A 57,671-nucleotide genomic window follows, 5' to 3' on the forward strand; every position below is an offset into this window, starting at 1 on the left:
AACGCTTTACACGCTGCTCGCGTTCGCGGTCGTTCTGCTGCTCGGTGATGCCTTCGACGACGACCGGTCGAATGGCTGGAAGGTGTGCACCGCCGGAGTCGTCACGGGCGCGGCACTGCTGACCCGGGAGGCCATGCTGTTCTTCCTCGTCCTGGGCGCGCTCTGGCTGGTGGCTCACCGGCGATGGAGGTTCGTGGCCACCTTTCTGGCTGGCGCACTGATCGTCCTGCTGCCGTGGATCATGCGCAACGCCATCGTGCACGGCGGGTTCGTCGTCGGGGCGCCGCACGGGGGCGTGACGTTCTGGACGGGCAACAACGATCTGGCGCGGGGTGAGGGCGACATGGCCGCCAACCCGGCGCTCCGGGGGGCCTCTCTGGACATCGAAGCCCGGAATCCGGGATTGAGCGCCAGGGAACTCGATGGGCTGTACTACGGGATCGCTTTCGACTACATCACCAGTCACCCGATCGCCTGGGCCTGGCTTGAGGTGCGAAAGCTGTTCTTCGTCATCGCGCCCGTCGGACCGTCCTACCGACTGCACTCGCCGCTTTATTTCTGGGCGTCGATCGTCTCGTACCTCGGTGTGCTGCCGTTTGCTCTGGCAGGATGCCTCAGGCTCGTGCGGCGCGAGCGGCCTCCGATCGCCCTCTGGTTGATGGCGCTGTCGGCGGTCCTGTTGTCGCTGGCGCTCTTTCCGCAGGAGCGCTTCCGCATTCCCGTCATCGACCCGGCACTCATCGTCTGCGCGGCCAGTTGGTGGGCGCTGCGGCCGGCCGCGGCGAAGCTCCCGGATTCGGAGTTGCGCGCATGCATGTCCTGATCATCGTCCCGACCTACAACGAGCGCGAGAATCTGCCGATCCTGCTCGACTGGATCCTGGCGCACTACGATTACCGTGTGCTGGTCGTCGACGATCAATCGCCGGATGGAACAGGTGCGGTGGCGGACGAGTACGCCGGGCGACATCCGGATCGCATCGATGTCCTGCACCGGACGGGACCGCGTGGACTCGGACGCTCGTACATCGACGGGATGAAGCGGGCTCTGGCAGGCGACCATGACGTCATCTGCCAGATGGACGCCGACTTCTCGCACGATCCCAAGTACCTGCCCGACTTGATCGCTGCGACGGCCCAGTGCGATCTCGTGATTGGATCGCGCTACCTGCGGGGTATTTCCGTCGTCAACTGGCCGCTTCGGCGGGTGATTCTCAGCTCGTTTGCCAACTGGTACGTCCGGACGATTACGCGACTGACCGTTCGCGATTGCACGGCGGGATTCAGGGCCTGGCGCCGCGAAGCCCTCGCCAGCATTCCGATTGACGGCATGTTGTCGGAAGGCTACGCGTTCGTGGTGGAAATGACGTTCGAAGCGGCACGACGGGGCTATCGCATCGGCGAAGTGCCCATCATTTTCGTGGAGCGGCGCGAAGGCGTCTCCAAGATGTCGACGCGCGTGTTGACCGAGTCGATGCTGATGCCGTGGCGGCTGGTCTGGCGGGGTCTCTGGCGGACGGGCACCGGAGGCGCCGGCTCGTGACGACGCGTCAGGTCGTCGTGATGGTGACGACCTCGTACCCCAGGTTTCCGGGAGACACCATCGGGACGTTCATGGAGCCAATCGCCCGGGGGCTCGCGGCGCGCGGGCACCGCATCCACGTGGTGCTGCCATGGCATCCGCGCCTCACGCGCCTCGGCGTCGACGAGGGCATCCACTTCCACCCGGTTCGCTATGCGCCGCACCCGAGCCTGAACGTGTTCGGCTACGCCGAATCGCTGCAGGCCGACGTGCACCTGCGTCTCGCCGCCCTTCTGGCGGCGCCGCTGGCGCTTCAGGCGCTTGTCCGCACCACCCGGCGCGTGGCGCGCGAGGTGGGCGCCACGTTGCTGCACGGCCACTGGCTCATTCCCGGGGGCGCGGTCGCAGCGGCAGCCGGCACAGCACTACCGGTGGTGACGAGCCTGCACGGATCCGATGTGTTCCTCGCCGAACGACACGCCGTCGCGCGCCTCGGCGCCCGGTTCGCCCTGCGCCGCGTGGACTGGATCACCGCGTGCAGCGACGACCTGCGCACCCGCACGATCGCGCTCGGCGCCTCCGCCGATCGCATCGAGACGATTCCGTACGGGGTCGATGTCGATCGGTTTCGGCCGGACCCTGATATCCGCGCCGCGAGCCGGCGCGCGCTCGAGCTCGCGCCGGACGACGTGATGTTGTTTACGGCGGGGCGGTTCGTCCGAAAAAAGGGATTCGAGTACTTGATAGATGCGGTCGGCCGCCTGGCGCCGCGGTGGCCCGGCGTGCGCCTGATCATGGCCGGAGGAGGCGACCTCGATCACGAGTTGCGGGATCGAGTCGACAAGCTGGGCATCGGCGGCCACGTCCGATTCGTCGGTGTGCTGGCACAGCCGGATGTGGCCCGGCACCTGGCGGCCGCGGATATCGCGGTGATGCCGTCGATTCGAGACGACGCGGGCAATGTCGATGGCCTGCCGAATACGGTCATGGAAGCGCTGGCGTCGGGAACGCCGCTGGTGGCGACCACGGCTGGCGGCATCCCGTCGGTCGTCACCCATGAACAGAACGGGCTGCTGGTGCCGGAGAAGGATGTGGCCGCACTCGAGGCGGCGATTGAGCGGCTGATCGCCAATCCGGCGGCCCGAGCCACGCTCGGCGCCGCCGCCAGAGCCGACGCGGTGGCCACCCGAACGTGGGACCGGGTCGCCGAACGGATGGAACAGGTGTACGATCGGGCGGCTGATTGGCGTGACAGGCACTGCGGTACCGGACGGGACTCTCGATGACAGCACCTCCACAGGCGCCGGGGTTGAGCATCTTCTTCCCCGCCTACAACGACAGCGGCACGATCGCCAGCATGGTCATCGGTGCGATCGTGGCCGCGCGGGCCCTGACATCTGACTTCGAGGTGCTCGTCATCAATGACGGCAGCCGCGACCTGACGCCACAGATTGCCGACGAACTGGCGCGTGTCTATCCCCAGGTCCGGGTCGTCCATCACCAGGCCAACCGCGGATATGGCGGCGCCTTGCGCAGCGGCTTCGCCAGCGCGTCGAAGGAGTACATCTTCTACACCGATGGCGACGCACAGTACGATCCGTCGGAGATGAGCATTCTCTGGAGCAGGCTCGGGCCAGGCGTGGACATGGTCAACGGGTACAAGATCAGCCGGTCGGACCCGCTCCATCGCATCATCATCGGACGCCTCTATCACTACACGGTCAAGATCCTCTTCGGTCTGAAGGTCCGTGACGTCGACTGCGACTTCAGGCTGATGCGCCGGTCCATGTTCGACACGGTGCACCTGGAGAAGACGAGCGGTGTCATCTGCCTGGAGATGATGAAGAAGATCCACGACGCCGGCTTCGCCATCGTCGAAGCGCCCGTGCACCATTACCACCGTGCGTACGGAAAGTCGCAGTTCTTCAACTTCGGCCGCATCCTGCGAACGGGCATCGATGTCCTCGCACTGTGGTGGGCGCTGGTCATCGAGCGCCGACACATGGCGCCGGGCCAGACGCCGGGCCAGACGCCGTCATCGGGAACATGACCATGGACGGGACCTTCTACCGCAACCGGCCCGTGATGATCACGGGGGGACTCGGGTTCATCGGCAGCAACCTCGCCCACCGGCTGGCCGATCTCGGCGCCGACGTCCTGCTGGTCGATTCGCTGATCCCGGATTACGGCGGCAACCTGCACAACATCGAGGGCATCAAGGACCGCGTGCGGGTCAACATCGCCGACGTCCGGCAAGAGAGCACGATGAACTACCTCGTGCGCCAGGTCGACGTGATCTTCAATCTTGCCGGGCAGGTCAGTCACATCGACAGCATGCGGGATCCGTACACCGACCTGGAGATCAACTGCCGCAGCCAGTTATCCCTGCTCGAGGCCTGCCGCCGGAACAACCCGAAGGCCAAGGTCGTCTTTGCCGGCACCCGCCAGGTCTACGGCAAGCCGGATTCGCTGCCAGTCACCGAGCGGCACCTCGTGCGGCCGACTGATATCAATGGCATCAACAAGGTCGCCGGTGAGTACTACCATCTGGTCTACAACAACGTCTTCGGCGTGCGCGCGTGCTCGTTGCGGCTGACCAACGTCTATGGCCCGCGCCAACTGGTGAAGCACGACCGCCAGGGATTCATCGGCTGGTTCATCCGGCTGGTGGTGGAGGATCGCGAAATCGAGATCTACGGGGACGGATCACAGTTGCGGGATTTCGTCTTCGTCGATGATGCGGCGGAGGCGTTCCTGGCCGCGGGCGCGTCGGACGCGTGCAACGGCGAGGTCTTCAACGTCGGCGGCCTCGAACCCATCAGCCACCGCGATCTGGTCCACCTGCTGATCGAGGTCGCGGGCACCGGGCGTGTGCGGTACGTGGACTGGCCGGCCGAGAAGAAGGCCATCGACATCGGCAGTTTCTACGCCGACTCCAGCCGGTTCACGACGGCGACCGGGTGGCGGCCCCGCGTGGGCCTGCGAGAGGGCCTGGCCAGGACGGTGGCGTTCTACCGCGAACACCTCGCGAAGTACCTGGAGCCGGCGCCCCACGCACCGGAGCGCGCATGACCTCGCCCCGCGTGCCGTTCATGCGGCTGAAGCCCGGCGAGGACGGCCCCGCGATCGACCAGGCGATCCGCCGCGTCATCGACGGCGGGTGGTACGTGCTCGGCCCCGAGGTCGAGGCCTTCGAACAGGCGTTCGCCGGCGCGTGCCATGCCTCCTACGCCATTGGGGTCGGCACCGGCACGGACGCCATCGCGATCATTCTCCGCGGGCTGGGCATCGGCGCCGGCGCCGAAGTCATCACGACACCGCTGTCGGCGGCCTACACCGCGCTTGCCTGCATGATGGTGGGCGCCAGGCCTGTATTCGCGGATCTCGATCCGGCGCGGCTGACGCTGGACCCGGCCGCGGTCGAGGCCCAGATCACGTCGCGGACCGCGGCCATTCTGCCCGTCCATGTGTACGGCCAGCCGGCCGACATGCCCGCGATCATGGCGATCGCCTCGCGCCATCAACTCGCCGTCGTTGAGGATTGCTGCCAGGCGCATCTGGCGACATGCGGGGGACGGCCGGTCGGCAGTTTCGGTATCGCCGCCGCGTACAGCTTCTACCCCACCAAGAATCTTGGCGCGCTCGGCGACGGCGGCGCGATCACGACCAACGACGCCACGCTCGCCTCGCGAGTCAAGCGTCTGAGGAACGGCGGACAAACCGATCGCTACCATCATGCGGAGATGGGCGTGAACAGCCGGCTGGACGAAATGCAGGCGGCCATCCTCTCGGCACGCCTGCCGTTTCTGCCCACGTGGACCGAGGCGAGGCGACAGCACGCCGCCACCTACCGCCGCCTGCTGGCCGGCGCCCCGATCGTGGTGCCGCCCGAACGGGACGCAGGCCACGTCTACCACCTGTTCCCGATTCTCTCGGGCAACCGTGATGCGCTGCGGCTGTGGCTGACGGATCAGGGTATCGACACGCTGATCCATTATCCGGTACCGATCCCCCAGCAGCCCGCGGTGTCGACCGTCAATCCAACGGCCTGCCCCGTTGCGGATCGGGTGTGCCTGGACATCTGCTCGCTGCCGCTGTACCCAGGACTTTCAGAGGCCGAAATCTCGCTGGTTGCCGACGCCATCCAGCGCTTCGCGCCCTGACGCATGCCATACGCCCTCCTCACCCTCATCGTCATCGCGTACCTGCCAGGCACGCTGATCTTCCGGATCCCGGTCGGTCAGCGCGAACGGCGAAGCGCGCTGCCGGCCGAGGAGCGCGCGTACTGGGCGATTATCCTGAGCGTGCTGCTCAGCACGTCGGTCGCGCTCGCCCTGGCAGCGGCCGGCGTGTACTCGCTCGGGCGGCTCGTGGCCATCGACGCGCTCGTCTCCGCCCTCATCATCGCGCGGTGGCGGTTGCGCCTCGGGCTGGAGCCGTCCGCGCCGACGCTCGGCCGCTCGGCCCTCGTGCCGGCCATGCTGCTCCTGCTCGGCTTCTGGGTCTTCTTCCCCTCATCGGAGTACGTCATCGGCGGCAAGGACCCCGGCACGTACATGAACGAGGGCGTGCAGATCGCGCGAAGCGGATCGCTCATCATTCCCGACCATGTGATCGCAGAGATGCCCCCCGCCGCGCGCGACCTGTTCCTGGGGGATCCGCGCGGCGGCGCCGACGACGGTCTGCAGGAAGGCCCCCGATTCATGGGCTTCTTCGTCCTGAGCCGGGATCGGGGCGAGGTGGTCGGTCAGTTCCCCCATGCCTTCCCTGTGTGGATCGCGGTTGGTTATGCGCTCAATGGACTGTCGGGTGCGCTGAGCACGGTGGGCGTGTGGGCGCTTCTCGGGCTGCTGAGCGTGTACTTTGCGTGGTCACGCCTGATTGGACGCCTCCCGGCCGCGATCGGCTGCGCGCTGTTGGCGTGCAACGTGGCGGAGGTCTGGTTCGCGCGATATCCGAACTCGGAAATGATGCAGCAGGCACTGCTGTTTGCCGGCATTCTGGCGGTCAGTCGAGCGTATCGTGACGGCGATCTCTTCTTCGCGCCGGTCGCCGGCCTTCTGCTCGGCTCGGCGGTCTTCGTTCGCTTCGACTCAATCATCATGCTGGCCATCGTGTGCGGTGCGCTGCTCATGTGGGCGGCCGATCACGTGCAACTCGGCCTCTCGTTCCTCGTGCCCTTCTTCGCGCTGCTCGGCGCCGCGGCGATCTATTACCAGACGCTCATGAAGGCGTACATTGTTATCGCCCTGATCGTGCTGAGCGGCAGCGGGATCAGCGGTGACGGCGAACGGCGGCTCGTCATGGCGGCCATGGGTTTTCTGCTGATGGTCGCGCTCGTCAGATTCGTCTGCACCCGCTGGCCAGGAGCGATCGGGTCGCTGAAACCGTGGATTCCACGAGCACTCGCGGTCTCGGTTGCGGTGCTGTGGGCCTATGCCTACTTCCTGCGCAAACAAGGTGGGCTGCTCGCCGCTCACGATGCCGACGCCCTTCGCACGTTCGCCTGGTATGTCGGGCCTATTGGCCTCGCCGCCGCGGTCTTCGGATTCTGCCTGACGACGTGGCGGTCGTTCTGGCGGGATCCGGTGCTGCTGACGACGAGTGCGCTGGTTTCGATGTTCTTCTTCTACAAGATCCGCATCGTTCCCGAGCACTTCTGGCAGGCCCGCCGGTGGATCCCGATTATCCTGCCGGCGGTGTGCCTGATGATTGCGGGAGGCGCGCTCTCGTGGCTGCCGGCATGGTGGGCCAACCCTCGCCCCCGCGGCCACGGCAGACCGGCGTGGCCTGCTACGGCTGCGCGCCTGGCGTTGTCTGCCGCACTGCTGATCGTCGTCGGCTGGCGATTCGCGGTGACCACCGCGCCGGTGTTCGCTCACGTGGAGTACCAGGGAGTCGTTGCCCAGCTGGACAAGCTGGCCAGCCGGATCACCGACCGCGACCTCCTGGTTGTCGAATCCCGAAGCTCGTCGGACCTGCACGTCCTGGCCACGCCGCTGGCCTGCATGTACGGCAAGCACGTGCTGCTGCTGTATACGCCAAAGCCCGATCCAGAGTTGTTCAGGCAGTTTCTCGTCTGGGCAAGCGCCCACTACGATCGCGTGCTCTTCCTGGCGGACGGCGGGACGGACCTGGCATTTCCCTTTGTTGCGGCAACACCGTCCGGGCTCGAGCGTTTCCAGATCCCGGAGTACGAATCGGCGTACCAAGCCTGGCCTCGCGTGGTGCGCCAGAAAAAGTTCAGCCTGACGCTGTATACACTGAGGTATGCGGCGACGCCGGCGGTGGTCACGGACATCGACGTCGGCGGGGCCGACAACCTGTGGGTGTTTCGTATCCACGCCCGGGAGGACAGCGAAGGCATCAGCTTCCGCTGGACGCGTGACATCTCGTACGTGACGGCGCAAGGGCTGAGCGCCGGGAGCCGCACCGTCACGCTGTGGATGAATGACGGTGGACGGCCTGCGAATGCCGGCGCGGCACGGGTTCAGATCATATTGAACAATCACCCGCTCGGAGAGGTGAGGGTCAGCACTGATTTCCAGCCCTACACGTTCGCCATTCCGTCATGGGTGGCGGCCGAGGCGGCGGGCCGCACGCAGGCATCGGTCTTCAAGCTCGTCAGCACGACCTGGCGGCCATCGGCCGTACTGGGCAATTCAGACACGCGCGAGCTCGGGGTGATGCTGCGCCGGGTCCGGGTCGAATAGCGGGCATTCAGGCCATGTTCACACATCTCCAGATCGCCGACCCCGGAGAGCGATGGCTTGTGGGCATTGCTGATGCCTTGTTGTCCGTGGTCGCGATGCCCGGGCGGATCTCGAGGCGGGCGCCACGCGGCCCGGTCGAGCGGGTTCTCCTGTTCCGTCTGGAACGCGTGGGCGATCTCCTCATGGCCAGGCCGGCGATCGAGTCGGTCAGACGCTTTCTACCCGACGCACGAATCGATCTGGTCGTGGGCAGTTGGAATCGAGCGCTGGCTTCTCTGATACCCGGCATCGATTGCGTGCACGTGCTCGACCTCCCCTGGCTCGCCCGCGGCGCTGCGTCGGCGACGCTGGCGGACGTGTCAGCGGCAATCAGGATCTGGCGGAAGCCGCGTCATGATCTCGCCATCAATTTCGAGGGAGACATTCGCAGCCACGCGCTGATGTGGGCTGCCGGAGCAAGGCGCCGCGTCGGATTTGACATGGCCGGCGGCGGTCCCCTGTTGACGGATCGGGTGACGTTCGACCCGCGCTCACACGTGGCGGCCAATTGCCTGCGGCTGGTGGCGCGAGCGTGCGATCGGCCAGACGGCGAATTCATCCCCGAGCCGGCACCGCTCTCGATTCCTGAGGATATTCGGGCCGAAGGATTGCGACGCCTCGGTGTGGTACCGGCAATGCCGAACGGACTTCCCCGGCCGCTCATCGGCGTTCACGTGAACGCGGGCCGGCTCGTCAAGCAATGGGAGCCCGCAGCGTTCTCACGCGCGGCGGCTGAACTGGCCCGCCGGCACGAGGCGGCGATCGTGCTGAGCGGCAGCGATGATGACCGCCCGATTGTCGACGAAGTGAAGGCTGGGCTGCCCCCAGACGTGACGGTGATCGACCTGGTGGGAAGGCTGGATCTGGTTCAACTGGCGGCGGTGTTTCAGCGCCTGCAACTCGTGCTGAGCGTGGACACCGGGCCCATGCATCTGGCTGCCGCCGTCGGAACGCCCGTCGTCGGCGTGTTCGGACCGTCGGATCCGCGGCGATGGGGCCCGATCGGGCCGTCCGTGGTCACTGTCCGGATCGACCTGCCGTGCAGCCCGTGCAATCGCATCCGGCACCCGCCGACACGATGCGTCGGCCACATCCCCGATTGCCTGATGGGCGTCACAGCCGAGCAGGTGATCGACGCAGCCGAGATGCTGCTCCGGCGAACGTGATGACGAAAGGGCCGATCTTGGATCACGATGAGGCGGTCTTGCTGGTGCGCTCCGCGCGGGGGGCGCACCGCGTGGCGCTCACGGAGTGGCTTGGCGCCGAACTCGCGGAACAGGCGGAGATCGACGCCAATCGCTGGATCAAGGCACTCCGGCATGCCCGGGTCGGCGGCCAGACGCTGCGCGATCGCTTCACCCACCGCGGGGATTCGCTCTGGTGGTTTGGGGAGCTCTACTTCCACAAGACACGGGTCATCAACACGATCTTCCGGACCCTCTATGCTCTCGAGGCCCTGGTGGCGGCCGAGCAGCCGCAGCGGTTGAGTGTCGTGCGAGGCAGTCCCGAAGTCCGATTCCTTGCCGCGCGAGTCGCCAGGCGCGCCGGTGTTGAGTGGGCAGGCGGCGGACAGTCATGGCCGGTTGGGCTGGCGCCACGCCTCGATGTCGTCGTTCGCGCGCACGCGTTCGTCGCCGGTGCCGGCATCGCCCGATGGCGAACTGCTCGCCGGCAGGTGTCGGCACGAGCGACGGTAGCCGGATTCGTGCACGCGGCCTTCTGGCGCGGAGACGGGGAGCAGTACATCGGGCCGATTCTGCGCCGTCTCAGCACGTCAGGCGCGACGGCCTCGCTGGCGCTGGTTGGCGTGGGCCCGGGCACAACGTACCGGGCTCGCTCGTGGCGCAACCGGGTCCGGAGCCTGGCGGGACTCGGCCTCGAGTCGGCATCGTTCACTCCGATCGACGCGTTTGCCTCGGCGCGAGATCTGGCGCCGTCTCGAGAGATCTGGCGGCAGCGGGCTGGCATCCTCCGCGAGATGCTGAACAGTGCCGACCTTCGCAGTGCGGCGATGATTGGCGGCTGCGATACCTGGCCGCTGTTGACGCCGGTCCTGGCTGGCGTCGCGTATCTTCAGTTTCCGTGGTCTGCGCACGTGATGGACCAGTTGGGGGCGTCGCTCGACGCGCTGAAACCGGGCGTCGCGCTCACGTACGCCGAAGCTGGCGGATGGGGCCGCGCCCTCGTCCTCGAGGCGCGCCGACGCGGCATTCCGACCGTCGGCCTGCAGCACGGGTTCATCTACCGGCACTGGCTCAACTACCTGCACGAGCCGGACGAAATGGCGCCGTCGGTGTGCAATCCCGCGGACCGGGGTTTCCCGCACCCAACACTGACGCTGCTCTACGACACGTTTGCCGCCGAGCACCTCCAGACGGCGGGGCACTTCCCTGAATCCGCGCTGGCGGTCACGGGAAGCGCGCGGCTCGACGCGCTGGTCGAACAGTCGGGGGCGCTCACCGCAGCCGAACTGGACGGCATCCGCCAGGCCGTTGGCGCACGGCCGGATCAGCACATCGTCGTCGTGGCGTCGAAGTTCACGCAGATTCGGCGCGTGTTCCCCGCGCTGGTCGACGCGGTCGCACACATGCCCGATGTGCGGCTCGTGGTGAAGTGCCATCCCGCAGAGACCGGCGAGCCGTATCTCGCGATGGCGAGAGGCGTCTCGAATGTCACGGTTGCGCCTGTGACAGCGGGCCTGGCGACGCTGACCCGCGCCGCGCGGCTGCTGGTCACCGTGAACTCGACTGCGGCGATTGAGGCGATGGTGATGGGCTTGCCGAGCCTCGTGCTGGCGCTCCCGAACAACCTGAGCCCGTTTGTCGGGCACGGTGCTTTGGCCGGGGTGGCCGAGGGCGATCCAATCGCCCCGGCGCTGCGTGCGCTGCTGACCGACGAGAACCGCCGATCGGAACTGAGACAGCAGCGGACGGCCTTCATGGCCCGCTATGGCATGCGGTCCGACGGCCTGGCGGCGGACCGTGCCGCCGCGGCGATTGTTTCCTTAGCAGTCAAGACAGACAAGACTGATTGACACCGCGCGTGTCATCCACGGCCGTGGCTCGGCCGTCCGCCAAACCTGCAGCCGACCAGCACCCGTAGGGCCTGGATCCCGTCACGCCACCTGATCTTCTTCCCCTGGCCGCGCCCGCGCGGTTCGTACCGCACAGGCACTTCGAAGATGCGGTGGCCCGCCATCAGCAGCTTCGCGGTGATCTCGGGTTCGATGTCGAACCGGTTGGATTCGAGTCGCAGTGCGCGCGCGACCTCGGTCCGCATGACCTTGTAACAGGTCTCCATATCGGTGAGATGCGATCGGTACAGCAGGTTGGTGACGGCTGTCAGGGTCACGTTCGCGGCGAGCGTGAGCAGGGGAAGCCCGCCTCGCCGTTCAAGAAAGCGCGAGCCGTAGACGACCGACGCCTCCCCGCTCAGGATGGGCGCGACCAGCGATGAAAGCTGGGCGGGATCCAGCTCGAGATCCGCATCCTGAATCACGACGATGGTGCCGCCGATTGATGCCAGGCCCAAACGGATGGAGGCCCCCTTCCCGGCGTTCCGGTCGGCGTGAATCACGCGCAGGGACTGGTCCCGGCTGGCCAGACCGTCGAGGACCTCGCGAGTGCCGTCAGTCGACCCGTCGTCGACGATGACAATTTCGCGCGGCAGCGGCAGATCGATCGCGCGGAGGCGGTCGATGACAGCGGCGACGGTGCTGGTCTCGTTGTAGACGGGAACGAGAATCGAGAGAAGTTCGCCGGTCGGCATGGGCCGCGATCAGTCTACATTGGCCACGGCTCTTTTCCCGAATTTCCGACTGGCGCGCGCTTCTTCCCGGCGCGCCATGCGAGGTATCATGGCAATTGGAGATTCCATTCATGCGTGCACTCATCACGGGCGGGGCCGGGTTTATCGGCTCGCACCTGGCGGATCACCTGCTGGAGGCCGGCCACACGGTCTTCGTCCTTGACGATCTGTCCACAGGCGCGTTCAGCAATATCGCCCATTTGAAGGGCCGGCCCAATTTTCACTACACCATCGATTCGGTGACCAACGAGCCCGTACTCGCGGAGCTGGTGGATCAGGCGGACGTCGTTTATCACCTGGCCGCGGCGGTCGGCGTCCGGCTTATCGTCGAGCATCCCGTGCGCACGATTGAAACCAATGTGCATGGCACCGAGGTCGTACTCGCGCATGCGGCGAAGAAGAACAAGACCGTCGTGATCGCGTCGACCTCCGAGGTGTACGGCAAGAGCACCGACGTCCCATTCCAGGAAACGGGGGACGTGAAGCTGGGCCAGACGGGCAAGCACCGCTGGGCTTACGCGTGCAGCAAGCTGATCGACGAGTTCCTCGCGCTGGCGTACTGGAAAGAGAAGGGCCTGCCGGTGATCATCGTCCGGCTCTTCAACACCGTCGGCCCGAGGCAGACCGGCCGGTACGGGATGGTGGTGCCGAATTTTGTGACCCAGGCGCTGGCGGGCCAACCGATTACCGTCTTTGGTGATGGCAGCCAGACGCGGTGCTTCACTTACGTCGGCGATGTCGTGTGGGCGCTCTCCAAGGTCGTGGCCGAGCCGCGCGCGATTGGCGGCGTCTTCAACCTCGGCCATGCGGAAGAAGTCTCGATCCTGGCGCTGGCTGAGCGCGTGAAGGCACTGACGGGCAGCGCTTCTCCGATTGTGACGATCCCGTACGACGAAGCGTACGAAGCGGGATTCGAGGATATGCCCCGGCGCGTACCCGACATCAGCAAGATTCGCGACCTCATCGGGTACGAGCCGCGGGTGCCGCTGGATGAGATCCTGAAGCGGGTGATCGCCTTTCATCGGCAGCAGTAGCGGTGGCGCAGACCATCCGGCAACACGCGCGGCGGTGGATCGAATCGCTCCTGTTGCGCGAGGCGAAGCCCGTCCGGCGGATCCTCCTCGCGGCTGGGCGCGATCGCGCGCGCCGGCTCCCCGACATCGTCCAGATCGAAGCCACCAACATCTGCAACGCCAAGTGCACGTTCTGTCCCCGCGACGACATGGAGCGCCGGCAGGGAATCATGGACATGGCGCTCTACCAGAAGATCGTGGACGAATGCGCCGAACTTGGCATCCGTCACGTCCGGATGCACAACTACGGCGAAGCGTTCGTGGACAAGCGGCTGCCCGAGAAGATCCGCTACGCGAAGCAACGCGGCATCGCGGAGGTGGGCGTCATCACGAACGGATCGCTGCTGGGGCCAGACGTGGCGAAAGCGGTCATCGAGGCGGGGCTCGACGCGATCAACATCAGCCTGGACGCCGCTGGCAAGGACACATTTGAATCAACGCGTCTCGGACTGAAATACGACAAGGTGATGTTGAATCTCGAGGGGTTCCTCCGCATCCGGCAGGAACTCGGTCGGCGCCGGCCGAAGCTCATCCTGTCGTTCGTGCGACAGGGAGACAGCGCCGAGGAACAGTCCTTCATCGATCGCTGGTCCGCCGTGGCCGACAAGGTCCACATCACTGCAATGCACAACTGGGCGGGCACGCTTGACCAGAAGTCCGACGTTCACTTCCCGTGCTATCGCCAATGGCTGAGCTTCACGGTGCTGTGGGACGGGCGCGTGAGCCTCTGCTGCGCGGATTTCGACGGCACGGTCGTCCTGGGCGATCTGTGCACGGAGACGATCGAACAGATCTGGCACAGCGAGATCTACCGGCGGACACGCCGCGAGCACCTGACCACCGGCGGCCCCGAGATCTGCCGGAGCTGCGACCTGCCCATGAAGGACTCTCCCCTCTGGATCACACAGCTGTTCTGACAGCCCGCGATCGCGCCGAAGCACCTCCACCCCGAATCCCGAGCCACGACTCCCGAATCCCGTTTCGAGACCAGGCACCGGGGCTCGATCGCATGGGGTAGAATTCGACCGGTGTTTCAGAAGCTGAAGCTGCTGTCGGCAGACTTGACGGTATACGGCATGGGAGACGTGGCGATCCAGGTCGTCAACTTCCTGCTGCTGCCCGTGTACGTCCTCGTCCTGACGCCGACCGACTACGGCGTCCTCGGCGTTCTGCTCGTCGTCGAACAGATACTGCGTGTTGTGTACCGGTGGGGCGTCGATGCCTCGTTCATGCGGTACTACTACGACTGCCATGACACCGCCGCCCGTCAACGGCTGGCCAGCACGTTGTTCTTCTTCCTCGTCGTGGCCAGTGGCGGGCTCATGGTCGCCGGCGTTACTGTGGCGCCGTTCGTGGCGCGCCGGGTGTTCGACAGCCCCGCATACGCGCTGTCGATGCAACTCGTCTTTCTGACCACCTTTCTCAGCTGTCTGTCGTTCCTGCCGTTTCACGTCATGCGCATCGAGGGCAGGACCAGGACCTTCGTCTCGCTGACGTTCACGGCGAATCTCTCGACGCTTCTCGGCAAGCTCCTGTTCGTCATCGCGCTGCGGTTGGGCGTGCTCGGCATCTATCTGGCGGATCTGGTCGTCGCGGTGGGCATCATCGTCCTGCTGCTGCCCCGATTCGTCGCGCTGATCCGTCCGGTGTTCTCGATGCAGGTCCTCAGGGAATGCCTGCGGTTCGGACTGCCGCGGCTGCCGCATGGCATGGCGCACCAGGTCATTGCCGGGGCGGATCGATACATCCTCAGCCTGTTCTATGCCCTGCGCGAGGTCGGCATCTACACCATCGGCGCCAACCTCGGGCTCGGCATGAAGCTCTTTCTGAGCGCGTTCGAGAACGCGTGGGCGCCGTTCTACTTCTCGGAGATGAAACAACCGGGGGCCAAGCAGACGTTCCGGACGGTAACCACCTATGGGATGACCGTGCTGCTGCTGATGGTGGCTGGACTGTCGGCGGTGGCCTACGATCTCGTGCGCCTCATGACGAAGCCGGAGTTCTACGGCGCCGCGCGCTTCGTGCCCTGGATCGCGCTGAGCGTGGCGCTGCAGGGCGTCTATCTGCTGACGTCGATCGGCCTGAACATCACCAAGCGAACCGTCTTCTATCCCGTCTCGACCGGCATCGCCGCCGCCGCCAGTGTGGCGGCCAGCTTCATCCTGATCCCCCGGTTCGGGGTCGAGGCCGCGGCGTGGTCAAACACCATCGCGTATGGCGTGCTGGCCGGAACCGCGATGTGGTTCTCGCAGCGGGTCTACCCCATTTCCTATGACTGGGGCCGCCTCGCGCGCGTGGCGGTCGCCGCGGTGCTGTCGACCATGATTGCCAGGATGATCCTGCCGGTCGGCGTCATGCCGATCATCGGGGTGATCGTCCGCGGGAGTGTGGTGCTGGCGTCATTCACGGGGATACTGGCGCTGTTGGGCTACTTTCAGCCCCGCGAGATTGACCGGATCAAGTCGCTGGGCCGGCGTCTCTGGCGCAAGTCATCGGCAGGCGGGCCGGTCGAAGGCGAGGCCGACGAAGGCGAGGCCGACGAAGAGGGACCGGTCGCCAGCTTCGGTCGGATCGAGCGGAACCGCACCGCGCTCGCGGGATACTGCCTCGCGGCGGTGCTGGTACTGGCATTCGCTCTTCGAGTGCTGGGGATTGGCTTCGGATTGCCGCAACTGTACAACCCGGACGAAGTCTCGATCATGTCGCGGGCTCTCGCCTTTGCAAAAGGCAACCTGAATCCTCATAACTTCCTGTATCCGACCTTCTATTTCTACGTGCTCTTCGTGTGGATTGGGGGGTACTTCGTCGTGGCCCTCCTATCGGGCGCGGTCGCCTCGATTGGCGCCTTCCAGGCCAGTTTCTTCACCGATCCAAGCGGCATCTATCTGGCCGGTCGAAGCCTCAGCGTGGTGTGCGGCGTGCTCACCGTGGTGCTCGTCTACCGGCTGGGCAGGCGGTTGGCGGGGCGTAGCGGCGGTCTTGCGGCCGCGCTCTTCATGACGGTCGCGCCATTTGCCGTGCGCGATGCGCACTACGTGAAGCACGACGTGCCGGCGACGCTCGCGGTGGTCGCAGCCTATCTCGCGCTGTTCGCGCTCGACTCCTGCACCGACCGCTACCGCCGGCGCTGGCTGGTGATGGCTGGAGCAGCCTGCGGCGTGGCATTCTCGGTCCATTACTACACCGTGTTCCTCGCGCTCCCGCTCGCTGCGGCCGTCATGGCAGGCGAACGCCGCCGGCTGATGGCGATCAGGGACCTGCTGATTGCGGGTGGTGCGGCCGCCATCGTGTTCGTTGCGCTGTCGCCATTCCTGCTGGTCGAGTTCCGTACCGCGCTGTCAGATATGGCCGCCAACCGGAGCATCGTTGTCGATCGCGCCGTCGGTCACGGCCACGGGTGGTTCGGGAGCGCCCGGACCTACGCCGACATGTTCTGGCACGATGCCGTCGGATGGCCCGTCTTCTTGCTCGGTCTCGTGGGAATCCCTGTGCTGGCTGCGGCCTCGCGACGCCAGGCGGTGCTGCTGCTGCTGTTCCCGGTGGCCTTCATGGTGTTCATTGCGAACACGGTCCCGGCCACCAGGTACCTCAACCCGGTCATTCCATTCGTGGCCGTGTCGGCCGGCGCCGCCGTTGCGGCGTTCGCGAGGATGCTGGGAGGGCGGCGGCAAGTCGCGGCACTCGTCGTGTGCCTGCTGGCGGCGGTCCCTGGCGCCACAGCCAGTATCGCCTCGGGCCTGTTCTTCAGGCAGATCGATACCCGCACGCTCGCTCTGCGCTACATCGAACACCAGATTCAGCCGGGATCGGGCGTCGCCGTCCAGCCATACTCGGTGCCGGTTCTCCAATCACGGGAAGGCCTCATCGAGTCGCTGCGAGCAAATCTCGGCGACGAGCGTCGCGCGTCAGCCAAGTTCCAGCTCCGGCTCGCGCTCACTCCTTATCCGGAGCCGGGATATCGAACGATCTTCCTCGGCGACGGAGGCCTGGATGCGGACAAGATCTACGTCGGCTACGCGCAGTTGGGCGGAACGAGAGGCTTGAGCGCCCTGCGGGCTCACGGCGTGACCTGCATCATCGTCAAACGCTACAATGTCCCTTCCCCGGAAACGGTGCCGTTCCTCACGGCGCTTGAATCCGAGGGACGATTGCTCGCGACGTTCTCGCCTTACCGTCCCGGAACCGTCCGGACGGCCGAGACAGAGCCAGAGCCGTATGTCCATAACACCGACGCCCGCATCACGGCCGAACTGGAGCGCCCTGGCCCTGTGATCGAAATCTGGCAGCTCCCGGATCGAACTTCATGAGCGCCCGTCCGGATCTCTCGGTCGTGGTGCCGGTCCACAACGAGGCGTCCCGCGTCGTTGCGGGGTTGCAGGCGCTCGTCAGCTATCTCGCGGCGCTTCCACTCACTTCGGAGATCGTCCTGGTTGATGATGGCAGCAGCGACGAGACCGTGCCCCTCGCGCGACCCTTGCTGCCGGCAACAGGTCAACTGATGGAGGAACCCCATCGGGGAAAGGGGGGCGCGGTCCGCGCAGGCATGCTGTCGGCTCGGGGTGAGTGCGTCATCTTCCTCGACATCGACATGGCGACGCCGCTGCGCTTCGTTGCCCCATGCGTTGAGCGCCTGCACGCGAATGCCGACGTGGTGATCGGCAGCCGGCGGACCGCTGACGCCAGGATTGAGCGGCACCAGGGACGGCTCCGCGAGTGGCTCGGCGTGGGATTCTCCCTGATGTCGCGGCTGATCACCGGCGCCCGAGTCAGTGATTTCACGTGCGGATTCAAGGGATTCCGCCGGGATGCCGCCCAGGCGATCTTCAGTCTGCAGCGTGTCGACAACTGGAGTTTCGATGCGGAGGTGTTGTTTCTGGCCAACAGGCTCGGCCTTCGCGTGGAGGAACTGCCCGTGGTGTGGACCAACGACACGCGATCCAAGGTCCGCCTCGGGCGCGACATCCTCGGATCGCTGGCGGGCCTGCTGACGATCCGCGCCAACCACCTGCTCGGCCGGTATCGCCGGTAGCCGGGCCTGTCACCTGCTCATCGGCGGGCTCGCGCGGATTGGCTTGACGATCAACCCCGCGAGGTCGCGCCCGCCAGTCGATTCCGAGACCGGAAATCGCGCCGTCACGCGCCAGCCTGGTGACGCGTGAAGCACCTCGAGGATCGTCTCCCCTTCATACCCGATTCGCGGTGCGAGGTAGGTGAGGACATAGGGAACCCTGGCCCACAGTTCCTTGTCGTCGTAGTTGCCGAAATGCAAACCGACGTACAGGGGGCGAATGCCGTTCTCCAGCGCGAGCCCGTTTGCCAGCTTCCCGAGCACCGGCGTGCCCCAGGGCAGCAATCGCCCAACCTCTCGCGAGGCCTCGACGTTCTTGTAGGTGCGCCCCGCGGCCCACTGCGTGTACTGCGCCAGATCGCCCGCCACGATGACCGCGGCCACGGCCAGCGCGCTTGCCGGCATCCAGGTCGTCGTGAGAAAACGTCCCACGCCCCGCCGCCAGAACGCGAGCCCGCCAGCCAGACTGATCACGGCGAGCAATGCCGCCAGCCGGACCCCCGGCTTCGGTTCGTAGAGGAACGGCAGTCTCGCGAGCGCCCCCCAACCCGTGTAGAGGGCGAAGGCCGCAATCGGCAGGAGCCACCAGGCCTGCTTCAGCGTCAACTCCCGGACGTGCTCAGGCAGCAGCCGGCGATCCCTGCCGAGCGTCAGAGAGGCCACGCCGATCATCGCGGGGATCAGGTACACGAACCGGCGCTCGTTCCCCGTGTCCTGAAGGATCAACTCCATGACGCCGAGCGCCAGCCAGAGTGAGAGCAGGCGATCGCCAGCCGGCCGACGCTTCCAGTCGATCAGGCCCGCGAGTAGCCCGGCCATTGACAGCCACGTCAGCGCCAGCATGCGGGTGAAGAAGTCGTGCACGATCGGGAACCAGCTGGCGCGGGTGATGACCACCGACAACCCGGACGCCGCTCTGCGCTGACCGTACAGCTTGATGTTGTAGAACGCGTACTCGGACCAGTTCGGGATGACGAATGCCAGCAGCGCCGCCATTGAAAAGACGACGAGGCCAGTCAGCGTCCATCCTGCCGCCCGCGCCTCCTGCGCGGTGTCTTGGCTCTCGGTGGCGCCGGATCGCGTTGCGGCGACGTGGCGGTACAGCGCCCAGCAGCAATCGAGTCCGAGGCCGACAACGAAGAACGCGGCCGACGCCTTGGTGCAAAACGACGTGACGGCCAGCGCGCCAGCGACGAATCCGAGCACCGGCCGCCGGCGGGAGGCGGCATACGCACTCCACGCCATGACCATGAGGCCAATCATGGTGGCTTCGAGCAGCGCGACGCGCCCGTACATGACGTAGATGTAGTTGGTCGCGGCCAGACACGCGGCGATCGCCGCCGACGACCGGGTTCCCACGCTGCGGATTCCGACGGCCAATGCCAGCACCGACAGCGCGCTGAAGAGAATCGACGGCAGCCGGGCCTGGCTCAGCCCGACGCCCAGGGCCTTGAAGACCGACCACTCGATCCCCGTGAAGACCGGCGACACGAACATCGGATTCCAGCCGTCGGTGCGCCACTGGTCGAAGAGCACTCGGTTGCGGGCGTTATGCACCCACACGCCCTCGTCGTGCCAGACGATGCCGACGGTGGCGTGAGACGGCGGGTCAGCCGGCTGAAAGGCGCCGCGCAATCCGAGGCCCACAAGGCAGGCCAGGGCCACGGCCAGGATAAAGCGGCTCCTGGTGGGCGTTCCGATGCTGGCCGGCAGAGTGTGCAGCCGTTGGCGCATGGCAAAGTACTTCCACTCGCGCTCGATGATATCGACGCCCGGGAACCGCCGCAAAAGTGTACGCCACGAGTCGCCAATATAGAATAGTTCAGATGTCTCCCCTGCATGTCCTGCTGGATCCGCTCGCGCGAGTCCTGCGTGCATCTCCGGCCGTGAACCGGGTCTGGGCTCGCGTCCGGTCCTGGCGGCTCGAGCGTGGCGCCCGGCGTATCCTGGCCAGACGCGACGGCAGTGCCGGGCGGCTGCCGGGCGGCGTCGTGTTCGAAGCGACGATGCGCTGCAACCTGCACTGCGCGTTCTGCTACGTCGGTGCGCTGCTGAACGTCGAAGGCGAGTGGCGGGAGGAACTGTCGCTCGATCGGCTCGACCGCGCGTTCCCTGAAAGCCAGGGACTTCAAATCAGCTTGACCGGCGGCGAGATCTTCGTTCGCAAGGACATCGTCGCCGCACTCGACCTGTTTCGCCGGAAGCGCTACGTCTGCGGGTATCTGACCACCAACGGCACCGCCATCACCGACGAGCGGGCGGAGGCGCTCGCGCAGTTGGCCATCCAAGGGTTCGTCAAACACATCAGCGTGTCGATTGATGGTCCTCCCGAGATCCACGACGTGGCACGCGGGGCGAAAGGGACCTTCGAGCAAACGGCCAGGGGCGTGAGACGTCTCCGGGCGGCTGCCGGCCGAACCGGGGCGCCGCTTCGCGTCAGCATCAACACCACCGTCGCCGCCGACAGTATCGAGTCGCTCCATCGCATGGCCGACGTGGCCCGCGATCTCGGCGTCGACGCGATCGGCCTGAACCACCTGATGTACAGCACGCCGGAAGAGGTGGACCAGACGCTTCGGATCCTCGGCGTGGCCGACCCGGCGGTCATCGCGACGTACGTGACACGGGATCCAGGCGTCGCGCCCGCCCGAGTGAGCAGTCAGGTGAACGCACTGCAGAGACAATGCCGCGAGCGAGGCATCAAGTTCGATTTCCGTCCGCGCGTGCGACCCGAGCTTGTGGACGCGTACTACACGCCGGGAACGTCGCTCTCAGGACGGTGCCTCTACCCGTTCCGTCATGCCCGCGTGGGCTTCAGCGGCAAGGTCTACTTTTGCCCGTTCATCCGGGTCGTGGTGGGGGATCTTGCCACCGAGACGCTGGGACAGGTGTGGACGTCAGAGCGCTATGCGGCCATGCGCCGCCAGTTGCTCGAACACAAGCTGTTCCCCGTGTGCCGGCGATGCTGCAAGGTCGAGCTTGAACGACCGGGCGCGTGACGGCAGTCGGCAGGGCTATTGGGGCGGCTGTTCGATTGACTCGTCCCTTCGCGGGCGGACACCGCGCCGGAACACGTACCCGAGAAAGACCACGCCCAGCTTCAACAGGTTCCACGCGTCGGCGGGCGACCGCATGGCGCCCAGCCTTGCGCGGAGGTTGTAACCGCTGATGGCCCCGGCGCCGTAGTACTCGAACTTCAGCCGGTTGAGCTCGCGAAGGCCCATCTGCGGCTGCAGCAGCGTCGGCACCGCGATCGGCCGGTTGTTCATGCGGTTCTCCGGATAGTACCGCTCGCTGGTCCAGTCGAAATCCTCCGCCATCAGGCCCCGCTGCCTGGCGTAGCGCTCGACCTCGGTGCCGGGCATGATGCTGCAGCCGGCGCCGAGCGCGAGCTGGTTGATGAGCGGCTTGGTGCGCCTCATGAAGCGCACCGTCATCATGCCGTCCTCGAACGTCTCGTCAGGCAGGCCGAACATGAAGAATGCCTTCGTATAGATGTCGAGCCTCTTGCACCAGTCGAGGACCCGCTCGACCTGCTCGAGCTTAATCCCTTTGTGAATCCGCTTGAGCATCACCGGCGAAGCGGTCTCGACGCCGAAGGAGACGAACCGGCACCCGAGACTCCTCATCCGTTTCAGCAGGTCGAAGTCGACGGTATTCACACGAATCTCGCAGTACCAGGTGAACCGCAGCTTGCGCCGTTCGATCTCGTCGAGGATGCCGACCACGTGCGCGCGATTGAGCGTAAACGTGTCGTCGAAGAACCAGATGGCGCCCAGGCCGTACCGGCCGAGCAGATCTTCGATTTCGTCGGCGACGCGTGCGGCCGAGCGGCGGCGATGGCGGACGCCCCACATCACAGAGGTCGAGCAGAACGAGCAAAAGACCGGGCACCCGCGCGAACTCATGACGGTGGTCGCCTTCTGGCCGAAGAGCGTCTGCCCATAGGCGGGGATATCGAGCAGGTGGCGGGCGGGAACGGGAATCGAATCCAGATCCTCGATGAAGGCCCCGACGGGGTTGTCAACGATCTCGCCGTCGCGCCGGAATGACAGGCCCGCTACGGCGGTCATGTCCCCAGAGCCAGCCAGCGCGGTCACCAGTTGGCGCATCGGTACCTCGCCCTCGCCTCTGACGACGAAGTCCACCTCGGCGATCTTCTCGAGCGTATTGCGAGACGCAAACGTCACATGCGGGCCGCCGAGCACAAGAGGCACGTCGGGCAGCACGCGCTTGCTGAGCCGGGCGGCTCGGAATTGCTCGTACCGCGTCCAGGTCGTGCCCGTAATGCCGACCAGATCCGGCCGCGTGTCGCCGAGCGCCCGCTCGAGTGCCGGGTAGTCCATCTGGCGGGCCGGACAATCGAGGATCTCGACGCGGTGACCGTCTTCTTCGAGAACCGCAGCCAGCCACGCAAGTCCGAGCGGCGGCATCGGCACCTTGCCCAGCTGCGACTTGCCGGCGGGCGGCGACATGAGAAGAACGCTCCGGGCGTTGGGCGGGTGGATCACGGATTGGTCGATGGCGGGTGCGCCGATTCCCTGCGTCTGTGCGTGCGTCTGTGCGAACCGGGCAGCCACAATAAAGTGTAGCATCCGCGCCCCCGAGATCGCATCCCTGTGACGCGGGCGAGTGAATGCTGCGACCCGAATCCTTTCGCTGCTCAGACGGCCTACGGTAGAATCGGGGCTGCCCGACAAATATCCTCGCTGTGCGGAGCGTCAGCAGCGTCACGACGGGTTCGGGCGATGTGCGGGAACCGTTCGGGGGACATGTGCGCCAGATCGACACAGACGCCATCAAGTCGTACGCGACTCGGCGATTCCGCTCGGAGTACGACTATGCGCTGTTCGAGTACTTCCGGAGCGCCAAGGTGATCAGCTTCCTGGAACAGGCCGGCGTGAAGCTCGGCGGTCGCGTGCTCGACGCAGGCTGCGGCGGCGGCGGCATGCCGCTCTCGTTCGCGGAAGAGGTCGACCAGGTCGTCGCCATCGATCTGGCGGCGCGATTCGATGACGCGGGGCACAGGCTGGCCACCGAGCGCGGCGTCCGAAACCTCCACTTCGCCCGTGCCGATGGGCAGGCGCTGCCGTTTACGGATGCGTCGTTCGATCTGGTTCTGTCCCACGCCGTTATCGAGCATGTGGCCGACGCGCAACGGTACCTCAAGGAATTGGCGCGCGTGTTGAAGCCCGGCGGCATCATCTATCTCTCGACGGCGCCATATCTTTCCTTCGCGGGTGCTCATCTGCCGCGGCTCAGGATTCCGATCCCCTTGCACCTTCTGCTGGGCCGGCGGGCCTCGTTTGCGACGTTCAGCTGGCTTGCCCGCCACGCTCCATGGACGCTACGGGAGCCGGAGCACGAGAATTCGTTCATCAAGCTGGCTCGCGAGGGACGAGCCAAGTTCGACGATCTGCTGGAGAAGGTCCGGGTGCCCCGCCTGCGCGATCACATCCGGGGCGCGCAACTCACGATCGTCACGGAACTGCTCCAACTCACCGGCACGTTCCGGCGCGCGCCTGCTCCGGTTGTTCGATGGCTCCGCCAGACGCCGCTCGTGCAGGACATCGTCATTGGCAACATGGAGTACGTGCTCGTCCGCCGGCGGGAAGGGTAGTAACAGCCGTCATGGCATCCATTGACGCCTTTCGACCTGAAGACGCCAGAGCGATTGTTGCGATGTACCGTCGCGTGTTTGGCAACGACTCCGCCGACGAGAACCGCCTGCGCTGGGAGTGGCAGTACGCGCACAACCCCAACAACCCGGCCGGCGGACCGCTCATCTGGGTCGCGCGTGAGGGATCGACTGTCGTCGGCCAGTACGCGACGATGCCGGTCCGGTTGCAGGTCGCCGGCGCCGAGATCGACGCGTCGTGGGGTATGGACGTGATGATTGCGCCCGAGCGCCAGCGCCAGGGCCTCGGCGATGCGCTGTTCCGGTGGTGGGACCAGCACGGTGGCGCCTCGCTCGGCCTGGGTCTGTCAGAGGCGTCGTATCGGCTGTTCCAGAAGCTGCACTGGCCGAACGCCGGACCGGTGCCCTGCCTGATCAAGCCCCTGTCGAGGCGGGCCTTTCGCCGGCCCAACTGGCCGATGCCGATTAATCGTCTCGTGTCGGCGCTGACGCATCCGCTGATCCGCATCATTTCGCGCTCGAGGCCCCTGCGGGCCGAGATCGTGCCGGTTGATCGATTCGGCGAAGAATTCACGCTGCTGTGGAAGCGCCTCGCGCCCAAGTTCGATTTCTCGGTCAAGCGTGATGCGGCCTATCTCAACTGGAAGTACCTCGAACCCCCCCACGTCCGCTACTCGACGGTCGCACTCCGGCGCGGATCAGAAGTGCACGGGTACGCGGTCTACCGCCACGTGCGCGAACCTCGCGGACGGGTGACGCTGCTCGTCGATTTCCTGGCGCACCCCGACGATGATCTTGGGGTGAAGACGATCCTGCGTTGGGTGGACCAGGAGGCACGACGCGCCGATTCGGACAAGATCCGCGCCTTCGCGTTGCACGAGGGTTTCCGCCGCATCATGAAGCGGTCGGGCTACTTCCAGGTGAAGTCGACGATGGAGTTCATGGCCAAGATCAACGCGATCGAGGTGCCGCCTGGTTTCTATGCGAGCACGGCGCGCTGGCACGTGACACTCGGCGATTCGGACCAGGACCGGTAGGAGCCGGACGGCTGCCATGCTGCATCTGCTCGTGGGCATCGACACCGAAGGCGACAACCAGTGGTCGGCCGAATCGCGCGTGAACCAGCGGTTCGAGAACATCTACGCGCTGCCGATTCTTCACGCGCTGTTCCGGCGCCACGGCGTCAGGCCGACTTACCTCGTCACGTACCCCGTTGTGAGCGATTCGAGATCGGCCGATGTCCTGCGCCGGCTCCGCGCGGGCGGCGACTGCGAGATCGGGGCTCACCACCACGTCTGGGAAACACCGCCGTGCACGAGCGAAGACGTGCAGCGGCATCAGTACGCGCTGCAACTGCCGGCCGATCGGTTCGCGGCCCAGATCAGGGCGCTCGGCGTCGCCATCGCGCATCAGATTGGCGAGTGGCCGGTGTCCTACCGATCCGGGCGGTTCGGGTTCTCCGCCCGTCATGTCTCCGATCTTGAGCGCGCCGGCTATCGCATCGAGTCGAGCGTGGCGCCGCTCTTCTACGAAAGGCACAAGGGCGGCCCTGACTTCGTCGGTGCGCCTCCGACACCGTACTTTCTCGCGTACGATGATCCCACCGTCGCCGGTACGAGCAATCTCCTGGAAATTCCAGCGTCGGCTGGACTCAACAGGCGGGTGCCGGCCGTGATCGAACGGTGCTACGCGCGGGCGCCATGGCCGTACACCACCAAGCGCGTGCTGCGGAAACTGGGAGTCGCCCGCGTGCAGTGGCTGAGGCCGTCCTACTCGTCGCTGGAGGACATGTGCGCCCTCGCCAGGCGCCTCACACGCGACCGGGTTCCCGTGCTCAATCTGCTCTTCCACTCGAGCGAGGCCATTGTCGGCGGCAGTCCCTACAACCGTACCGAGGCGGAGTTGCGGGACTTCTGCGATCGCCTCGACCGGTTCCTGGCGTACGCGGTGAACGAACTCGGCGCGGTGCCAGCCACGTTTGCCGAATTCCGCGCGCAGTACTGCGGCAGCGCGCGCGAGGCCCGTGCATGAGGCCGCTGCCGGCGTGGATCTTGGCCGGGCTGGCCCTGCTGGTCCTGCTCCGCGTTCCCGCCGTCGTTCAGCCCCTCGGACTGGACCAGGGCGCGTATTCGTACGTGGGCCAACGCATCCTGGCCGGTGACGTGCCGTACCGGGACGTTTGGGATCATAAGCCGCCGGGGCTCCATCTTGCCTATGCGTTCATGTGGTACGTGTGGCCCAACGAAGGCGTCGTACCCCTGACCGACGCCGCACTGGCGGCCGGCGTCGCGCTGTTGCTGCTGGCGATGGCCCCTCGGTTGACGGCCTCGAGGGGCGCCGGGCCGCTGGCAGCGGCGCTCTTCCTTTTTCTGGGAAATCCATCCCTGGCCCGCTACGGTGGCGTTCGCGTCCGCGGCCAGGGTGAGGCGTTTATCGCGGTATTCGTCACTGCGGCCGTCTGGTGTGCGCTGCGCGCCGCCGGATCGGCGCAGGTCACCCGACCAGTGAGGCGGGTGCTGGTCGCCGGCGTGTTGATCAGTGCGGCAGCGCTGGTCAAGTACCAGGCTGGCATCTTTGTCGTCGCGGTGTGGGCCGCGGTGTTTCTGCCGCCCGATCAGCAGGAACGCGCACCCGTGCCGCTTCGAGAGCGACTGATACTTGTCGGCTGGAGCGTGGTCGGCCTGGCCGTTCCGTTGCTCATGGTGCCGGTCGTGTTTGCCGCGCTCGGCGCGTTCCGCGACTTCTGGGATGCCACGGTGGCCTTTAACCTCGGCTACAGTCAGGCCACCTACGAAAGCCCCTTTGCGTTTGTGCGATTCCTGGCGACGTTTCCCGTGCGGCAGGCTCGCGTCGATGGTCTCTGGCTCCTCGGGGGTGCGGGGTCCCTCGTGGTGGCGTGGAAATGTGTCAGACGACCGTCTCTGACTGTGCCGCTGGTGTGGATCGCCGTCGCGTGTGTTGCGATTGCCGTCAACGGCAGCCGGGGACTTCCCCAGTATTTCATCCAGGCATCCCCGGCGCTGGCACTCGTGGCCGGGATCGCGGGCGCCGAAATCTGGGGGAAGATGCCACGTGCCAGCCGGTTGTTGCTGGTGGCCCTGGCGGTCTGGGCCGTGTCCCGGGTGGTGTCGATCCCGGACGGCGTCAACGCCACCACGTGGGACAGCGCCCGCCTTGTCGGCCGCATCGATGAAGCGACCTACCTGACACGGTTTGGCGGCCGGCCCGGAGACAAGTACTCGGTGCCCGATCTGCGGGACCTGGCATCACAGATCCGGGCGCGCACGGCGCCCGCCGACCCTGTGTATGTATTCGGGTTCTCTCCGGCCGCATACGTGTATGCCGAACGCCGGAGCGCCTCGCGGCTATTTTTTTCCACGCCGGTGGTGAGTGCGTTCGGCCAGCGTCACGCCGGTTATGGTTCGATCGGGTTGCTCGCCGATCTGCGCGGAACACCGCCGGCGCTGGTCGCGCTCCAGCGCGACGATGCGGGCCCGGGTGGAAAGGATTCGCGCGCGTGGTTTCTTGCCGATCCTCAACTCGGACCCTGGCTGTGGCAGCACTATCGACAGGTCGAGTCGCTGCCGCGATATGACCTCTGGGAACGCCGCTAGCGGCCAGGTCCGTTCACGACGTCGGGATGGCGCAGCGTGAGTTCCTCCGACCCGAATAGCAGGTGATTCACCGCCTCGACGCCCTGCATGAGTGCGTGGTCCTGGTTGGACACTTCGTACTTCCAGGCGCCAAACCTTCCCCGGCTCCAGATTCCATTTTCACGTAACGCCTCGTCAACGGTGTCGAGGATGTCGTCCCGGCCGATGAACGGCGTGGGGTACCCGTGCTCAAGCCGCTTCTGCCAGAGGCTCGCGACCGTGGCATCGGGCGGCATGAGTTCCTCTCCGCGGCAGGCAGCGAGAACGGCGGCGATCAAATCGTCCTGCCTGACGGGCCGACGCGGAGATTCGCTGACTTCGCACATCAGCGACCAGTACAGCCGGGCGTCAGGGACGTTGTTGGGAGAGTAGTTCGAGAAGACGGTAGCGCGATAGAACGGCACGTGTGGCTCTGGAAAGTACATCCAGCACTTCGTCGCCAGGTGACTGGGAATGGTGCCGCAGAGGCCGATGCCGACAACGTTCGTGGCCGAGTGCACCAACTGATCCCCCAACGTCGCGACCGGACCCAGACCCGGAAGATGTCGGAGGAGCAGGTCGAGCGGCATCGTCGAGATCAGGTAGTCATACGGGAGAACCGCGCCGTCTGTCGTGGAGACTTCCCGCCTGTCCAGGTTGATACCCGCCACACGTGTGTGCAGCAGGGCCGATCCTGAAGGCAGTCGTCGCCAGAGGGCGTTCCAGATGGCCCCAGTGCCGCCATGGATGGGAAACCGAAACCGTGTGTTGGGCCCCCACGAGACTTCCTGGCGCTGCTCAGCCCAATTCTTGAGAATCCGCTTGAGGTCCACGGTCGCGACACGCTCGCCGACCCACGTCGCACTCATCTCCGTCGGAGGATACGCCCACACCTTCTCGTTGTAGGGGACCAGAAAGACCTGGGCGAGCCCCTCACCGAACTGCTGCCGAATCCAGTCGTCGAAGGATGCGGGCGGCTCCAGGGGCTCACGGCTCGTGGCCCGGTCAACGAGCCCGTCGAGACAGGCAATCAGATCGTCGGGAGGCAGTTGCCAGATGTTGTTCTGGAGAGGATACGGAATGAAGCGCTTGCGCATCCGCACCCAGGCTTCCCGAACGTGATCCAGCCAGCCGTCGCGGAGCAGATCGTCCATCAGGCGATCAAAATACTCGTAGTGGGAGAACAGCACGTGGCCGCCGAGATCCCACGTGAACCCCTGAGGATCCAGGATGGACGTCGCCAGTCCGCCTGGCGCGGATTCGGCTTCGAGCAGTGTCCAGTTGCCACGACCCAGTTCGGTGAGCCGCCACGCCGCGCCCAGCCCGCAGGGACCGGCTCCCACAATCACAATGCGCGGGTCTGCGCTGGTCGCTCGCGGGGTCATCGGCGCGGGTCCTTCCCGGTTGGTGATGCCGCGTCCTGGGTGAATCGATACCGAAGGGTCTCGATCGCGGCCCGGGCGGCCTTTCGATACAGACGCCAGCTCGCGATGGACGAGGTCCCGGTCTGCCGAGGCTGATGCACCACGGGGAGATTCAGCACCCGCAGTTTCCGCCGCGCGTACTCCCCGGAGATCATGACATTCGGCGCGAAGGAGGTGGATGGAATCCGGTCGAGAAAATCTGCGAGCACGGACGTCCGCATCAGGCGATAGGGCACGTTTACATCAGCCACCGTCGCACCAAAGCACACCCGGACGATAGCCCTGGACACCGAACTGACGACGGCTCGGCCTGCCGACTGGGCCCGGTTCACCCGGATGCCGAAGACGCCGTCCCACCGCTCGCGTGCGCGCCAGAACGTCTCCAGATCGCCGGCACCCAATTCGCCGTCGCTGTCGACCTGGAACACCCAGTCCGCCGCCGACAGCGCCGCCCGGTACCCCGAGAGAATCGTCTGACCATGGCCGCTGTTCGACTTGTGCACAACGCAGACGCGGGCATCGGTCTGGCAGGCGTCGAGCGCGGCGCGTGTGCCATCGGTCGACCCGTCGTTGATCACCCGCAGTTGGGTGCGCGCCCCAAGTCTATCGAGGACATCGAGCCAGGCATCGATGACGCCGGAGATGCAGGCCTCTTCGTTGTAGACGGGCATCACGACGACCAGGTCGAGCCGCGGTCCGCCCTTAGTTCCCATGCCGTGCTCCACGCGCCGGGTGGCCCGCGCTCGGCTCACCAGCGGAACAGAATCGGTCTCGAAGTCCGAGGATGGCGTCACTGGTCGTCACGCGCCGCCTGCGTCCGCTCGAACAAGACGAGATCGGGCCACCGCCGCAGGAGCGTATACCCAGGCCCCAGGTCACCAGCCCGCTGCGCAGTATCAATCGTCGGCGACAATTCCGCCGTCAAGGGACCCAGCAGCAGAAACCGCACGTGGTGCTCCTGGACGAACCGGTCGAGCGATGCCAGGTCGGTCAGATAGCTGTGCGGAAACGCCTTTGCGTAGTTCTCATCGTAGAGCAGCCACGTGTCGTGCGGATAGAAGGCTCCGCCGGCGGGATCATCTGCCAGGTAATAGGACAAGTGGGTCGTGAACACCTGACGTGACCGTTCAATCCGGTGGCTGCGCAGGACGGCTGTGATTTCGTCATTCCTCACCTTCAGACGCGTCATGCGACCCCACGTGCGCCCGGCGTCGACCAGCGACGAGGCAGACAGGGCCAGTGCCAGCGCCACGACAATCGCCTTCGAGTACCGGGATTCCGATGGCGCGGCCAGCTGTACCAGAACCCTGCCCACCACGACGTACCACATCACCAGTTGGAACAGAATGGCCCTGTCCGTGTAGAACTTGGCCGCGAGCAGGAACGTCAGGGCGATCGCCGGCAGGGCGAGCACGGCCCAGCCTCGAGCCTCACGCCGCTTCGCGAGAATCGCGCCGGCGAGCAACAGCATCGCGCCGCCAATCTCGGTGAAGTAGCGGATCACGAAGATGGAGTACTGCTTGATGACCGCAGCGGGATTCTCGGTCAGGACTCTCACCAGCGTGTAGGACCGTGTCTTCTCGACGAAGTCGGAACCGACTCCGTAGTAGCCCATCGACACGCTTTTGATGTGCAGGTTGTAGAGCGGGTTGCCCTGCACAACGCCGCTCGCTACCAATTGCGGGGCGGCGGCGAGGACAAATCCTCCGAGCACCCACCAGATCGTCGATCGCCTTTCGGGTGCGAGGCCGAACATCACGGCCATCACAAGCGGCAGCAGCAGCAGGCTGTGGTACCGCACGAGGTAGCCGAGACCCAGGCAGACCCCGACGCCGATCGCGGCGCCGACGGAGGGCCGCCGCACGTACCGGGTTGCCACGAGCAGCCCCGCCACCATGAAGGCCGTCGCAAACAGGTCTGGCGTCTCGCCGGTCGCGGCAAAGAAGAATACAGCATCGATGGCGAGCAGCCCCTGCGCGAGGCGGCTGCCGGCCGCATCCCCGAAAGCGCCCCTGGTGAGCGCGGGCAGCATCGCGAGAATCGCCGCGCCGGACGCGGCCTGGATGAGTTTTCCGGACGTCAGAATGTTGCCGGTCACCTGGGTGACGGCGTTCAACGTCAACGGATAACCCATGCCGAGGAAACCGTTGGCGAACGCGGTCGGGACCCAGGCTCGCTGGGCGTCCGCGATCCAGATCATCTGGAAGAAGTCCGACAGAAACACGAAGCGGAGCAGCCACACGCCGACGCCGACATACACGGCCATCGCCACGCCGGGCAGCACCCAATCTCCGGTGCGACCGTTCCGAAAGGTCGTCGCTTTCATGATCGGATCTCGGCCGGAGATGCGTCGATGACCACCTCGGCGCCAGGTCGTCGTCTGGAACCAATGACCGAGAGCGCGATCGCGCCGACCAAGACCGTCAACCAGGACATCGCGACCAGGCCCATTCGTCGAGGGTACTCGATCTCCACCGAGTAGCTGCCGTCAGCCGGCGCGGAGAAGGCCAGTTGGCCACCTTCGTCGAACAGCGCGACGTCCCGGCCGCTCGCAGTTGCGGCCCAGGCGGGATAGTAGTGGGTCCGAATGACGACGTGATCTCTCGCACGCACGTCCTCCAGCGCCACCGTCGCCCCGAGTCCATCGTAGCGGGTGAGCCGCGCGCGGCCATTCGGTGTGACGACATCTCGGATGTCGGCATCCACGACGGCGTACTCCCGCCAGGGGTCGGCTCCCCACACCGGCGTGAACAGCGGACTCGCGTCAAGGTAGCGGATGGCAGGATCCGACCAGACGAACAGGTTCGCCACGCCCCATCGTCGCATCGTCTCGGCAAACTCCGCCGGCGGCGTATCAGCGATCGCGCGGCCGCGGAACGCCCCACCGGCGAGCGAGTGAGCGCGGAACGCGCTGCGGTGGAAACCATCCTGGGGCTGGCCGAAGAAACGCTTGCCTGTGGCGGCGGGCAGCAACGACTCGTAGTGGCTGTTGAACCTGGACCGTTCGCTCCGCGCGCCAGGCGTCGCTATCATGTTCCAGTGGGGGTTGTTCTCGAGCAGCACAGTTGCGCCACGAGCTCTGCTGATGTGCTCCACCAGCGCTTCGTTGAACGCGTTGACGTTTGGCAGATGCCAGACCCGGGTGAACGGCACAGCGACGAAGAGTCCCAGCACCAGCAGGACGGCCGGCGCGACGGCCGGCCGCGTCGGCAGCTTCGTCACGAAATACGCGAGCACCGGGGCGAGGACGAGAGGGTACAGATAGAGTTCGCGGGACAGCAGGATGCCAAGCTGGGGCGTATTCAAGCGCAGCATGAGCACGGTCGCCAGCGTAGCCCACGCGTAAAAGACCGGACGTGAACGGCGTGCCAATGCCACAGCCACCACAACCGGCAGCCAGATGTGGGCGGCGCCAACGTAGTCGTTGAACCAGCGCCATGGACGCGTCAGAATTTCGGTCGCGTAATAAGCATTCGTGACGAACCCGGCCCAGTCGAATGCCGGCGGTGCGGTCCAATACAGATTATTGGCGTGGAAGTACTCGGGGTACCTCAGGATTTCCCAGTGCAGGGGAAGTGCGCCGATGAAAGCGATGCTCAGCCCCGCCGCCGAAACACACGCGACGCGCCAACTGCGATAGAACAGCGCTTCGATCGCCAGCAGCACCGCGGCATACAGGTAGAACGCGGCGTGCGAATACAGCACCAGAGTCAACGCCGCGACGAGCAACGGGCCGCCCCATCGTCGGCCGAGACGCGCCGCGTGGCTTCCAGCCAGCGCCAATCCGGTAAAGCCCGCACCGGCCACGGAATTGGCCATGCCGCTGCGCATGATCGTGGCGAAATAGCCCGCCGTCAGCACGCACGCGATCCCGGTCGCCAGTCGCGTCATCTGGTCGTCACCGTCAAGCCTGATGTCGAGATAGACCGCAAGCGGGACAAGTACAGTGAACAGCGCGAGCAGGGCGTGAAACCCGAGCTCGGGGCCAAACAGCGAGAACGGCATGTAGGCTGTAACCGCCAGGCTCTGGCTGAAATCCGACGACGTATGGTAGCCCCCGAGGAAAGCCCAATTCCAACCCGTCAACGCGCCGTGCCGCAGGAGCTCGACACCGTTGGCGGTCAGCTGAAGCAGGCCTGGCCAGTCGTCGTAGAACGGAATCTGGGTCCAGGTAATCGGAGGAAACGCCGCCAGGAATGCGGCGGTCAGCAGTGCCAATCCCGCCGCCAGCGTGAATCCCGACATCCGACCGCCGTCAGCAGTCGCGTTCGGACGACGCCACCACCAGATGCCAAGAATCGTTGCAACGCCGAGCGCCGAACCGTACCAGGGGAGGCGCCAGCCATGCAGCGCCCCAGGCTCGGCGGCCCAGCGGGCCGTCGAGAGAAAGTTGATCCAGGCCACCGCGAGTGACACGACGAAGACCCCGAACCAGCGGAGTCTGCCACGCCATCCCAACCGCGCGGTGGTCTCCAATCGATCACCCTCTATTTGGCCGGCTTCGATTGCAGAGACTTCACCACGTCGGCGGTGATATCGATCGATGGCGCGCTGAAGATTACCCCAGCGGCGCCGCGTTCAAGCACGAGCTGATAGCCGAGCGCTGCCGCCATCGACTTGATGTGCGCCCGAATGCTGTCTTCCGTAAAACGGGTTCGGGTGGAGATCTCGCCCACCGCGCGCAGTTCCGCCTCCTGAAGGGCATCGCGCTTGCGCCGAATCTCCTGCAGCAAGTCCTGACGCGCCTGCGCCGTCATCGTACCGCTGCCCTCGGTGATCTTCATTTCGAGGGCGTGGACGTCAATTCTCTGCCGGTCGAGCTCCGCCATGCGCTTCGCGCGCAGGCTATCGATGGACTCCCCTGCAGCTCCTGACACCGCCCGCACGACGGCCGCCAGATCGACGACAGCAATCCGGGCCGGGGCGATTTTGCCGATTGAGGCGGGACTGGCGGCGCCTGGACGGGCGGGGCCCTGTGCCGTCGCACCTGCGATCGATAGCGTAAGCCCGACCGCGGCAAGTCCAAACACGAAGTGCTTGTTCACGTCATCCCCCTTGAAGCGGATCCGCCGAAGCCAGCAAGAACCTTCGGGCCGAAAGTGGCGAGATGCGGCTCAGCGGCGAACGCCCGGCCTTTCGGCCAGACAATCCCGTACGGCTAACGCCTGCGGACGCTGTGACCGATAGACCACACAGCCCGTGGTGCGGCCGCCTCATGCCAGTTCATGCAGGCGTAAGCCATGGCACAATTCGACTCGATTATGGCACAAGAACACGGTACAATTCTCGCATACAGTACAAGTCTCACTTGCTGGTTCGTGTTTTTTTCGCTTCAGCGAGATGTTCTCGAGGGCCGCCGTGTCCCGTTCCATACGTAACTCCTGTGGTGTGTTGTTTGCGGCCGTGATGGCGGCTGGTCTCGCCAGCCCGGCGTCTGCGCAGTTGGCGCCGGTGACGGGCACGACGACGCATGAGGTGGCCCGGGAGGACGCGTACTGGATCGAGGCCCCGTCGTACTCAGCGGCCTTCGATTTGACCAACGACGTCTACCTGGTGGTTTACAACACCTATTGGACGCCCAGCCAATCGCAGATCATGAAAGGCCTCTGGCTGGATGTCAACGGCAACCAGGTCGGGACCACGTTTACGATCGGGCCGGGCTTCGAGCCGCGCGTCATCTACGGGGCGGCCGACAATGCCTTCCTGCTGACCTATAACACCGGGAACTCGCGCAGCGCCATGTTCCTCCGGTATGCCGGGACCGGCGCCGCTACCAAGCTCACGCCGACGCCGCTGGTGCTCGGCCCGATGACGTGGAGCAAGTTGTCCTACGGCGAGGCCACCTATGTCCCAAGTACGGGGCTGTACCTGACGACATGGCGGGACGCGCCAGGGGGGCTGCCCTCTCAGGCCTACCTGCGGTCGATCAAGCTGGACGGCACGCTGGGGACGACCGTGGTGCTCAATACCAGGGTCGGTAATGGTGAAGCGCACGACTTCCCCGACGTCTCCTGCAGCCCCACCGAATGCCTCGCCTTTGGCCACTACTACAACGACGCGGCGCAGCGGTTTGGCAACTGGGGACGCTGGTTGGATTTGACCGGGACGCCGACCGGCGACATGTTCTACTTCGACATTGGCGGCCTGCACGACGACCAGCAGGTCGAGTACAGCCCGACGATCGGCAAGTACGTTCTGACGTGGATACTCGACATGGGCTGGCAGCGGGGCATGCTCCTGTCGGCGGGCGACACGAGCGGCACGGTCTTCGCCACCGGCTCGGCGAAGGGCCGCTTCACCACGATGCCGTACAACAGCGGCACCCAGACGTTTGTCAAGGTGATGGGCGGCTGGGACTGGCGGAGCTTCGCCCAGCAGCTGGATGCGACCGGTGCGCCGCTCGGGAGCGACGTACAGATCTCGAACGGGCCGACATCGGACGGTTGGACCGCCGCCGCCGCCAATCCGAAGCTGGGGCAGTTCCTCGCCGTCTATCGACACGACGTCACCAACCTGCGCGTCCTGCTCCTCCAGAGTGGTCTCGTCCAGCCGAGTTCCGGCTACCTGCTGTCAATCACGCAAACAGGTACCGGGTCCGGGACCGTCACGTCCGATTCCGGCGGCATCAACTGCGGGACCACCTGCAGCGCCACGTACGCGAACGGCACGGTTGTGACGCTGACGGCAACGGCGGCAAGCGACTCGGTGTTCGCCGGGTGGAGCGGAACCGGCTGCGCGAGCGGCAGTGTCACGATCACCGCTCCAACAACCTGCTCAGCGACGTTCAATCTGATCACGCAGTCGAGCTACACGCTGGCGGTCGCGAAGGCTGGCGCGGGCACGGGCACAGTGACGTCGAATCCAGGCACGATCAACTGCGGCACGACCTGCAGCGCCGTCTATGCCGGCGGAACGCAGGTGACCCTGACGGCAACACCTGCGACCGGATCACGGTTTGGCAGCTGGAGCGGCACGGGCTGTGCCGGCGGCAGCGTCACGGTCAACGCGAACATCACGTGCACGGCGACGTTCAACCTGATCGAGCCCTCAACGGGCGCGTTGAAACCGGTGGGCACGGGCTCGCAGATCATCGGCGAAACCACGGGCATCGACGCGTTCGACGTGGCATTCGATTCCACGATGCTGCAGTATCTGGTGGTGTGGAGCACGTGGAATCAAGAGGTCAAGGGTGTGCTCCTCAATTCGGCCGGCCAGGCCGCCGGAAGCGCGTTTGTAATCGCGAACGGACTCGCACCGCGCGTCGCATACAGCAGTGCAAGCGGCACGTACCTCGTCACGTATACGAGCGGCGCAACTCGCATGGCGCGTCCGGTGTCGCCTGTGGCTGGCGGCACGGCCACGCTCGGTACACCCTCGACACTCGGCAACCTGAGCTGGGTCTCAGGCAACGCGAACGCCGGCAGTTCAGCAGAGGTGCCCTCGTCGAACACGTTCCTCACGACCTGGTGGGATGGCGCGTCACACGTGATGATTCGCAGCATTGGCGAGAGTGGCCCGGTCGCCGCGGCCTCAACGCTCATCACGGAGACGGCGATACCGGAGTTGCCGGAGATCGCGTGCGGGCCAAGCGCATGCCTGGTTGTCGGCCGGACATGGACCAACGCCATCTGGGCTCGTTGGGTTGACCTCACCGGCACCGCGACCACGGCCCGCTTCGACATCGAATCTGGCGGCTCGAGTGCGCGCAGCATGGCTCGAGTGGCGTACAACTCAACCCAGACGACCTGGGTTGTCGCCTGGGTGCGGGACGACATTCCGCAGACAACCACCGTGGCGGCGGGCGCAGTGACGGCGGGCACAATCCAGCCGGTGGTCCCGAGCGGCACCGGATCGCAGCTCGATCTCGCGTTCAACAACGGGTTGGACGCATTCGGCATCGTGGCCCAAGGCGCGTCATCGGACATCTGGGCGCAGGGCCTCGACGGGGCTGGAACGCCGTTCAACGGAACAGTCCTCACAGCGTCGACTGTGCCGACCACGGATGGAATCCCGGCCCTGACGGCCAATCCGTCCGCAGGCCAGTTCCTGGTGGTCTACCGCCCAACTATCACGACGCTGCGGGTGCAACTGCTCGGCGAAGTGGCGTCCTCGGGCCTGGCCCCGTTCGGGGCATTCGACACGCCAGCCGATGGCGCAACCGGTCTCCAGGGATCCTTTGCGGTCACGGGCTGGGCGCTCGACGAAACGGGAATCGCTCGGGTGGAAATCTGGCGCGACCTCGTCAGCGGCGAGCCCTCAAGCAATGCCTACACCAGCGATCCGACTCATCCGGCCTACGGCAAGGTGTTCATCGCCAATCCGCTGTTCGTCGCCGGATCGCGACCCGATGTCGAAATCGCGTACAGCAACTATCCCAATGCCGCCCGCGCAGGTTGGGGCTACCTGCTCCTGTCGTGGGGGTTGTGGGGCCAGGTGGACTCCTCGAGTGCCATCACCTACAAGCTTTACGCATATGGGTACGACGTCAACGGGCTGAACACGCTACTCGGAAGCAAGACGATCACCGTCGACAACGCACACGCGACGAAACCGTTCGGTGCGATTGATACGCCGGGGTATGGCGCGACAGTGTCCGGGGCGTTCTATGGCTTCGGTTGGGCACTGACACCCAACAGGGCTTCATCCTGCTCGGTTGCAAACGGCAGCGTCCTCATGGGGATCGATTCCGGGCCGGCTGTTCCGGTGACCTACCTCGGCGCGCGATCAGACATTGCTGCGGCATTCCCGGGCTTCACCGACTCGAGCCACGCGGGAGGTTCCGTCTGGATCGATACGACGACGCTCAGCGACGGCGTGCACCTGATTGGATGGTTGGTGACCGACGGTTGCGGTGGCCAGGATGGCATCGGCAGCCGGTTCTTTACGGTGTCGAACGGCGCGGGTGCTGCGCGTGCCGCCCTCGGGGCGCCGGCAGCGGCCGCCCGCCGTTCAGCGCCAGCGGCCGTGGCCGTGGCCGCCGCGGCGGTCAGTGCCGAACCCCCCAGCGTCAAGATATCGGGGGGCGCCTGGCAACCGGTGGTGCCCGCCGGCGATGGCCCATCCGTGATCGAGGTTCGCCAGGGCGGCGCCATCGAGCTACGATTGCCGTCTGCCGGAGGTGGCTACACCGGCCATCAGGACATCCGTGGCGAGCGACGCCATCTCCCGCTGGGCTCCTCGCTTGACGCGGAAACCGGCGTGTTCTCCTGGCAGCCTGGGCCGGGATTCCTGGGGAACTTCGATCTGGTGTTCCTTGTTCAGGATCGCGAGGTGAGCCGCGTGCGCGTCGTTGTCAAGCCTGCAATACAGGGCGGGCTCGAGGCGCCTGACGCGGTCGGTGCTGCGGTCCCGGGCGATCGTTCGCCCGGTGCCGCTCGCTCACGCCCGCCGAAGGGGCCGATCAAGCGCGACTGACGCGTCGGCTCCAGACACGCGGAACTGATGCACATCTGTCACGTCACGGCTCATCTTCCTCCCGATCAGGCCGCCAACTCCCTGCTGCCTTTCCATCTCGGCACATGGGCCCGCGCAGCCGGGGACAGCATCGACTACATTGCCCATCCGCCTCGCACCGTGGACCCGAGCGGTACCGGAGCGACGGAATCTCAATTGGCGGTGCACGCCGCAGCGCTGCCAGGCAGCGTGACATGGGTGAAGGCGCGGCCACGATCCGGTGGAATCGCCCACGCGATTGGGCTGTCAGCCATCGCGGATGCCCGCCGCATGCGGGAGATGATCGCGCCGGTGGTAGCCGGTGCGGATATCGTGCACGTCCACAGCAATGGCCTGCTGCCGGAACTGGCAGCCTGGATCGCCGGGCGGCAGCGGAAGCCCGTCGTGATGACGCTCTATGGGACCGAGATCTGGCACTACCAACGCCGGTGGCCGCGTCCCGACTTGTTCACGCGCGCGTATCAGTCGGCGTCTCGCGTGACATTCTACAGCCGCGGGTTGCTGGACTACGCGGTGGGACGAGGACTCCAGCGAAAAGGGCTGAGTGTGATCTATCCGCCGGTGGCGGATCAGTTCGCCCGGCCTGACAGGGCGAAGCAACAGGCGGTCAGACGATCGCTGGGGATTGCCGAGCGGTTCGTCCTGTTGAACGTCAAACGCCTGCACCCGCTCGCGGGACAGCGGTACCTGATCGAGGCCATGCCGGCCGTGCTTCGGGACGCGCCCGACACAAGGCTCGTGATCTGCGGCACAGGCCCGCTCCGGAGCGAACTCGAGGAGCAGGCGAACGCGTTGGGCGTCGCCAGCCGCGTCACCTTTGCGGGACTGGTCGACAACCGATCGGTAGCGGACTATTACGCTGCAGCGGATCTGTTCGTCTTGCCATCGCTGCTCGAAGCGTGCCCGACCGTGGCGGTCGAAGCGCTCGCAAGCGGCACGCCCGTGCTGTCTGCCGATCATCCCGGAGGGGTTGAGCTGGCGAGTCTTTTCGGATCCGATGTGCTGGTCGTGCCTCGCGAGGATCCGGACGCCATCGCTCGTGCCATCGCTGCGTTTCTGCGCCACCCTGTCCGTGCCACCGCGGGAGCGGCGGCGGTCGTCGCGCGCGAGTTCAGCCCCGGCATCGTCGCCAGCCGCTTCGCGGCCGTCTATCAGGATGTGCTGACGGAGAGGCGATGAGGCGGGTCCCTCTCGCCCGCGCTACAATGACCCGACATGGACGTTGAGGATCCCGGCGCGCGCCGAGGCGAGTACGCGGAACGCGGCGACTACCATCGCACCCCGGACGAACACTGGGATTATCGCCCCACCTATCTCGCCAAGCTCCGCGCGGTGAAGACGTACCTGGATGGCTTGCCGGCCGGCACGCGTGTGCTGGATGCCGGATGCGGCGAGGGCGTGCTTGTTGATGCGTATGCCGACAGGCTTCGCATTGAGGGTGTGGACCTGAATTACAGGTCGGCGCGAGTTCAGACAGGATCGGTCACCGCCCTGCCGTTTGGCGATCGAACATTCGAACGCGTGTTGTGCCTGGACGTGCTCGAGCACTTGAGGCTCGACGAGCAGGCCCACGCCTTCGAAGAGCTGAGTCGCGTGCTGGAACCCGGCGGCGAGGCACTCGTCTCGGTGCCGAATCTCGCGCACCTCCAGTCCCGCGTGCACTTCCTCTTTACGGGCCGCCTCATCAGGACCGCCAGCGCGGCCAAGCATCCCGGCGATCGCCCAGTGGATGAGTATCTCGCGATGGCCTCGCGGGCGGGATTCACCGTGGCACATCGCCGGGGGATCTTCCCCACCGTGCCGGTGCTTACGGCGCTTGTCAGGCGCAACCCGGTCAGACTGGAATGGCTGCACACCGCCTTGACGCTGTTGCTGCCCATTCGGGGATGGGCGTTCATCAACCTCATCTGGCTTCGGAAGAGACCCGGGGCATGATTCGTCTGGTGATCCGCGCGGCGGTCGCCGCCGTGATTGGCGCGATTCTGGGAGTCGTGTTCGTCGTGGCGTCGTACGCGAGAAACCCCGCCATCGATCTCAACATGGATGCGGACCTGTCGGCGGTCGCGACCGGGTTCTATCCGCCGGAGCACGACGGCCCGCATGCCTTCGTGTGGACCATGCGTCGGGCGGATGTCTCGCTCGCAGGCATTGATCGCCGCGTCAACTGGTCGTGCAGCGTGCGATTTCGAGGTGCGCGCTCGAACGCCATTCCACAGCCCCGGCTGACCCTCGCCGCAGACGGAGGCCCCGGCTCAGTGTTCGAGGCCACCAATGAGTTCTCGGAGGCCGGGATCGCGATACCGATCCGTCGCGGGACATCGGGGCTGACGCTCTCCCTGACCAGTTCATCGGTGATGGTGCCTGGCCAGTCAGATCCGCGGGCGCTCGGCGTGCAGGTGGATCGGATCGCCTGCCGCCCATCCGAAGGGGGATTCGTGTTGCCGCCGGCCCGCGCGATGCAGACGGCCGCAATCGGGGGAGGCGCGTTCGGGGCGGCGCTTGCCGGGATGGGACTGCCCGCCGTCGCGGTGCTCGCGGGCACGGCGTTCGTATCGGCGGCCCAGGCCCACGTCGTTGCCAACGGCATCTCGCCGTTCGGATCGTTGCTCAGCAAGGCCGATGGATTCGTCGTCTGGATCGCCGGCCTGATGCTCGTCTCGGCATGGCTTTTCGAGGCGGCACGGAAACGGCCATTGCGAAACGCAGCGCGCTTTGTGGTCGTGTGTTCGGCGGTGTCGCTCTACCTGAAGCTGTTGGCGCTTGTTCAACCGTCCAAACCGCTCGTCGATGCCGTGTTCCACGCGCACCGCTTCGAGTGGGTGCTGGCGGGTCGCTTTTATTTCACGCAACTCTCCACAAGCGCGACGCCATTCCCATACGCCATCGGGCTGTATTTGTTCGCTGCGCCGTGGTCGTGGATCACGAGGGACTACGTCACGCTGCTTCGCGTGGTCGTCTGCGCGACCGAGGTGGCTGCCGGCGCGCTGCTCTATCCGATGATTGTCCGGGCCTGGGGTGACCGGCTGGCCGGGGCAATTGGCGTGGCGCTCGTGAGTCTGTTGCCGCTGTCGTTTGGCGTCGTCGGCAACGCGAACCTGACGAACGCCTTCGGCCAGTCTGTCGCGCTTGCGGCGATGGCGCTCGTGACCGTCTGGGCACTCACGCCCGATAAGCCGGGGCAGGTGATTGGCCTGGTACTCGTGTCCACGCTGGCCTTCATCTCGCACATCAGCACGTTCGCGCTGTTGATGGCCACTCTTGCGGCGACGTGGCTGTTGTTCCGCTGGCTGGGCGGACCGTCGCTCCGGCAAGCCGCCCGGTCGGTCCTGCTGGCGACGATTGTCGCAGTGCTGCTCGCAGTCGCGCTCTACTGGGGTCACTTCGGCAGCGTCTATCGCACACAGATCTCGCGGTTGGGCATCGCGACGACCGTCGTGTCAACGCCGCCTATGTCCGAAGGTGCGACCGGAGCGAACCCGAAGCCCGCTGCCGCGGATCAGCCGGCGCTTGGCCGCACGACGATCCCGTTGATGGGCCGCACCATGGAGGCGGCCAGGCAGACGATTGCCAACTTCGGCTGGCCTGTCCTCGTGCTGGCCGCCATCGGCGTGTGGCGGCTGTGGGCTACACACGTCTGTGATCGGCTGGTGCTCGTCGTCGCCGCGTGGGGCGCGACGGGCGCCGCGTTCTTGATGGCGAGCGTCCTGGGCCCGGGGAACGTCCGTTATCAGCAGGACGCCTGGGAGTTCATCAGCCGGGTCGAGCACGCCACCAGCCCGGCCGCCTTCGTGCTTGCAGGCCTCGGCGCGAGTTGGGCCTGGCATGCTGGAATGTGGTGGCGTCTGGTCTCGGGCGCGCTGCTGTTCGGCGCCATGGTTGTGGGCGCCCGTGCCTGGCTCGCCTGGATCCACTAGGGAAGGAAAGGCAGGTCAACAGTCATGTCATTGATCACCGACGTTAATGCTCGCATCACGCAGGCGATGAAAGCGCATGATTCGGTTGTGCTCTCGGTCTTCCGGATGCTCAAGACCGCGCTCGTCAACAAGGAAGTCGAGAAAGGACACGCGCTGGAAGACGCGGAGGCGCGGCAGGTGATCGGCACGATGATCAAGCAGCGGCGCGAGTCGATCGATCAGTTTCTGAAGGGCGGTCGACAGGATCTGGTGGACAAGGAAACCGCCGAACTGAAGCAGCTGGAGACGCTCATGCCCCCACCCGTCAGCGCCGAGGACATCCAGACCGCCATCGATTCGGCCATCGCCACCACCGGGGCGACCGGCATGAAGGACATGGGGCGCCTGATGAAGGCCGTGATGGCCGCCCTGGCCGGCAACCCTGTCGATGGCAAGACCGTCAACGATCTGGTCAGAAAGAAGCTGGCGGGAGGTTAGCCGGCAGAACTATTCTCGGGTGTCGCTCGTCATAAGGTTTGACAGGACGGACATCGCTCCGGCCTGTCCTCCTCCCGGGCACTCGCCTCCCGACAAGGTGAGTGCCCGCCCCTTCACCTCACCAGCCGCTCAAACCGACTCCCGGGGTTCCCGGGCCTGGAGCACCGCGAGTCTGGCATAGCCGAACCAGCGCTATCCCTCTGGGTAGTGACGATTGTGCTACGCTGACCAGCATCGATGTCCTCTGACCCGTCCGCGCCAGTCTCACCCGGACCATCCCAGGTCGCCCCTCCCCAGCTTGCCAGGTCGGCCGGGGTCATTGGTGCCGCCACCATGACCAGCCGCATTCTGGGCCTGGTGCGCGATACGGTGATGGCATTCCTGTTCGGCGCGGGCGACCACATGGACGCCTTCAACGTCGCGTTCCGCATCCCCAATCTGGTCCGCGATCTGTTTGCCGAGGGCGCGATGAGCGCCGCGTTCGTTCCCACATTCACGCACACGCTGACTCTCGAAGGTCGGGAACGAGCCTGGCGGCTTGGCAACATGGTGATCACGGCCCTGGTTCTGACCACGCTTGCCGTGGTTGTGGTCGGCCTGGTCTTTGCCTGGCCGATTACGACGGCGTTTGCTTCGAAGTACGCCGCGGTGCCAGGCAAGCTCGAGTTGACGGTGACGCTGACGCGCATCATGTTCCCGTTCCTGGTGCTGGTCGCGCTGGCGGCGGCGCTGATGGGGATGCTGAACTCGCTGCACAAGTTCTTCGTGCCGGCGTTCTCCCCGGCGATGTTCAACGTCGGGTCGATTCTGTGCACGATTGGGCTGGTCCCGGTGATGCCCCTGCTCGGGCTGCCGACTATCGTCGCTCCGGCGATAGGCGTGCTGGTCGGCGGCATGCTCCAGGCGGGCGTCCAATGGCCGGCCTTGCATGCCGAAGGATTTCGCTATCGCCCGGGGCTCGATATCCGGGATGCCGGCCTCAGACAGGTGCTGGCGCTGATGGGGCCGGGCGTGGTCGGCCTCGCTGCCGTGCAGATCAACCTGCTGGTGAACACGATTCTAGCGACCGGCGAGGGCACCGGCGCTGTGTCCTGCCTGGGGTACGCGTTCAGGCTGATGTACATGCCGATAGGCCTGTTCGGCGTCTCGATTGCCACCGCCTCGCTGCCGACATTGAGCCGGCAGGCTGCGCGCAACAATCTGGCCGACATGCGCGCCACGGTATCGCGTGGCCTGCGCCTCATGCTGATGTTGAATGTGCCAGCCACGGTCGGCCTGATGGCTCTGGCAACGCCGATTGTGGCCCTCATCTACGAGCGCGGGCAATTCCTGTCAGCGGATACGGCGAACACGGCGGCGGCGTTGATCTTCTACGCGCCGGGGCTGATCGGCTACTCTGCGGTCAAGATGGCGGTGCCGCCCTTCTACGCGTTGAAGGACAGCCGAACGCCCGTGATGGTTTCGGTGGCGGCGGTGCTCCTGAACGTGGCCCTCAACGTCGCGCTGGTCCGGGTGATGAGCTTCCGCGGGCTGGCGCTGGGAACCGCCATCAGCGCCATCTGCAACGCGGCCATCCTGCTCTGGGTGCTGCGCCGACGGCTGGGCGGCCTCGACGGACGTCGTGTCGCAGTGGCCATCGGTAAAATCTCCGTCGCCTCGGGGCTGATGGGCCTGGCTGCCTGGGGGACCGATTGGGCGATCGCGAGCGCGCAGCCGTTGCATACGCTGCCGATTCTGGCACTGCGCGTGGGATTGTCGATCGGCGTAGCCCTCGTGGTGCTGGATATCGCCGCCCGCGCGATTCATATCGAGGAATTCGTCGAGGCGCGGGCCACGGTCGTGGGGCGGCTGAAGCGCCTGCGGGGCGCGGCGTAGGATGGGCGAACGTGAATCGCTCAATCCAACCGTCTACCGGATGGCGAGCGCGCACTTCGTCGCCGACGCCTACTCCAATCTGTATGTGCCCCTCCTGCCGGCACTGATCTCCCGCCTGGGGCTCTCGCTCGCGGCAGCCGGCATGATGGTCATGGTGTACCAACTCGCGACCTCGGTCACGCAACTGGGGTTTGGCCGGCTGGCGGATCGCTGGAATCCGCGCGTGCTGCTGGTGGCTGGCCCGCTCCTGTCGGTGGCGGTGCTGAGCCTGATAGGCCTCGCCTGGTCGCCCGGAACACTGGCGGCCTGCCTCGTCATCGGCGGACTGGGCGGCGCGGCTTTCCATCCCACGGCCGCTGCCGTCGTCAATCGTCTTGGCGGCAGTCGGCGAGGGCTGGCCATGGCCATTCACATTACGGGCGGATCGATCGGCTACTCGCTGGGACCGATGGTGTTCGCGCCATACGTCGATCGTTTCGGACTGGGATGGACGCCGTGGCTGGCCATCCCCGGACTGATCCTGCTCGGCTTCGTGCTGGCCGGCATGCCGCCGATCAAGCCGTTCGGTGGTCATGGGCCGAGTGGATTCCGGCAACTACGGCCATTTGCACGACCGTTGTTCTTTCTGTACGCCATCGTCGTGCTGAGAACGCTCACCTCGATGGGCTTCGCGACGTTCATGCCCGTGCTGTTGACCCGGCGGGGATGGTCGGTTGGGATGGCTGGCGTGGCGATCTCTGTCTACCTGTTTACGGGAAGCGTCGGTGGATTCCTTGGTGGACCGCTCTCGGATCGGTTCGGAGCGAAGCGGATTATTGGCGCGTCGCTGCTGGTGGCCGTGCCCTTCCTGGCGCTGGCGCCCTCGATGTCAGGCGGGTGGTTTGTCGTGATGATGGCGGTTGGCGGATTCTTTCTGAATTCCACGCTCCCGGTCAATGTGACCTTCGCCCACCAACTCGCACCGGTCAGCGCGGCCACGGTGTCGTCGCTCATGATGGGGGTGGCGTGGGGCACCGGCGGCCTCAGCGTGCCCGTGGTTGGAGCCCTGGCGGATCGGTTCGGGATTGAACCCACACTGACGTGGCTGGCGCTGGTTCCGCTGGCCGGCGCGGTCTGCGCATGGCCCCTGCCTCAAGGCTCCGGGCATGACGCGTAACCCGCGCCCGGCCACACGTGGGACTGTCTCGAAATCGGGTCACGCGGATCAGGGCGGTGGTATCGTTGGAGTCTAAGATGAGTCCGCCTTCTTCACCGTACGCCACGTATAGTTTCGGACCCGGCAGGCTGACGCCAGCGGTCAAGGCGCTGATCCTCGCCAACGTGGCGGGATATCTGGCGACGCTGATGGCGCCGTCGTTGACGCTGTCGCTGGGACTGATCCCGGCGATGGTCGTCGAACGCCTCTGGTTCTGGCAGCCCGTCACCTACATGTTCCAGCACGGAGGGCTGTTCCATCTGCTCTTCAACATGCTGGCGCTGTGGATGTTTGGCGTCGAACTGGAACGCCTGTGGGGCACGCGCTTCTTCACGACGTACTACGCGGTCGCCGGGATCGGCGCCGCCCTTACGACGATACTCGCGTCGTTGCTGCCGTTCGGATTTGCCGAAGCGCTGTATGTGTCGGTGACCGTGGGGGCGTCAGGTGCGATCTACGGCCTGCTGCTCGCGTATGCGCTGACCTATCCGAATCGCCCGATCTACCTCTACATGGTGTTTCCGATCCCGGCGAAGGTGTTCGTGCTCATCATCGGGGTCATTTCGTTCCTGTCGTCGATCAGCGGATCGCAGTCGGGCGTGGCGCATGCGACGCATCTCGGCGGGATTGCCGCCGGTTATTTCTACCTGGTGTGGCGGCGAGGCACGGTGGGATCGCAGGTGCGCTCGCAGCTCCTGCGCTGGCGGTTGAACAGGCTGCGAAAGCGCTTCGAGGTGCACGACGGCGGGCGCCGGTCCGACAGGGGCCCTGGCCCGGACCGCTGGGTGCACTAAGCGAAGCTGGGGTCAGACCGCGACGTCGCTCCCTACAGCGTGCCCCGGACGTAGCCGCCGTCGACGAGCATCGTGGATCCGGTGATGTAGCTGCCGCGCTCGGACGCCAGGAACACGACGACGCTGGCAAACTCCGCAGGCTCGGCCATACGGCCGAGCGGAATGTTCGAGACCGCCCGACGCTCAACCGCCTCGGCCGTCACGCCTTCGCGCCGCGCGGTGGCTTCGGCCAATTCAATCACGCGGTCGGTCCGCGTGTAGCCTGGCGCCACGCAATTCACCAGGATGCCATCACGCGCCAGTTCGTTGGCCAGCGTCTTCGACAGCCCCGCCACGGCCGGTCGCAGCGCGTTCGACAGGACGAGTCCAGGCACGGGTTGTTTCGACGAGATCGACGTGACGTTGATGATGCGCCCGCCGCCGCGTTGTTTCATGTGTGGCACAGCGGCATGGCAGAGATGCACGACGCTCATCAGTACTTCGTCGATCGCCTCTCGCCAGTCGGCCTCGCAGAGCGCATTGAACAGCCCGGGCTTCGGTCCGCCAGAGTTGGTCACGAGAATGTCCAGGCCGCCGAAGTGCTGGACGGTCTGCTGGACCAGGCGTTCGACGTCCGCGCGGCGCGATAGATCAGCCGCAACGGCAAAGACGTCGCCACCGGTCGCACCGGCGACCTCCGCAGCAGCCGCCTCGAGTGTCGGCATGTGCCGCGCGCACATGGCAACGCGCGCGCCTTCCGCGGCGAGCGCCAGCGCCGCCGCCTTGCCCAATCCCTTGCTGGCCGCGCAGACCAGCGCAATCTTCCCGTTGAGCCCAGTATCCATAACGTTGCCTCGTCTGCTTGGTTCCCGCATCCCCGCCTGTTTCTTCTTGGTTCGAGGAGCCGTTTCGGAATCCGCCACCCGCCGGCACGGGCGCCCGCGCCGCCTACCGCCCGAAATAATCATCCGTCTTGTCCAGCCAGTCCTGCCGAATCGGGCTGAACACGTCCACTTCGAAGGTCTCCTCGATCGCCTCGGCCGCGTGCGGGACCCGCGACGGAATGTGCAGCACCTCGTCGGCTCGTACGATCGTCTCCTCGCCGTTGATGATGAACCGCAGCGCGCCTCGCAGAATGTAGGTCAACTGCTCGGATTCGTGTTCGTGCCGCGGGACGACGGCCCCCTTCTTCAGGTAGATCTGGGCCAGCATTTCGCGCTCGCCCGTGACGATCTTGCGAGAGATCATCTCGGTGACCTTCTCGAGCGCAATCTCGTCCCACCGGTAGTGCTTCACACCTGGATGCGCCATGGACGCGCCGCTCCTTCCTCCCGAGAACTGTCCGTCGCGCCCGCCCGCCCGCAGGCGTCTGGATCGGGCGGCAGCGCAATCACCGTGGAGGCGCGATTATAGCACCGGGATCCGGATGGTATAATTCCCGCATCCGCAATGAATCCCGCAACGCCGACGTCGAGAGCCCGCGAGGATTTTGAATCGGGCTGGCTCCCACGCGAGGACCAATGATCGAAACGACGACCCCTGTGGTGGCCGCGGCCGCACCCGGCCAGGCGGATCCCGCGTTCGGCCCCGAGGCGCTGCGCCAGGCGTACCGCACGATGTACCTGTCGCGGAAGGTCGACGACAAGGAAATCCAGCTCAAGAACCAGAGTCAGATCTTCTTCCAGATCAGCGGCGCGGGGCACGAGGCCGTGCTCGTCGCGGCCGGGATGTGCCTGAAGCCGTCACACGACTGGTTCTTCCCGTACTATCGCGACCGCGCGCTCTGTCTGATGCTGGGAGTCTCGCCGTATGACATGTTCCTGCAGGCGGTCGGAGCAGCGGACGATCCGGCGTCAGCGGGCCGCCAGATGCCGTCTCACTGGGGCAGCGCGAGGCTGAATATTGTCTCGCAAGGCAGCGCCACAGGCTCACAGTGCCTCCACGCCGTCGGGTGCGCGCAGGCAGGCCTGCTGCTGGGAACCCTGCCCGGCATCGACGACCGCGAACGCTACTTCAGGTCCGACGAGGTCGCCTACGTATCCGTGGGCGACGGCACCACAAGTGAAGGCGAATTCTGGGAGTCGCTGAACTCGGCGTGCACGCTGCGCCTCCCGGTCGTCTATCTCGTCGAGGACAACGGCTGGGCCATATCGGTGCCGGTCGAAGTTCAGACGCCGGGAGGCAGCATCTCCCGGCTCGTCAGCGCCTTTCCTGACCTGCTGGTCGAAACCGTGGACGGCACCGATTTCGTTGAAAGCTACCGGACGCTGTCACGGGCGGTCGTCTACGCCCGCGAGCGCCGCGGTCCGGCGCTGGTCCACGCATCGGTCATCAGGCCGTATTCGCACTCGCTGTCAGACGATGAGCGCTTGTACAAGACGCCGGCGGAGCGCGAGCAGGAAGCGCTGCGCGATCCGGTGAAAAAGATGGCCGCCCGGCTCCTCACACAGGGCATTGTGTCAGAACAGGAACTCGAGGCGATCCACGGCGAAGTGGAGCGCGAAGTGAACGATGCCGCCAAGCGGGCGCTGGCCGCCGCGAAGCCGGCCCGCGAGACCGCCGCGCTGTGGGTGTTTTCCCCGACTGTGGACCCGGCGTCCGACATATTTGCAGGGCCAGTCGAACCGGAGGGCAAGCCGGACACGATGGTGGCGGCGATCAACCGGACACTCAAGGACGAGCTGACGCGCAATCCAAGGATCGTGGTGTTCGGCGAAGACGTCGCGGATTGCAGTCGACCGGCCAGCCTCGAAGAAGTTCAGGGCAAGGGCGGCGTCTTCAAAGTGACGCACGGCCTCCAGCGGATCTTTGGCGCCGATCGAGTATTCAATTCGCCGCTCGCCGAGGCGAACATCATCGGTCGCGCGGTGGGAATGAGCCTGCGCGGACTCAAGCCGGTCGTCGAAATCCAGTTCTTTGACTACATCTGGCCGGCGATGCAGCAACTGCGCGACGAGATGGCGATGATGCGCTACCGGTCTGGCAACACGTGGTCGTGCCCGATGGTGGTACGCGTGCCGATCGGGGGTTACCTGCGCGGCGGCGCGCCGTACCACAGCCAATCGGGCGAGGCCATCTTCGCGCACTCGCCGGGCATCCGCATCGTTTACCCGTCGAACGCGCAGGACGCGGCCGGCCTGCTTCGCACCGCAATACGGTGCGAAGACCCGGTGCTGTTCCTCGAGCACAAACACCTGTACCGGCAGACGTACAACAAGGGCGAGTACCTCGGGCGCGAGCATATGGTTCCGTTCGGCAGGGCGGCGGTCAGACGCGACGGATCGGATGTGGTCGTCTTCACGTGGGGTGCACTCGTGCAGCGCTCGCTGCTGGCGGCTCAGCAGGCCGAGCAGAACGGTGTCAGCGTGGCGGTGGTCGATCTCCGGACGCTGGTGCCCTGCGATTGGGAGACGATCGGCGCCTGGGTCGCGCGGACCAGCCGCGTGGTGGTCGCGCACGAAGAACAGCTCACGTGTGGATTCGGCGCCGAGATCGCTGCCCGCATCGGACAGGATCATTTCCAGCACCTCGACGCCCCCGTCCGGCGCGTCGCGTCGCTCGACACGCCGGTCGCCTACTGCCCCGATCTCGAAGAGGCTATTCTTCCCAACGCGGCGGCCGTGCTCGAGGCGGTTCTCGAGACGGCCCGATACTGACGGCTGACGCCCCTGCCCTACTCCTCGGCCGGCGGATCCGACGCCGCCTGCCGGCGCGTCCCCCGGCGGGTGACGATCACACCGGCAAGAATCGCTGCGGCGCCTCCGACATTCGACATCGTAATCGGCTCGCCGAGGAAGATCGCCGCCACCGTCATGGCGACCAGCGGCGTCACGTTTGAATACACCGATGTCCGGATGTTGCCGATCCGCTGCACGGACGTGTACCAGATCAGATAGGCCACGTTCAGGGCCAGGACCGACGAGAACACGACGGCGGCCCATGCCCAGATGGGGACCCGGCTGATATCCAGCCGAAGCAGCCCCGGGAGCGCAGCCGGAACATAGAGCACCGTGCCGATGGTCATCGTCAGCCCGGTGACGATAAGCGGCGAGAACCTCTCGAGCAGTGATCGGGAACCAACCGTATAGACCGCCCAGCACACAACCGCACCGAGCGTCAGGAAGTCCCCGGCGAGCGACGCACCGCCGAAATGGGCTCCGGTGCCGACCACCAGGTAGATGCCGACCACGGACAACGCGGCGCCCGCACCCTGGACGCGCGAGATCTTCTCGTGGCCGGCGAGTGCACTGGCAAGGGCGACGGCAACCGGCGAACACCCGAGGATCAGAGAACTGTTCGAGGCCGTGGTCCTGGCGAGACCGTCCATGAAGCAGAGCTGGTAGACGAAATGCCCCGCGAAGCCGAAGAAGGCAACCCGCAGCCAGTCCTTCCGGGACAGCGACGGCCACCCTGTTGCGACAATCGCCGCGAGGAACAGCGTCGACGCGACAACGAGGCGGAGCGCGTTGAACGACTGCGGGGGGATTTCGACCAGCGCCGCTTTGACCAGACTGAAATTCCCGCCCCAGATGAGGACCATCAGGAGCAGCAGGCCGTCAAACGGCGTCAGCGTAAACCAGCGGCGCACTATGGGACCACCGACTCGGTCTCGACCGACGGGGCGGGCCGGCCAACGCCGACCCGCCGCCAGACAGAACGACAACGTCGCGACAGAACTCAGGCGCCGAACGGCTTCAGGAAGAACAGAATCAGCGAGACCAGCAGCACGTAGATCACGAGAGACTCGATCAGGACGAGGCCCAGGATCAGGTTGCCGCGGATATCGTTGGTCGCCGCGGGGTTGCGGGCGATCGCCTCGACGGCCGCACTGATGCCCTTACCCTGCGCCAGGGCGCCAACCGCAGCGGCGAACGCCAGTGCAAATCCCGCGGTGATGATTGACCAGCGCGCCACCTCAACGGCTCTGGACGGGGTCGCCGCCCCAGCCTCCTGCGCGTAAAGCGGGCTCGCCGCGCCCAACGCGACCACACACAACAGCAGAACGAGAGCAAATCGCTTCTTCACAACCACAGCCTCCTCAGTAGCTACCAGGGGTTCGCCTTCAGGCCGCCACGCGTTCCGCGTGGTGGGCCGCCTCGTGTCCATGGGCTTCGTCATGTCCGTGCTCGGCCCCCACCGCGCCCCCAAGGTAGATCATCGTCAGCATGACGAAGATGATGGCCTGGAGCACGGCTGTGATGATGGCCAGAGGCATCATCAGGAAGGGCACCACAAACGGCGCGATGCTGAACAGAATCAGAATAACCAGTTCCTCGCCGAAGATATTGCCGAAAAGCCGGAGCGACAGCGACAGCACCCTCGAGAAATGGCTGATGATCTCGATGGGCAGCCAGACGACCGACAGCGACCAGTGTGCGCCTGGCGGCACCGCGAAGTGCTTGAGGTACGACACGATGCCCTGGGCCCTGATGCCCTGGGCGTGATAGTACACCCAGACCGTCACCGCGCACCCGAGCGTCACGTTGATGCTGCTGGTCGGCGCCATGAGCCCGGGAATGAGCCCCATCAGGTTGCCGAACAGGACGAAGATCCCGATCGTGCCCACCAGGGTCAGGTACGTGCGGCCTGTCGGCCCCACCATTTCGTCGAGCATCCCGGCCAGACCACCGACGACGTCTTCGAAGACGATCTGGAGCTTGCCTGGGTTCTCGACGCTCAACCTGGACTTGATGACCAGGGCCAGAATCGCCACTCCGAGCACGATCAGATACACCATCACGATGTAATTCGGGATGGGCTCGGCGGGATTCTGCGCGTGAAACCCCAGCAGGGCCAGTAGTCCGTTCACCAATGGCCCAAAGACGGCGTTGGCCGCTTGGACGATCCAGAGAGTGTGTTCGAGTCTTTCCATATAAAGGTTTAAGGATATCGCATGCTTCCGCGCCAGTAAAGCTCGTGCCAGCAATCGGCGGGGCGGCGGCCGGCTGGCACGGGGCCCGCGGTGGCGCTATACTCGAACCACAGAGGTGCACCACCCATGACATCCTCGCGCCGGCTGACGTACGGACTCGTCGTCTTGCTCGTGCTCGCGGCTGCCTTGCCCGCGAGCGCTGGCGAAGTGTTGTTCTCGATTCGAGACGGGCGGGTGACGCTCGTCGCGCACAACGCGCTCATCAGCGACATTCTGGCGGTGTGGGAAAAGGAAGGCCGCACGAAGATCGTGGCACGGGAGCGGGTGCCTGGCATGGTCACCTCCCTTGAGATCGACAACGAACCTGAGTCGGCCGCACTGGCGACGATCTTGCGCCAGGTCACCGGCTACATCGCGGCCAAACGCGAGGTGGCCCCGGCCGATGCCTCCATCTATCGCTGCATCGTCATCAACCCTGTCCCGGCGCCGGTGTTGGCGACGAAGACCGCGCCGAGTGGGCGGGCGATGGCATCTCCGACGCCATCGATTGGGTACCCACCGCAATCGATGGGCGGAGACTACGGCGCGAACCCGCCGACGTTTGTCCCGGCGACAGACGACGGTGATTACAGCAGCGGCGGGGCGGGACGGCTGCCGATGGCGCCAGGCATGCGTCCTCCCACATTGGCCTCGCCCGCTGGGAGCATCGGGCAACCGCCGTTCAATCCGTACGGGGGAACGATGACGCCGCCAGAGACGCAGCGCCCCACCCAGCCGGCGCTGACGCCCACCTTCCCCGGCCTCGGCACCGGGCTGCCAGGAACCGTCGTTCCCGCGCCCCGACCTCCGGGCACGCCGGGGCAGCCGGTGCAGAAACCGCCCGGTTCGCCGGATCGGAAACTCTAGAACTGGAAGTAGATGAACTTCGATCCTTCGAAGTTCCCGAAGAGCACGATCAGGTAGACGAGCAGCCCGACGACGACCCAGCGCACCGGTCCCGGCCACCGGAACACCACGCCGAGGTTGTCGGCCTTCCATTCCGCAGCCTGAAGCGCCATCAACGGCGCCGCATATGCGAGCAGCGGCCATCCCAGTTTTGCGAGTACGGCGCCGCTGGGATCGAAGCCAGTGAAGATCACCCGCGTCATCGAGACGACTTGTGTCACCGAGGACGCACGGAAGATCAGCCATCCGTAGCAGGTGAGGCCGAACATGCCTGCGATACCCAGTCCTGTCAGGATCGGGCGCGCTTGGCGCCGCCGCGTTCGTCGTCCGCTTGTTGCCAGCTTGAAGGCCACGAGCAGCACGCCTTGGTAAGCACCCCACAGGACGAAGGTCCACGCCGCGCCATGCCAGAGGCCTCCGAGCAGCATCGTGATCATGGTGGCGAACGCGTAGATCCAGACGTCGTCTCGCAGGCCGAACCAGTTGACGCCGTCAAGACGCCTGGAAAACGCATAGCTCAAGGGGAGAAACAGGTAGTCGCGCAGCCAGGCGGACAGACTCATGTGCCAGTTGGCCCAGAATTCCTGGGGCGTCCTGACGAAGTACGGGAAGCGGAAGTTGAGATTGAGCTCGATCCCCATCAGTTTCGACGTGCCGATGGCGATGTCGGAGTATCCCGAGAAGTCGCCGTAGATCTGAAACGCGAACGCCAGCACCGCGAGCACGACCTCGAGTCCGCCCGGGTTCGCGGACCCGGCAAACGTCGCATTGACGAGCGGAGCCAGATTGTCGGCCACGAACATCTTCTTGAAGAACCCGTAGAGGATGAGCCACAGGCCCTCCGCCACCTGGGTCGACGTGACGATTCGCGGCTTCGAGATCTGGGTCAACAGCAGCGACGCCCGCAGGATGGGACCGGCCACCAGGTGCGGAAAGTACGCGACGAACACGCCAAACTCGACAAAGTCGCGTGCGGGCTCGATGGTGCGCCGGTACACGTCGATCACGTAACTCATCGTGATGAACGTGTAGAACGAGATCCCGATGGGCAGGAGCACGCGAAGCGTGAAGAAATCCACCCGGAACCCGAAGACGCCGACGAGCGCGTGCAGGTTCTCGGCGAAGAAGTTGAAGTACTTGAAGAAGCCCAGCATCGAGAGATTGAAGGCCAGGCTCAGGATGAGGGCGGCCTTCCGCTGCCGCGGAACCTGGCGGGCGGCGATATAGCGCCCGCAGAAGAAGTCGACAACCGTCGATGCGAGCAGCAGCCCCAGGAATCGCCAGTCCCATGACGCGTAGAAGTAGTAGCTCGCGGCCAGCAGCAGCCAGTTCTGTCCGCGGTGCGGCAGGTGCCGGTACAGCGCGTAGACCGCCACGAAGAAGACGATGAAGTGGACCGAGTTGAAGACCATCAGCGCGCGCCCTCGGCTGAAGGAACCAGCCCGGCCGATTCAAGAAAGACCCTGAGCGCTTCCGCGATCGCCTCATGGCCGCGCGGCGTGAAGTGTGCGGTGTCCGTGAAGTAGACATCGCCGCCCCGCGACGCCTCACGCAGGGCGGGAAGCGTGTCCAACGTCGGCAACTTGAGGTCCGACAGCGTCGTCTTGAACCGCTCGGTCGCGCCGTCCCTCAGCAGCGTCTGACCCGCCTCGGCCACGCCTTTCTCCTGATAGCGGAAATCATCGTCATCAACCTGGAAGCGCGCCGGAAAGAGGACGAGCGCGGTCTTCGCGTGTTGCGCGGATGCCACCGCGGTCATCCTGGACACGGACTCGCGAATCAGGCCAAGTCCTTCGTCGACTTCCGGCGGCGGCTGCTGCAGATAGGCCCTGAGCGGCGGGTACACATCGGGGGTACGGCCGAAGTGGCCGACGAGCGTCAACACGCGAAGCCGTACGATTTGCAGCACCATGCTCCGCCGCACGAGGCGGCGCGCCCATACGCCAATCGTCTCTGCAGCCGGCGCAACCCCCGATTCGCTCGCCGGGACTCCGGCCAGTCGATAGGCGGACGCCCGGGCCTGCATCACGTCGTTGCCCGGGTACAGCCCGATCAGCACGACGTCAGGGTCGAAGGCCCTCGCGACGTAGTTGTAGAAAAGGTACTTCTCCACGGGTCCATAGCCCTGAACGCCTGCGTTGATGACGCGGTAGTGAAGACCCCCACCGGAATGCGTGGCGTTCAGTCGAGCCTCGAGCAGCTTGCAGAAGGTCTGGCTCGACTCCACCTGTACCGCCATGACGAGCGAATCGCCCAGCACGAGGATGCGGCGCTCATTGAGCGCCTTCGGCCCGATCTCCGCGTCTCGGACGCCCTGCCCGTTGATGGAAATCGTGGTCTCGTACTCGGAGGTGCGAAATCGCGTCTGCGCGCCCGGCCGGAGCCGGTGGCCAATGCGTGGATCCGTCATGAAGAGCCGCTGGAATTCGGGCGCGGCCTCGGATCCGCCGGCCAGCCGGAGCGCAATCTCGAACGTCGCGAATTCGCAGGCCACGATGGCCGCGATGACGAACCATCGTGATTTGAGGACGACTCTGGGGCGCATCAATGGACCGGGCTTAAGGTTACCACGATCGTTTCTGCGGCTGGCGGACGAGCCTGACGGCTTCGATCGCGATGGCAACGACTGGAACGGTCACGCCGACGAACAGCCCAATCGGATCGGCGCGCAGCGGACCGAGCGCAACAACCGCTACCGCCGCGACGAGGGCGTACCGACTGACGAACCTGACCGTCGCCCGCGTGATTGCGCGCCGCGCGTTCGGCGGCGGCGCACTGTCCTCTCCGGCCGGAGGGGCCGCCCGCCAGATGCTGGCGTCCACCATCGACCGGACCGCCGCGTACCCGATTGCCATCATCCCGGCGCCGGCCAGCACGCCGTACGCCAGGCCGGGACGGCCGCGGTCAACGACCAGTGCCCCGAGAATGGCGACAACACAGATCACGGCCGTATCGCGTTTGATGCGGCGCAACGAATCATCGCGTTCGCGGTACTTGCCCATGGAGACTGCGTCGGCAGGGACGCTCACTGCTCGCGCTGCCCATCCTCATCGACCGGTGTCGCTGGCGGCAACTCCGCCGGCGGCGCCCCGTCTGCGCTGTCCCGAGCCGGCGGCGTCGTGCCGGGAGGAAACGCCTGCGACACGGTACGGAAGACATTGAGAACGCCTGCAGCCAGGCCCAGGAAGAAACCTAAGATCGTCAGCACTGGTCCCGTGTGCAACCACGCGTCCAGCCTGTTGCCGATCCAGAACCCCATGACCAGCGCAAGCACGAACGACAGCCCGACCGTGCTCAGCGCGCCGGCCGAGCGAAGGGCCTCCCGGCTGTTCTTCATCGAACGATTGGTCATCGGTCAGGACCCGGACAGAAACAAGTGTCGCACAGATGCTCCGTTCCTCGTCCCCGGAGCGCCGAACTCCACGTCCGGGCCGCGCGAATCCGGGCACGTTCAGGCGGGTGGCAGGATCACCGGCGGCAATTCGACGAACACATTGACGAGCGTCGCCACGCCGACCCACGCGACACCCAGACATACGATCCCCGCAGCCAGCCTGAGCGGCAGATGGCGCGAGTCGAATCCCCGGGCGATGGCAAGCCCCCCGGCCAGTGCGACAAACGGCTGCATGGCCAGCGTGGCCCGCACCTCAAGCGGCGTGACTATGCCCAGAACCGCAAATACGGCGCACACCATCAGCCAGCCCCACATGGCCAGCGTGAGCGCGTCGCGCCGCTTCTCTCGAACGAAGACGAATACGCCCGCCGCGGCAGCCGCCAGCAACGCGTACGAGTAGCTCCACAACAGGAATCGGAAGAAGGTCGCGACCCGCCCACCCTGCTGTGACACGGTCGGCACCATCGATCGCCGCGAGGTTTCGCCCGCGAGGATCCGGTGGACGGTCGTCTCGTACACGGTCTGGAAATGCTGGTAGTAGAGGAGGTACGACGCGACGATCGCGAGCCCCAGCGCGAAGGCAAACCAGCCGCGCGCCGCCTTCACGTCACGCCCGGTGCCGAACGACCAGGCGGCAACGACGCCCGCCGCCAGTACCGGGCCGAGGAGCGCCGTGCCGAAGTGGGACATGAAGCCACCTGCCAGCAGGAGCGACACCACGGTCGACCAGAGCCAGGCTGGGCGGGATCCGACCAGGCACACCCCGAACAGCACCGCCGCCGAGACGACACTCTGCGCGAATGCGTTGCTCAGATTGCCCGTCGCCATCGTCTGGACGCCAACCGGAGCCAGCATATA

46 protein-coding genes (2 of these 46 cut by a window edge) are annotated in these 57,671 nt (G+C 65.7%); 28 read left to right on the top strand and 18 right to left on the bottom strand.

Translation table 11 applies throughout. The features are described 5' to 3' along the window. The 9 genes in view from NTV05_14190 to NTV05_14230 are tightly spaced (at most 38 nt apart) and all read left to right on the top strand, a layout consistent with a single transcriptional unit that may run on beyond the window. On the top strand, positions 1-823 hold the 3' portion of the coding sequence (locus tag NTV05_14190) for a glycosyltransferase family 39 protein (GenBank protein MCX6545546.1). It extends 473 nt beyond the left edge of the window; only the last 823 of its 1,296 coding nucleotides appear in the window; its start codon lies beyond the left edge, outside the window; it ends in the stop codon at positions 821-823. Beyond that, complete coding sequence (locus NTV05_14195) at positions 811-1,542, top strand: polyprenol monophosphomannose synthase (protein MCX6545547.1); 732 nt, start codon at positions 811-813, stop codon at positions 1,540-1,542. The genes NTV05_14190 and NTV05_14195 overlap by 13 nt, the downstream gene beginning before the upstream one ends. After that, positions 1,539-2,807 carry a glycosyltransferase family 4 protein gene (locus NTV05_14200; GenBank protein ID MCX6545548.1) on the top strand — a complete coding sequence of 423 codons (1,269 nt, stop codon included), beginning with the start codon at positions 1,539-1,541 and terminating at the stop codon, positions 2,805-2,807. Before NTV05_14195 ends, NTV05_14200 begins: the two co-directional genes overlap by 4 nt. Continuing rightward, positions 2,804-3,571, top strand: a complete 768-nt coding sequence (locus NTV05_14205) for a glycosyltransferase family 2 protein (GenBank protein ID MCX6545549.1) — start codon at positions 2,804-2,806, stop codon at positions 3,569-3,571. The genes NTV05_14200 and NTV05_14205 overlap by 4 nt, the downstream gene beginning before the upstream one ends. Positions 3,572-3,573: 2 nt before the next feature. Continuing rightward, complete coding sequence (locus tag NTV05_14210) at positions 3,574-4,593, top strand: NAD-dependent epimerase/dehydratase family protein (GenBank protein MCX6545550.1); 1,020 nt, start codon at positions 3,574-3,576, stop codon at positions 4,591-4,593. After that, entirely contained in the window at positions 4,590-5,684 is a 1,095-nt protein-coding gene (locus NTV05_14215; protein MCX6545551.1) for a DegT/DnrJ/EryC1/StrS family aminotransferase, read from the top strand. The genes NTV05_14210 and NTV05_14215 overlap by 4 nt, the downstream gene beginning before the upstream one ends. A gap of 3 nt (positions 5,685-5,687) precedes the next feature. Beyond that, the gene (locus tag NTV05_14220; protein MCX6545552.1) at positions 5,688-8,234 is read left to right on the top strand and encodes a hypothetical protein; all 2,547 of its coding nucleotides are present in this window, start codon (positions 5,688-5,690) and stop codon (positions 8,232-8,234) included. 14 nt (positions 8,235-8,248) lie between these two features. Further along, positions 8,249-9,439, top strand: a complete 1,191-nt coding sequence (locus NTV05_14225) for a glycosyltransferase family 9 protein (protein MCX6545553.1) — start codon at positions 8,249-8,251, stop codon at positions 9,437-9,439. A 38-nt stretch (positions 9,440-9,477) separates the two neighbouring features. Further along, the gene (locus NTV05_14230) at positions 9,478-11,307 is read left to right on the top strand and encodes a hypothetical protein (protein ID MCX6545554.1); all 1,830 of its coding nucleotides are present in this window, start codon (positions 9,478-9,480) and stop codon (positions 11,305-11,307) included. An 11-nt stretch (positions 11,308-11,318) separates the two neighbouring features. Here NTV05_14230 and NTV05_14235 read toward each other — a convergent pair whose 3' ends face one another. Then, positions 11,319-12,041 (bottom strand): glycosyltransferase family 2 protein, encoded by a 723-nt coding sequence (locus tag NTV05_14235; protein MCX6545555.1) that lies wholly within the window; start codon positions 12,039-12,041, stop codon positions 11,319-11,321. 110 nt (positions 12,042-12,151) lie between these two features. On the opposite strand from NTV05_14235, the gene NTV05_14240 reads away from it, so the two are divergent. From NTV05_14240 to NTV05_14255, 4 genes are all read left to right on the top strand, one after another. Beyond that, entirely contained in the window at positions 12,152-13,114 is a 963-nt protein-coding gene (locus tag NTV05_14240) for a GDP-mannose 4,6-dehydratase (GenBank protein ID MCX6545556.1), read from the top strand. A gap of 2 nt (positions 13,115-13,116) precedes the next feature. Next, positions 13,117-14,070: a radical SAM/SPASM domain-containing protein gene (locus NTV05_14245; protein MCX6545557.1), complete on the top strand. Its 954-nt coding sequence runs from the start codon at positions 13,117-13,119 to the stop codon at positions 14,068-14,070. A gap of 111 nt (positions 14,071-14,181) precedes the next feature. Continuing rightward, complete coding sequence (locus tag NTV05_14250; GenBank protein MCX6545558.1) at positions 14,182-17,460, top strand: glycosyltransferase family 39 protein; 3,279 nt, start codon at positions 14,182-14,184, stop codon at positions 17,458-17,460. After that, a complete protein-coding gene (locus tag NTV05_14255; GenBank protein MCX6545559.1) occupies positions 17,457-18,182 on the top strand; it encodes a glycosyltransferase in 726 nt (241 codons plus the stop codon). The genes NTV05_14250 and NTV05_14255 overlap by 4 nt, the downstream gene beginning before the upstream one ends. A 9-nt stretch (positions 18,183-18,191) precedes the next feature. Here the strand turns inward: NTV05_14255 and NTV05_14260 are convergent, their stop codons facing one another. Next, a complete protein-coding gene (locus tag NTV05_14260) occupies positions 18,192-20,009 on the bottom strand; it encodes a glycosyltransferase family 39 protein (protein ID MCX6545560.1) in 1,818 nt (605 codons plus the stop codon). 38 nt (positions 20,010-20,047) lie between these two features. On the opposite strand from NTV05_14260, the gene NTV05_14265 reads away from it, so the two are divergent. Further along, a complete protein-coding gene (locus NTV05_14265) occupies positions 20,048-21,220 on the top strand; it encodes a radical SAM protein (protein MCX6545561.1) in 1,173 nt (390 codons plus the stop codon). Between the two features lie 15 nt (positions 21,221-21,235). Here NTV05_14265 and NTV05_14270 read toward each other — a convergent pair whose 3' ends face one another. Then, positions 21,236-22,816, bottom strand: a complete 1,581-nt coding sequence (locus tag NTV05_14270) for a radical SAM protein (protein MCX6545562.1) — start codon at positions 22,814-22,816, stop codon at positions 21,236-21,238. Between the two features lie 116 nt (positions 22,817-22,932). On the opposite strand from NTV05_14270, the gene NTV05_14275 reads away from it, so the two are divergent. The 4 genes from NTV05_14275 to NTV05_14290 are packed head-to-tail and all read left to right on the top strand — an operon-like array spanning position 22,933 to position 27,473. Further along, positions 22,933-23,841 carry a class I SAM-dependent methyltransferase gene (locus NTV05_14275; GenBank protein MCX6545563.1) on the top strand — a complete coding sequence of 303 codons (909 nt, stop codon included), beginning with the start codon at positions 22,933-22,935 and terminating at the stop codon, positions 23,839-23,841. 11 nt (positions 23,842-23,852) lie between these two features. Next, positions 23,853-24,896: a GNAT family N-acetyltransferase gene (locus NTV05_14280; GenBank protein MCX6545564.1), complete on the top strand. Its 1,044-nt coding sequence runs from the start codon at positions 23,853-23,855 to the stop codon at positions 24,894-24,896. A 16-nt stretch (positions 24,897-24,912) separates the two neighbouring features. Then, complete coding sequence (locus tag NTV05_14285; protein ID MCX6545565.1) at positions 24,913-25,890, top strand: hypothetical protein; 978 nt, start codon at positions 24,913-24,915, stop codon at positions 25,888-25,890. Beyond that, positions 25,887-27,473, top strand: coding sequence for a hypothetical protein (locus tag NTV05_14290; protein ID MCX6545566.1), 1,587 nt, complete (start codon positions 25,887-25,889; stop codon positions 27,471-27,473). The genes NTV05_14285 and NTV05_14290 overlap by 4 nt, the downstream gene beginning before the upstream one ends. Here the strand turns inward: NTV05_14290 and NTV05_14295 are convergent. From NTV05_14295 to NTV05_14315, 5 genes are all read right to left on the bottom strand, one after another. After that, entirely contained in the window at positions 27,470-28,876 is a 1,407-nt protein-coding gene (locus tag NTV05_14295) for an FAD-dependent oxidoreductase (GenBank protein ID MCX6545567.1), read from the bottom strand. The genes NTV05_14290 and NTV05_14295 overlap by 4 nt on opposite strands. Next, positions 28,873-29,628, bottom strand: a complete 756-nt coding sequence (locus tag NTV05_14300; GenBank protein MCX6545568.1) for a glycosyltransferase family 2 protein — start codon at positions 29,626-29,628, stop codon at positions 28,873-28,875. The genes NTV05_14295 and NTV05_14300 overlap by 4 nt, the downstream gene beginning before the upstream one ends. A 77-nt stretch (positions 29,629-29,705) precedes the next feature. Beyond that, on the bottom strand, positions 29,706-31,241 hold the full coding sequence (locus NTV05_14305) for a glycosyltransferase family 39 protein (protein ID MCX6545569.1): 1,536 nt from the start codon (positions 31,239-31,241) through the stop codon (positions 29,706-29,708). Next, positions 31,238-33,391 carry a hypothetical protein gene (locus tag NTV05_14310; protein ID MCX6545570.1) on the bottom strand — a complete coding sequence of 718 codons (2,154 nt, stop codon included), beginning with the start codon at positions 33,389-33,391 and terminating at the stop codon, positions 31,238-31,240. Before NTV05_14310 ends, NTV05_14305 begins: the two co-directional genes overlap by 4 nt. Before the next feature lie 11 nt (positions 33,392-33,402). Further along, entirely contained in the window at positions 33,403-33,960 is a 558-nt protein-coding gene (locus tag NTV05_14315; protein MCX6545571.1) for an OmpH family outer membrane protein, read from the bottom strand. A 313-nt stretch (positions 33,961-34,273) separates the two neighbouring features. On the opposite strand from NTV05_14315, the gene NTV05_14320 reads away from it, so the two are divergent. The 8 genes from NTV05_14320 (at position 34,274) to NTV05_14355 (ending at position 46,623) form a co-directional block, all read left to right on the top strand. Then, a complete protein-coding gene (locus NTV05_14320) occupies positions 34,274-38,329 on the top strand; it encodes a hypothetical protein (protein MCX6545572.1) in 4,056 nt (1,351 codons plus the stop codon). 27 nt (positions 38,330-38,356) lie between these two features. Beyond that, positions 38,357-39,547, top strand: a complete 1,191-nt coding sequence (locus tag NTV05_14325) for a glycosyltransferase (GenBank protein MCX6545573.1) — start codon at positions 38,357-38,359, stop codon at positions 39,545-39,547. A gap of 36 nt (positions 39,548-39,583) precedes the next feature. Beyond that, a complete protein-coding gene (locus NTV05_14330) occupies positions 39,584-40,303 on the top strand; it encodes a methyltransferase domain-containing protein (protein ID MCX6545574.1) in 720 nt (239 codons plus the stop codon). Continuing rightward, positions 40,300-42,282, top strand: coding sequence for a hypothetical protein (locus tag NTV05_14335; GenBank protein ID MCX6545575.1), 1,983 nt, complete (start codon positions 40,300-40,302; stop codon positions 42,280-42,282). Before NTV05_14330 ends, NTV05_14335 begins: the two co-directional genes overlap by 4 nt. 24 nt (positions 42,283-42,306) lie before the next feature. Then, entirely contained in the window at positions 42,307-42,759 is a 453-nt protein-coding gene (locus tag NTV05_14340; protein MCX6545576.1) for a GatB/YqeY domain-containing protein, read from the top strand. A gap of 237 nt (positions 42,760-42,996) precedes the next feature. Then, the gene (gene murJ / locus NTV05_14345) at positions 42,997-44,634 is read left to right on the top strand and encodes a murein biosynthesis integral membrane protein MurJ (GenBank protein ID MCX6545577.1); all 1,638 of its coding nucleotides are present in this window, start codon (positions 42,997-42,999) and stop codon (positions 44,632-44,634) included. 1 nt (position 44,635) lies between these two features. Next, positions 44,636-45,790, top strand: a complete 1,155-nt coding sequence (locus NTV05_14350) for an MFS transporter (protein ID MCX6545578.1) — start codon at positions 44,636-44,638, stop codon at positions 45,788-45,790. A gap of 77 nt (positions 45,791-45,867) precedes the next feature. Continuing rightward, a complete protein-coding gene (locus NTV05_14355) occupies positions 45,868-46,623 on the top strand; it encodes a rhomboid family intramembrane serine protease (GenBank protein ID MCX6545579.1) in 756 nt (251 codons plus the stop codon). 32 nt (positions 46,624-46,655) lie between these two features. Here NTV05_14355 and NTV05_14360 read toward each other — a convergent pair whose 3' ends face one another. Next, positions 46,656-47,447, bottom strand: coding sequence for an SDR family oxidoreductase (locus NTV05_14360; protein MCX6545580.1), 792 nt, complete (start codon positions 47,445-47,447; stop codon positions 46,656-46,658). 103 nt (positions 47,448-47,550) lie between these two features. Continuing rightward, a complete protein-coding gene (locus NTV05_14365; protein MCX6545581.1) occupies positions 47,551-47,913 on the bottom strand; it encodes a cupin domain-containing protein in 363 nt (120 codons plus the stop codon). Between the two features lie 209 nt (positions 47,914-48,122). Here NTV05_14365 and NTV05_14370 point away from each other — a divergent pair, with 209 nt between their 5' ends. Further along, positions 48,123-50,258 carry a dehydrogenase E1 component subunit alpha/beta gene (locus tag NTV05_14370; GenBank protein MCX6545582.1) on the top strand — a complete coding sequence of 712 codons (2,136 nt, stop codon included), beginning with the start codon at positions 48,123-48,125 and terminating at the stop codon, positions 50,256-50,258. 17 nt (positions 50,259-50,275) lie between these two features. Here the strand turns inward: NTV05_14370 and NTV05_14375 are convergent, their stop codons facing one another. The 3 genes from NTV05_14375 to atpB form a co-directional block, all read right to left on the bottom strand. Then, on the bottom strand, positions 50,276-51,190 hold the full coding sequence (locus tag NTV05_14375; protein ID MCX6545583.1) for a DMT family transporter: 915 nt from the start codon (positions 51,188-51,190) through the stop codon (positions 50,276-50,278). An 89-nt stretch (positions 51,191-51,279) separates the two neighbouring features. Continuing rightward, positions 51,280-51,627, bottom strand: a complete 348-nt coding sequence (locus tag NTV05_14380) for an ATP synthase F0 subunit C (protein ID MCX6545584.1) — start codon at positions 51,625-51,627, stop codon at positions 51,280-51,282. A gap of 37 nt (positions 51,628-51,664) precedes the next feature. Then, positions 51,665-52,474, bottom strand: coding sequence for a F0F1 ATP synthase subunit A (atpB, locus tag NTV05_14385; GenBank protein MCX6545585.1), 810 nt, complete (start codon positions 52,472-52,474; stop codon positions 51,665-51,667). A gap of 126 nt (positions 52,475-52,600) precedes the next feature. On the opposite strand from atpB, the gene NTV05_14390 reads away from it, so the two are divergent. After that, positions 52,601-53,380, top strand: coding sequence for a hypothetical protein (locus NTV05_14390; GenBank protein ID MCX6545586.1), 780 nt, complete (start codon positions 52,601-52,603; stop codon positions 53,378-53,380). Here the strand turns inward: NTV05_14390 and NTV05_14395 are convergent. The 5 genes from NTV05_14395 to NTV05_14415 all read right to left on the bottom strand — a co-directional run. Beyond that, entirely contained in the window at positions 53,377-54,831 is a 1,455-nt protein-coding gene (locus NTV05_14395; GenBank protein MCX6545587.1) for an MBOAT family protein, read from the bottom strand. The two genes, NTV05_14390 and NTV05_14395, sit on opposite strands and share 4 nt — an antisense overlap. Continuing rightward, entirely contained in the window at positions 54,831-55,964 is a 1,134-nt protein-coding gene (locus NTV05_14400; GenBank protein MCX6545588.1) for a hypothetical protein, read from the bottom strand. The genes NTV05_14395 and NTV05_14400 overlap by 1 nt, the downstream gene beginning before the upstream one ends. Before the next feature lie 19 nt (positions 55,965-55,983). Then, positions 55,984-56,448: a hypothetical protein gene (locus NTV05_14405; GenBank protein MCX6545589.1), complete on the bottom strand. Its 465-nt coding sequence runs from the start codon at positions 56,446-56,448 to the stop codon at positions 55,984-55,986. Next, positions 56,445-56,771: an AtpZ/AtpI family protein gene (locus NTV05_14410; GenBank protein ID MCX6545590.1), complete on the bottom strand. Its 327-nt coding sequence runs from the start codon at positions 56,769-56,771 to the stop codon at positions 56,445-56,447. The genes NTV05_14405 and NTV05_14410 overlap by 4 nt, the downstream gene beginning before the upstream one ends. Before the next feature lie 99 nt (positions 56,772-56,870). Continuing rightward, positions 56,871-57,671, bottom strand: the final stretch of a protein-coding gene (locus NTV05_14415) for a hypothetical protein (GenBank protein MCX6545591.1). Its footprint extends 1,140 nt past the window's final position; 801 of the gene's 1,941 nt are visible here — the last part of the coding sequence; its start codon lies off the right edge, out of view; it ends in the stop codon at positions 56,871-56,873.

This window comes from Acidobacteriota bacterium (assembly GCA_026393755.1).
Lineage (GTDB): Bacteria > Acidobacteriota > Vicinamibacteria > Vicinamibacterales > JAKQTR01 > JBAXOX01.

Excerpts from the sequence above, each read along its gene's own strand:
- NTV05_14400 (MCX6545588.1), bottom strand. The coding sequence starts at position 55,964 with ATGCGCCCCAGAGTCGTCCTCAAATCACGATGGTTCGTCATCGCGGCC.
- NTV05_14365 (MCX6545581.1), bottom strand. The coding sequence starts at position 47,913 with ATGGCGCATCCAGGTGTGAAGCACTACCGGTGGGACGAGATTGCGCTC.
- NTV05_14340 (MCX6545576.1), top strand. The coding sequence starts at position 42,307 with ATGTCATTGATCACCGACGTTAATGCTCGCATCACGCAGGCGATGAAA.
- NTV05_14265 (MCX6545561.1), top strand. The coding sequence starts at position 20,048 with ATGTCTCCCCTGCATGTCCTGCTGGATCCGCTCGCGCGAGTCCTGCGT.
- NTV05_14395 (MCX6545587.1), bottom strand. The coding sequence starts at position 54,831 with ATGGTCTTCAACTCGGTCCACTTCATCGTCTTCTTCGTGGCGGTCTAC.
- NTV05_14290 (MCX6545566.1), top strand. The coding sequence starts at position 25,887 with ATGAGGCCGCTGCCGGCGTGGATCTTGGCCGGGCTGGCCCTGCTGGTC.
- NTV05_14225 (MCX6545553.1), top strand. The coding sequence starts at position 8,249 with ATGTTCACACATCTCCAGATCGCCGACCCCGGAGAGCGATGGCTTGTG.
- NTV05_14410 (MCX6545590.1), bottom strand. The coding sequence starts at position 56,771 with ATGACCAATCGTTCGATGAAGAACAGCCGGGAGGCCCTTCGCTCGGCC.
- NTV05_14300 (MCX6545568.1), bottom strand. The coding sequence starts at position 29,628 with ATGGGAACTAAGGGCGGACCGCGGCTCGACCTGGTCGTCGTGATGCCC.
- NTV05_14210 (MCX6545550.1), top strand. The coding sequence starts at position 3,574 with ATGGACGGGACCTTCTACCGCAACCGGCCCGTGATGATCACGGGGGGA.
- NTV05_14350 (MCX6545578.1), top strand. The coding sequence starts at position 44,636 with ATGGGCGAACGTGAATCGCTCAATCCAACCGTCTACCGGATGGCGAGC.
- atpB (MCX6545585.1), bottom strand. The coding sequence starts at position 52,474 with ATGGAAAGACTCGAACACACTCTCTGGATCGTCCAAGCGGCCAACGCC.
- NTV05_14270 (MCX6545562.1), bottom strand. The coding sequence starts at position 22,816 with ATGCTACACTTTATTGTGGCTGCCCGGTTCGCACAGACGCACGCACAG.
- NTV05_14370 (MCX6545582.1), top strand. The coding sequence starts at position 48,123 with ATGATCGAAACGACGACCCCTGTGGTGGCCGCGGCCGCACCCGGCCAG.
- NTV05_14235 (MCX6545555.1), bottom strand. The coding sequence starts at position 12,041 with ATGCCGACCGGCGAACTTCTCTCGATTCTCGTTCCCGTCTACAACGAG.
- NTV05_14330 (MCX6545574.1), top strand. The coding sequence starts at position 39,584 with ATGGACGTTGAGGATCCCGGCGCGCGCCGAGGCGAGTACGCGGAACGC.
- NTV05_14255 (MCX6545559.1), top strand. The coding sequence starts at position 17,457 with ATGAGCGCCCGTCCGGATCTCTCGGTCGTGGTGCCGGTCCACAACGAG.
- NTV05_14325 (MCX6545573.1), top strand. The coding sequence starts at position 38,357 with ATGCACATCTGTCACGTCACGGCTCATCTTCCTCCCGATCAGGCCGCC.
- NTV05_14335 (MCX6545575.1), top strand. The coding sequence starts at position 40,300 with ATGATTCGTCTGGTGATCCGCGCGGCGGTCGCCGCCGTGATTGGCGCG.
- NTV05_14360 (MCX6545580.1), bottom strand. The coding sequence starts at position 47,447 with ATGGATACTGGGCTCAACGGGAAGATTGCGCTGGTCTGCGCGGCCAGC.
- NTV05_14390 (MCX6545586.1), top strand. The coding sequence starts at position 52,601 with ATGACATCCTCGCGCCGGCTGACGTACGGACTCGTCGTCTTGCTCGTG.
- NTV05_14280 (MCX6545564.1), top strand. The coding sequence starts at position 23,853 with ATGGCATCCATTGACGCCTTTCGACCTGAAGACGCCAGAGCGATTGTT.
- NTV05_14240 (MCX6545556.1), top strand. The coding sequence starts at position 12,152 with ATGCGTGCACTCATCACGGGCGGGGCCGGGTTTATCGGCTCGCACCTG.
- NTV05_14285 (MCX6545565.1), top strand. The coding sequence starts at position 24,913 with ATGCTGCATCTGCTCGTGGGCATCGACACCGAAGGCGACAACCAGTGG.
- murJ (MCX6545577.1), top strand. The coding sequence starts at position 42,997 with ATGTCCTCTGACCCGTCCGCGCCAGTCTCACCCGGACCATCCCAGGTC.
- NTV05_14220 (MCX6545552.1), top strand. The coding sequence starts at position 5,688 with ATGCCATACGCCCTCCTCACCCTCATCGTCATCGCGTACCTGCCAGGC.
- NTV05_14305 (MCX6545569.1), bottom strand. The coding sequence starts at position 31,241 with ATGAAAGCGACGACCTTTCGGAACGGTCGCACCGGAGATTGGGTGCTG.
- NTV05_14205 (MCX6545549.1), top strand. The coding sequence starts at position 2,804 with ATGACAGCACCTCCACAGGCGCCGGGGTTGAGCATCTTCTTCCCCGCC.
- NTV05_14295 (MCX6545567.1), bottom strand. The coding sequence starts at position 28,876 with ATGACCCCGCGAGCGACCAGCGCAGACCCGCGCATTGTGATTGTGGGA.
- NTV05_14355 (MCX6545579.1), top strand. The coding sequence starts at position 45,868 with ATGAGTCCGCCTTCTTCACCGTACGCCACGTATAGTTTCGGACCCGGC.
- NTV05_14195 (MCX6545547.1), top strand. The coding sequence starts at position 811 with ATGCATGTCCTGATCATCGTCCCGACCTACAACGAGCGCGAGAATCTG.
- NTV05_14215 (MCX6545551.1), top strand. The coding sequence starts at position 4,590 with ATGACCTCGCCCCGCGTGCCGTTCATGCGGCTGAAGCCCGGCGAGGAC.